Genomic DNA, 57,671 nt, shown 5'->3' with positions numbered 1-57,671 from the left:
GGACGTTAAATGGGTTCAATCAATACTACCGCACAGATACCCTTTTCTTATGGTGGATCGAATAATCAACGTATCCACCGAAGAGGTTGTGGGCATAAAAAACGTGACCATTAACGAACCATACTTTCAGGGACATTTTCCGGACGAACCCATCATGCCCGGAGTTCTTATACTAGAAGCTCTGGCTCAACTCGGAGGTGTTTTAATCAGCGCCATCAAAGGTGAAGAAAAGGAACAGAGAGGCTACTTTGCCGGTATTGATAACGCTAGGTTCAGAAAACCCGTAAGACCGGGTGATCAAATCATACTTAGAGTGTCTCTGTTAAAGCACCGAGGTGATCTCTTCAAATTAAAAGGCGTAGCAACGGTTGATGATGAAATAGCTGCAGAGGGAGAGTTTTTAATCGCACTGAAAAAACCTTTTGAAGCCCAGTTTTAGTTTTTAACAGACAATAAAGGAGCAAATCCAAAGGTGATTCAAATTCATCCAACTGCAATAATCCACGACGGTGCAGAAATAGGTGAAGGAACTGTTGTTGAACCTTATGCCATAATAGGACCTAAGGTTATCCTAGGAAGAAGAAACCGAGTGGGGGCTCATGCGGTTATCGATGGCAATACAAAGATTGGGGACAACAACGTTATATTCCCGTTCGTTTCTATAGGGCTACCTCCTCAGGATTTAACTTACAAAGGCGAACCTACGGAAGTTATTATCGGCGACAGAAATGTCATTAGAGAAGGCGTGACCATCCACAGAGGTACAGCCCGAGGAACTGGTGTTACTCGAATCGGCAATGACAACTACTTGATGGCTTACTCCCACGTAGCTCACGACTGTTCCATAGGAAACCATGTTATTATGGCAAATTGTGCATCCCTTGCAGGGCACGTGGTAATTGACGATTATGCTGTTCTTGGAGGACTTACCGGCGCGCATCAGTTTGTGCGAATAGGAAAATATGCTTTCATTGGGGGATTAAGTGGAATTTTCATGGACATTCCTCCATTCATGATAGCTGCTGGCAACCGTGCAAAGCTCTACGGCCCAAATATTGTGGGGCTAAAGCGGGCAGGTTTTCCTCAAGAGACTACTCTAGCTATCAAACGCGCTTACAAAATTTTGTTTCGTTCGGGTCTTACTTTAAAAGCTGCTATTCAGAGAATACGCAGCGAAGTAATTCTTTGTAAAGAGATTGAGGAGCTAATAGCCTTTGTGGAAGCACCATCTAAAAGAGGCATTACACGATAACACGATGGGAAAAGAACCGTTTGCTGACACATTTATGAAACAAAATTGTGAATCCCTGAATTATTATGTTGGACTGATTGCAGGGGGAGGACAATTCCCTATTCTTTTTTCTAAAGCCGCCAGAGAAAAAGGCTTCTCTGTAGTTGCAATTGGCATCGAAGGTGAAACCAGCGAAGAACTATCTCGGTATGTGGATCAATTCCACTGGGTGAAGCTTGGAGAGGTAGGAAAGATCATAAGCATATTGAAAGAATCAGGAGTTCACCGACTGGCACTTGCCGGTCACATTGATAAAAGGCGAATATATTCTCGCATCAAACTTGATTGGCGTGGCGCTCGTCTTGCCATGAAACTCCTCACCAAGCACGATGATGAGGTCTTAAGAGCTTTCGCAGAAGAGCTAGAAAAAGAAGGAATTACTGTTGAACCATCAACTATCTTCCTCAATCATTTACTGGCTCCAGAAGGAGTTCTTTCCCATAGAACACCTGGACATCGCGAGTGCAAGGACATCGCCTTTGGATGGAAAATGGCGAAAACCATAGGTTCGCTGGATATCGGACAATGCGTTGTTGTAAAACATCAAACCGTGTTAGCTGTAGAAGCAATAGATGGCACGGATGCCACTATAATAAGAGGTGGAGAGCTGTGTGACAAAGGAGCGGTTGTGGTCAAGACGAGTAAGCCAGGTCAAGATTTGCGTTTTGATGTGCCAGCTACAGGCTTAAGCACTATTGAAGCCATGAAAAAAGTTGGAGCATCCGTGCTAGCCGTGGAAGCTGGTAAAACTCTTATGTTTGACCTTGACGCTATGATTGAAGAAGCTGATCGAGCAGGTATTGCAATAGTGGGAATAAAAGGACCCGAGACTTTGGAAAACCTTAGAGCGGCAAGAAAAACCACAATTAAAAACCTTATCGCAAAAGTTACCACCTTAGGCACCAAGAGCGAAAAAACAAATTCAGAAGCATCAATGAAAAACATCAGAATAGCTGTGGTGGGAACGGGATACCTTGGACAGTTTCATGTGGAAAAGCTACTTAAGTTACCTCACGTAGATTTCAAAGGCGTGGTAGATACTAATGAAAACAGAGCAAAGTTCATAGCCGAGCGGTTTAAAGTTCCTTATTTTTCATCTCATAGAGAAATTCTTAATCAGGTTGAAGCAGTCATTGTAGCTACGCCCACTGTAAGTCATTTTGATATAGGAAGAGATTTCATTGAAGCTGGAGTTCACGTGTTTATAGAAAAACCGATGACCCTTAACCTGGACGAAGCCGACCAACTCATTGAACTAGCCGAAAAAAGGGGCTGTATTATTCAGGTTGGGCATATCGAGCGATTTAATCCGGCATTTCGTACTCTAAAAGCACAGATTGAATCTCCATCGTTCATACATGCCAGGCGCTTAAGCCAATTTAAGGAACGAGGGACAGACGTTGATGTTGTAATGGATCTTATGATCCACGATCTCGATCTTCTATTTGCCCTTGTGCCTCACCAAATTTCAGAATTGTGGGCGGTTGGAAAATCCATCGTGACAAACTTTTCAGATACCGCCTTTGCTCGTATAGTCTTTTCCAATGGCGTTGTAGCTTACCTGGAAGCTAGTCGAGTCTTCAGCCAGGACATTCGTAGAATGGATATTGTAGATAATGGTCGATGCCTGGTGGCAGATTACAAAAACCGTGAAGTTTACGAAGTGCCATTAAAACCTTATGAAAACCAGGGGAATTCTAATATTCTCAGGTTCTTGGACGTTGAGCCTGGTGATGCCCTCTTGGAAGAACTCCAAAGCTTTGTAGAATCAATCAGGTCTGGATCTAAACCCCTAGTAGATGGTCAGACGGCAAGGAAAGCCCTGGCTGTAGCCATGGAAATTTCCAAATTTATTGCCAAGTCTAGTGCGGATTATAAGCAGTGAAGATATTTATCTCTGCTGGTGACCTTTCTGGAGAACTCTATGGAGTTGAGATTCTAAAAGGGCTTAAAAGCCTGTTTCCAAAATCGGATTTCTTTTCTCTAACAAAGGGTCTCATATCAGAAGCCGGGGCTATTCCCATTAGCTCGGTATCAAACATAGGGGTGGTAGGAGCTACAGAAGTCTTCAGTGAATCTAGAAAACTATACAAGCTTATAGCAGCTATTTTTAAGTTTTTTAATAGCACCCCTCCTCATGCCGTGATTTTAATAGATTTTCCAGACGTAAATCTCCACATTGTAGCTCGACTTGCAAAAATAAAAGGAGCTCGAATTCTGTATTTTATACCCCCACAGATTTGGGCATGGAGATTTTCTAGAATAAAGCTTTTGAAACGGTTAATTGACGACATGGTGGTTATACTACCCTTTGAGGAGACCTTATATAAATCCATGGGGATCAATAAGGTATCTTATTTTGGACATCCCTTGTTGGATAAGATTCAGGAAAAGCCTGTTTCACCAAAAATTGAACAAACAATAACTATAGGAATACTCCCAGGAAGCAGACTTTCTGAACTGCGACATCATATACCGATCGTAAATGAAGTTGCAAAAAGACTTAAGTTGATATATCCTAGGATTCGCTTTCTTCTGCCTGTGGCTCCTGGAATGGAAAAGATGATTTCCGATTTTGACATCTTTCCATCAATACAACCTATTAGTGGCTCAAAATTTCAGAGCGTTACACAGGAAGTGCTAAGCCAATGTCACTGCACTTTGGTAGCTTCAGGCACGGCAACTCTCGAGGCAGCTCTCTTAGAAGTGCCGATGATCGTTTTTTACAGGGTTTCTTCAGTAAGCGCTTGGATTGGTAAAAGGCTTATTAAAGTACCTTTTGTTTCTCTGCCTAATTTAATAGCAGGAAAGAGTATAATTCCGGAATTCATTCAACACTTTGACATAGAAGATCTTGTCGGTGCTATGAAGTCTCTCATTGAAGACTCATATAAGGTTCATAACCTGAGCCCGACTTCACCCTGGAACTGTCAAAAGCAAGCTTTAAGGGGAATCAGAAGCAAGCTTGGAAATCCGCCAATCATGCCTCGGATTGTTAATCATATCGGTGCTTTTCTTGAAGGAAACTAAGATAAGATCAAGAGGTTATTATTATGAAATCTATACCACCAGAAGAAAGATTGATTCTGGCTTTAGATGTGCCTACAAAGGAAGACGCTTTAAACATTGTGGCTCGGCTCGGTGGATATGTTCGATTTTTCAAAATCGGACTTCAACTCTTCATGGCAAGTCATTTTTATATGGTTGATTGGTTGGGCGATAAAGGATTCAATGTTTTTCTAGATTTGAAGCTTTATGATATTCCTAACACGGTGATACAGGCTTTATCAATTATTTCCCAGCATCCTGTAAGTTTAACAACACTTCATGCTGAGCGTTCAATCCTAAAGGCTGGAGTTGAAGCCACTCAAGGCAAACCAGGCATATTAGCTGTTACTGTTCTTACCAGCATGGATCCGGGGGATTTTGAAGCCGAGCATGGAAAAAGCGTTGAAAAAGCGGTGATAGATAGAACAAAGATAGCAATAGAAACCGGATGCGCTGGCGTAATAGCTTCTGGCAAGGAAGCTCCGATTATACGTCGAAACTGTGGGAAAGATTTTTTAATTGTGACTCCTGGTATCAGACCTAAATTTTCAGAAGAAAAAGATGATCAGAAAAGAACCGTTACAGCTTTTGATGCAATTCAAAATGGAGCCGATTATATTGTTGTAGGAAGACCAATACTTAAAGCGCCCGATCCTAAAAAAGTGGTTAAAGAACTTGTGCAAGAAATAGAGGACGCTATGAAGGAATGATATTTAGACGTGATAAAAAATTAGTACGTCGTCGAGTAAATCCCGGTCAGCTTAAAAAAGGGATGTTGGTAGAAATTCCTTTGCCTTGGTTTCGACATCCTTTCTGGCGTTCCAGGTTTGTAATCAAGGAAGACTCTCAGATAGAAAAAATCAAAGCTCTCGATATTCCATTTGTTTTCGTGTTAAGCTCAGAGGCTCATAAAAAAAACGATCTAAAAGTGTTCAATGAAAAAGACATGCACACTAAGGAGGTTCATCTACCAGAGATACCATCACCATCGTCGCCATCTCATTCGCATCACTTTGTAGAAGATCAAGATCAGGAAAAGATTTCCTCTGCTAAACTTTATCTCATAAAATACCAAAAATGCGAAAAAGCCTATGAGCAGACTATTAGCCAAGTTAAGACCCTTCTTAACGGTTTGCTTTTCTTTTCTGAAGAATCCCTTAAAGACGCTCAAAACATGATGAGAAAAATGGTGGATACACTGATTAATGACCCTAGCACAATGCTTTTCCTTATAAATGCGAAGAAAAAACAAGAAGAAGTATTCCATCATGCTTTGAACACTTGTATTTTAAGTCTTCTTCTTGCTCGAGCTGAGAATTTACCACCGGAGGATATTTTTACCATAGGGCTGGGTGCCCTGTTTCATGACATAGGAAAACTAAAAATTCCCAAAACTCTCATTCTAAAAACTCAGCCACTCACAAAATCAGAGAAGTCCTTTTTACAGCTACATCCTCAATTCGGACTAGAAATTGTTTCCAAGATTTCATCCTTTCCAGAAGAACCAAAGCAAATAATAGGAGAACATCACGAAACTCTGGATGGCAAAGGCTATCCAAAGGGACTAAGAGGCGATAAAATCGGAATTGCAACCAGGATAGTAAGCATAGTTAATATTTACGATAACCTCTGCAATCCGCCGGTCTTAGAAAAAGCCATGACCCCATATCACGCTCTGGCATTTATGTATAAAAAGCTTAATGAAAAACTTGATAAAAGACTAATGGAACTTTTTATAAGAATACTTGGTGTATATCCTCCTGGAACCATTGTAAAGCTATCCAGCGGTTCCGTAGGTATTGTAGTTTCCAAGTCGCCAAATCAACCCCACAAACCACTCGTAATGTTATATAATCCGGACGTCCCCCCATCTAAAGCCCCGGTAATCTCTCTGGAAGAGGAACCATCTTTAGACATTGAACAAACTATCCATCCGTCATCTCTACCTCAGGAAGTCTTCGTCTATCTTAATCCTCCGTTAAGAATCGCTTACATGGCAGATTCCTTTGCGAAAGACTGATGCTGCTGGCTTAAAAAATTCAAATCTAAGTTGTTGATTTTGGTCACCCTAGTGGTATAAGAGCACTTGACGGCGAGGAGTAGAAGGGGCGGGGCATTGGGATATCTGCAAGCAATTTTTCAAGGTTGTCTGTCTTTTTAATCGGGATTCTTAGCTCCCGTGTCCTGCTAAAATCCGCTATCAACAGGCTACCAGGTTAATAAAAAAGAGTATTATAATTTAGAGAAAAAGTCTCCGTTCAGGAGATAAAGTCACAGGCCGTCGGAGGATGGTTAAGGATGAAAAAACCTTTTATTGCAGTCTTTCTTTGTTTGTTATTTCTATGGTCCTGCTCCACTTTACAAACATCTTCCAGAGAAACCAACACCAAACAGCCACCAACTTTTACCTCAGCTCCTTTCTACTACGCTTACTTGAAAGCTCAAAAGCTTCTTGGTGAAGACAAGATAGCCGAAGCTATTGCGGCCTACGAAGAAGCTCTCAAAGGGGATCCCCAATCGGTGACCATTTTGAGCGAACTCGCTTTTCTCTACGTCCGTCAAGGTCAATATGATAAAGCTCTAACCTACATGGAAAAAGCCTACAAAATCGATCCAGCCAATCAAGAAATCCTGGTTCTTCTTGGTAGGCTATATGCCAGCACGAACCAAAAAAGCCAGGCAATCGATGTATTCGAGAAAGCTCTCACCTATTACCCCGATGCCCCGGAAATTTACCTCCTTTTGGGAACTCTTTATGCTCAAGTGGGAGATTTCGGCAAAGCCGTCACAACTCTTGATAGACTAACAGAACTTCTTCCTGACAATCCCTTGGCCTATTACTATAAAGCCAGAATATTCCTTGAAATGAAATATTACGACTACGCCGAGCTTACCTACAAAAAAGCTCTCGATATAGACCCATTCTTTCTGGAAGCCATGAGTGATTTGGCTTACCTTTACGAACTTCGAAATTCCTATAAAAAAGCTGATGATATGTATAAGAAGATGATTCTTATCGATCCTGAAAACCCGGAAGTAATTGAGCGTGCCGGTAACTTTTACATGAGACAGGGCAAACTCAATGAAGCTTTGAAACTCTTTGAAAAGCTTTCTTCTCTCAACAAAAAAGATCTTCAAAATAGGCTCAAAATAGGAATAATCCACCTAAAGCAAAAAAGTTATCAAAAAGCTATAGAAGATTTTTCTCAACTTCTTAAAGAAGAGCCCAAATACGACCAAGCATTATTTTACCTGGCCACTACATACGAAGAGGAAGGAAACATTGACCAGGCTATTGTTAATTATCGTCTAATTTCTCGGGAAAGTTCGCTCTGGAAGCTTTCTCAAGTCAGGCTCGCTTTGCTCTTTGTGAAAAAGAAAGACTACACTTCAGCTGTAAATATTCTCAAAGAAGCCATAGCAACATACCCTGATATTCCTGAATTTCACCTGTATCTTGGAATGGTTTATGAGGACAACGGGCAGTTAGATGAAGCCTTACGGGTGTTCAAAGAAGGGGTGGCCAGGTTTCCAAAAGACACGGACTTCATGTATCGAAAAGGGGTAGTGCTAGACAAAATGGGTAAAAAAGACGAAGCCCTGCAGGTTATGAAAAACATTTTAATTATTGATCCGGAAAGCCCTGAAGCACTAAACTATGTAGGCTATACCTATGCTGAACAGGGTATAATGCTTGATGAAGCGGAACGATATATAAAGAAGGCTTTGGAGAAATCGCCCCAGGATGGATACATTCTAGATAGTATGGCGTGGGTTTATTACAAAATGGGAAAATATCGAAAAGCTCTGGAATATATGGAAAAAGCTCTTAAATTCGCTCCAGATGATCCAATTATCGCCGATCACGCTGGCGATATATACAGGGCTTTAGGAATGAGGAAAAAGGCGCTTGAATTATACCAACGTGCTATTGATTTAGGTCATGACAAGGCTGCGGAAGTTGAAAAAAAGATACGAGAGCTTATAGGCAATGTTGAAACAAATTAAAATTCGAAATGCAATTATATTGATTTTGTGCATAATTCTGGAAGTAGGATGCGCAACATTTCGCTCGAAAGAAAAGACTGATGATTTTTTCTACAGAGCCAGCGATGTTATAGAAAAGAGGTGTGCTTACTGGCAAAGCTTTGAAGCTCAATTCTCTCTTAAGGTTAATGCTCCCCGTGACCCTAACCGTTATATATTATTATATTATCAAAATCATGAGTTCCTAAGACTTGATCTCATATCACTTTGGGGAAATACTATAGCCGTCATTGTTGTAAAACCAAAAGAAGCAACTATATGGATTCCCGCTAAAAAAACATTATACAAAGCATCTAATGTCGGCAACTTGCTTGAAAAACTTGCTGGTATTGAGGGTCGAATTATAGATGTTTTGCCTGTGGTAACAGGTTGTATATCAAATCAACCTGGACGATCTTTTAGAGTTTTATCTACAAAAAGCCAGGGATTGGACCTTGAGGGTCTTAAAATTAAACAAATCGATCGAATCTGGCAAATTGACTATTCTCCACCCTTTTCTTTATCTCCCGCCGAAAATTTACCAAAAACGATCCATATTCACACGTCAGATCTTGATATTAATCTTGAATTGCAAAAGATTAACAAGCGAGATTTAATTCCTAACAGCAGGTTTGAAGTTTCATATCCCCAGGAAACATCAATTATTGAATTATAAAGATGGAAACAAGACAGGACGAGAGCAAATATCGTTTTGTTGTGGACACCATGCTGGGCAAGATGGCAAAGTGGTTAAGAATAATGGGATGGGATACTATTGTGGCACCACTTAAGACCCCGGATCAAATAAAAAGTCATGTCAGGGATGGGCGCACAGTGATAACTCGAGCGCGAAAGTGGCATAAAATAAAAGGAGTAGTATGCCTTACAGCAAATAATACGGACGAGCAGTTAAGAGAACTCTTTTCCATACTCAACCTTGGATACGATCCCGATCTTTTTCTGGCAAGATGTGTCTATTGCAACCAGGAACTCAGTGAATGCTCGAGAGAGTATGCTCATGGAAAGGTGCCGGAGTATGTCTGGAATACGGTCCGAGAATTCTTCACTTGCCCGTCCTGTGGAAAGATTTACTGGCAGGGAACTCATGTATCTCGTATGTATGATCATATCAAAAATTGGCTGAATATAGAAATAACCAAAAAAGGAGGAATTGATCATGATGGATAACTTGCCCAACACTCTTCAGAGATTTGCAAAAAAGCTCATCATTTACGCTAGAGAATATGGTCAGATATTCTTGAAATGGACATGGAAAGTTATAAAAAGCCGTCGCTATGCCCTTCACAAGAGCCTTGCTAAAAGAAAGCTAGATAGGATGTTAAAGGAATTCGGAAATGAAGTTTACACCATTTCTATAAAAGAAGGGAAAACCGATTGGATGGAAACCCCATCAATTAAAGAGAAGATAGAGATGCTTCGTCTTACTGAAGCCAATGTGCAACATTTCGATCGACTTAGAGAAGACCTGGAAAGACACTTTGAGCTTCAGAAGTTACAAATCAAAAAGCAAACCGACGCTCTCATAAAAGCTTTGCCGGATTTAAAATCCGAGGAGGAAACATCCCAACAAAGCTAAGAACTTATGATCCCAGTGATGGTTTATACAAGGGGGCTATTGCCCCTATTTATTTTTTAAAGAAGCGCATTCTGATGGATCGCCGTGGATTTTTTCAAGAGCGTGAGGAATAGCGGCTTTGATGGCCGTAAAATTTTCCAAAGCTCCCCCTGGACTTCCCGGAAGATTAATGATGAGGCTTTGTCCCCTTATCCCCACCACTGCGCGAGAAAGCATAGCATTGGGGGTTTTCTTAAGGCTTTCGTATCTCATAGCCTCTGCCATTCCCGGAACTTCACGGTCAATCACCTTTTTTGTAGCCTCAGGAGTTACATCCCTTGGGCTTACACCGGTCCCACCATTTGTTACCACAAGATCACAATGCACAACATCGCACAAAAACTGCAGGATTTCAGCAATCTTATCGATCTCATCAGGAACAATTTTTACATCAACAACATCATACCCTTCCTGCGCAAGCACTTCACGGAGTCTATATCCTGTAAGATCATCCCTGAATCCGGCAAAACATCGATCACTAACGGTTACAACGGCTGCTTTCCACATTTTCTTTCCTCTCTTGAATGCTAATATCCTATAAGCCGTTAAGACTAACAGGTTCTGTAGAAGCAAAAATATTCCTTTTTTGCAGTTTTTTATTTAATAAAAGCCTGCAGGCTTTTCAACCTTTTAAGAAAAAGGCAGGCTTATTGATTTATGAAAAGGGAATTTATATCCACTTCCTGGTGAATTTTTGAGAATACACAAGGCTCCCTAAGTCTGTATGCTACTTATGGGAAAAGGAATAACCAAAATCAACAAGCAATTAATTGTTGTTGGCGGTGGAATTGGGGGTATTTTCGGCGCTATTTTGTTTAAAAGCTTGGGTTACGATATAACCATACTTGAGGCAGGAGAAAAGCTCGGCGGATGCGCATCTACTTTCGAACACAGAGGACTTTTGTATAACGCCGGTGCTACCACATTGCCGGGCTTTTCGTCAGAATACCCCATGGAAAGGCTATTCAGAATTATAAACAGTGATGGAAAATTCAAAACCAGGTTTTCCTATTTAGATCCTGTCTGCGAAGTTCATTTGTTAAACGGCAAGAAAATAGCAATTCATTCTAATCCTGGTATCACCCTGGAAGAGATTAATAAGGCCGTCCCCAGTAAAGAAAACGAAAAATTTTTCAATTTCGTATACAGAACAACTCGGGACGTCTTAACTACCCCGTTTTATTTTCCCCTTAATGGTGGTTTTCTTAGCACAATTAAATCAGTCCTTAACTCTTATAATTCACGATTGTTAAAATACCTTCCTCTTGCAAAAAAACCGGCTCTATCATTAATTCGAAGCTTTTACACTAAACTGCCAGAGGAGTTTTTAGAATTTTTCAGGGCGCAGAACTTCATAGTTGCTCAAACGCCACTTGAAAAAGCTTCAAGTTTGGCCTTCATACTAGCCCTGGGATATAACTTTACCGGTATAGTTGAAACCGAAAATGGAATTGGAGGCTTCTTAAACTATCTAGCAAAAGGACTTGAAGTTAGGCTAAAGTGTCCAGTAGAAAGTATAAGGAAAATCAGCGGGGGCTACTTACTTCAAACTTCCGAAGGAAAAATCTTTTCCGAAGAGGTGCTTCTTGCCATTCCGTTCTTGGAGGAGCTCAATTTATTTCGCAACAATTCAGATTTATTAAAATATTTCAGCAGGTTTTCCCAGATATTAAGTCCTTTTTCAGCCTTAGTGGTTTATGGCAAGGCAAAGAAAAAAATTATCGATAATCTTAAAGCAAGACATCATCTATTTGTCATTAAAAAAGATATTCTTCCTGGCACTTCCGGTTATGTTCATCTTTCCTTCTTGGATCAGCCCGGCGATTACGTAACCTTCACTGCTTCGACCCACACCCCACTAAAACTATGGTTAAACTTGAGTCAATCTGGATTGAAAATCGCCAAAAAGAAGCTTGAAAAAGCGTTAGTAAACATCATACAAAGTCGCCTGGATTTGAAAGAGGGGGATATCTACTATCATTTCTCAGCAACCCCTCTTACTTTCAAAAAATTTACAAGAAGATTTTCGCTTGGTGGCTTCTCCTTAACCATAGATACTCCCTTCTGGAAGATTCCAAACAACTTTACGCCGTTTCCGGGGCTTTATCTTCTCGGTGATAATGCTTTTGCGGGACAGGGTTTTATGGGTATTTCGCTAGGATGTCTAAATCTGTACCGGAAGTTTTGCTAACATGATAAAAAAGATTAAAATTTTGACTTTGGATGCATAAGGGGATCATAGTAAAAAGGGGGCAAGCCTGAATGCGAAAAAATCAGAAAAAAACCCCAACATGGGAGGTAATCATGGAGAACAGGAATTGTCCAAAGTGTGGGATGTTACCCGAGCTTCCAGAAATGCCCGTCACTATATATCTCTTCACAGAAATCGACTTTCTAGCTCAAAAGTTATTAGACAAACTAAGAAAAGCCAAAATAAACCTTCAGGTGGAAGAAACCCTTTTTACCGTTCCAAACCGGAACTTTACTGAATTAGTCAACCTACTAACAGATTTGTCAGAGGTTGAACAGGAAGGAATAAAAGTTTGTTATTCGAGCGGTGAACTATCTATTAGCTCCTTAATATCTTGTCTTAAGCCTTTGAAATACTTCGTTTCTACGCTTACCCATTCCGAATATTTATCCATGCTAAAAGACAACCGGTTTAAGGTTTACTTTCATCCTATTGTTAACTTCAAAGAAAGAGAAGTGTTCGGCTTTGAGTGCTTGATCAGAGGTGTTAATGAAAACGGTGAAATTGTAAGTCCTGCTTTTTTATTTGAGGCCGCCCGCCAAACAGACACTTTATTTTACCTGGATAGAACTTGCAGAGAAAACGCTATTAAAGCTGCCAGAACCAAAATAACGAAGGGATTCAATATCTTTGTAAATTTCCTACCTACAGTAATTTATGATCCTGTGTTTTGCCTACAAACTACAGTTAAATTGGCTAATCAGCTAAATATGGATCCTCAGAACCTAATCTTTGAGATAGTTGAAACGGAGAAGGTTAAAGACATAAAGCACTTAAAACGAATTTTAGACTTTTATATGCAACACGGCTTCAGAGTGGCTTTAGACGACATCGGGACAGGGTATAGTTCTCTTGATGTTTTCATAAAACTTTATCCTAATTTCATAAAAATAGGTAGAGATCTCATTGAGGACCTTGACAGGAAATCTCTCAAAAGAGATGTCGTCAGAGCTATGGTCGATGTGGCAGAGAAAAACGGAATCGAAGTAATAGCTGAAGGAGTGGAAAGAAAGGAAGAAGCGGAAACTCTAAGCGAGATCGGGGTCAACATCATGCAGGGGTTTCTATTTGCTAAGCCAGGACCTGAGCCTATTTACGAAATAAACTTTTAGGTAGATTCAATTCTAAACAAGTTTCTCAAAGATCATAAGTTAACTGTATTATGGCCATTTTAACCAATATGAGGGCGTTCAAAAATTTTTTCCCTGCAGGGTTGTTTTGGCAATAGGGTCACGGAGGGTGTTCGAAAACCATCCCTTATTTGGAATCCTCTTAATCTCCCCATATTTTGAGGACGTCGTAACAAAGTCGCGTTGTAGGAATTATTGTAGGGGCACGGCATGCCGTGTCCCTACATTTATCTGGTAAACCCAATATTGAGCTGTTTCCTGGCTACCTACGTCCGGAAAGGTCTTCCGAGTTGAGTTCCATCCCTGGGTTTTCCGTTTCTTTTACCACCCCATAAAAGAGGAAGTTTTACAACCCCATCAAGAGGTCTTGACTCTTGTTACAATATATTTTGCTTCTTTTTATTTATTTACTCTCCTTTTCTTTCTCCACCCTGGCCTGCTCTATAATCTTGTCTTGAAGTTGAGCAGGTACTTCCTCGTAGTGGTCGAATCTCATGATAAAAACGCCCCGCCCGGCGGTCATAGAGCGAAGGTCTGGCGCATATCTTAGCACTTCAACCATGGGCACAAGCGCCTTAATGATCTGCTTCTTACCCTTGGACTCCATGCCCAATACTTTTCCTCTTCGCCCGTTCAGATCGCCAATAACGTCGCCCATACAATCGTCCGGCACAGTAATTTCCATATACATGATCGGCTCTAGAAGCACAGGCTTGGCATCCATTGCAGCCTTTTTGAAAGCCATTGAGCCGGCTATCTTAAAGGCAAGTTCCGACGAATCCACAGGATGGAATGATCCATCAACAAGATCCACTTTGAAATCGATAGTTGGATAACCGGCAAGCACACCCTCCTGAGCAGCCTCAACAATACCCTTTTCCACAGCTGGAATAAACTGTTTGGGAATTACGCCTCCAACGATCTTATCTACAAACTTGAATCCCTCACCTCTTGGAAGAGGTTCAATCTCAATCCAGCAATCGCCGTATTGACCTCGACCTCCCGTCTGCTTTTTATACTTCCCCTGCACTCTAGCCTTACCCCTTATTGTCTCTTTGTAAGGCACTCTGGGAAGCCGCAGGTTAACTTCGACGCCATATTTGCGTTGGAGCTTGTCAACGGTGGCCTCGATATGGATTTCCCCCATGCCGGAAAGGATCATCTCCTTTGTTTCATCATTACGTTCAAGTTTAAGTCTCACATCTTCTTCCATAAGGCGAGCAAGAGACGAGAATATTTTTTCTTCATCACCACGGCTCTTTGGTTCAACGGCAAGCGAGTAAACCACAGGGGGAAGTGGAAGCAGACCATACAGAATGGGTTGTTTTTCATCACAAAGTGTATCACCTGTCATGGTATCCTTAAGCTTTGCCACAGCAACAATTGAACCGGGGCCGGCTTCGGAAATCTGTTTTTGAGACTTCCCCTGAAGGAGCAAAAGACTTCCAAAACGTTCTTTTGATTTCTTGGTGGCGTTGTAAACTGTGGAATCGGAACTTACCGTCCCTGAAAAGACTCTCATTATGGTAAGACGTCCCGCATAAGGATCGTTTAAGGTTTTAATAACAAGAGCACTGAAAGGTTCTTCTGGTAAAGGTTTTCTCGAAATCGGCTGTCCGTCAGATGTTTCCCCTGCCCTTTCACCTCTATCCATCGGGCTTGGGAAGTATCGAGCCATAAAATCCATGAACTGAACGACACCTATACCGGTTACCCCAGATCCGCAAAGTATGGGGACAAGTTTACGATGTGTAATAGCTGCTATAAGCCCTTTTTCAATCTCTTCTGGATCAAGCGCGCCCTGTTCCAGATATTTTTCCAGTAGTGTATCATCAGCTTCGGCTACTCGTTCTATAACTTGATCTCTGTAAGCTTCCACATCTCCGGCGAGGTCACCGGGGACATCTTGAATATTAAACTGTTTTGATTCAGGTCCAGGATAAACAAAGGCCTTTCCGTGCAAAACATCCACTACACCTTTGAACTGCTCCCCTAATCCAATAGGAACGGTAACCGGAACGCATATATCACCGAAGTTGCTACGAATATCTTCCACTACACGCTTGAAATCCGCTCGATCTTTGTCCACCTTGCTTACAAAAATTACTCTTGGATGTCCCAAAGTATCTGCAATTTCCCAGACTCGCTCAGTTTGGACCTTAACACCATCGACGGCGTCCACAACGACCACAACTCCATCGGCTCCTTGAAGAGCCGTCTGAGTCTCAGCGATAAAGTTAAAATCGCCTGGTGTATCTATAAGGTGGAAAGTGTATTTATTCCATTCAAAGGTGTAAAAAGCAGAACTGATGGTAATTTTTCGTTTTACTTCTTCGGGCTCAAAATCCAAAACGGAATTACCTTGATCGACCTTGTTCAGTCTTGTAGTTGCTCCGGACATGAATAGCATAGCTTCGCCGAGCGATGTCTTTCCTGCTCCTGTATGAGCTCCAAGTGCAAAGTTTCTCACTTTTGTCAGATCTTCCTTCATTGCACTCCCCGCTTTATTTCACAGTTCGATGATCTTCAACACCCCTTACCTTACTTATTCTTGCGCATTCCTGCTTAACAAAATCCACAAAAGCAACTCATCACCGATCTACTTTTTGTCTTTTTCTCCGCTGGTTACAAAAACCTGAGGATTTATGTTACCGGAGTCAGGTCCTCCGCATTCTGGTATGTAGCAAGTAACATCGATAAATTCACACTTCTCATTACAGGAAGGGCATACATCAGGCGGTGTAGCCGCCTGAAGAACATGTCCACACTTGTTGCATTTCCAGTTAGTCATTTTGCCATCCTCCCGAAATTTTTAATTTACAAAACTACTCAATGACATCTGTTCTTCTAAGGTACCCTCGCAATTGATCATGAAATCCCTTAGGTGCTACAAGCAAGAAATCCCGCACGCGTCGCCCATCTGAATATTCGTTTATGTAGAATTTTCCACCTTCGAAAAATTCCACAGACCCGCCCGCTGATTCGAGGATAAGCAATGGAGCCACCATATCTCTGAAAGCCACATTATGGATTACAGCTCCATCGGCTCTCCCCTGAGCCACATAACAAATATGAGCCCCAGTGCAACCAAGATTTCGGATTTTTCCAGGAAATGTGGTCTTGAAATGGTCATGAAAACGCGAGTAAGTAAAAAGAAGACTTTCATTATTGGTAGGTTCTGTGTCCACAATCTTTTTTTCTTTGCCATTAAAATACATAGCACCGCCACCAACAGCAAGCCACATATCACCGGTAGATGGCATAAAATAGGCACCCACAATGGGCCAGAAATTTTCCAATAGAGCAAAGGACATACCCCACATAGGGATACCCGCCTGATAGTTCGCTACTCCATCCAGTGCGTCGAAAACCCACAGATATTTTCCTGTATCATGACGATAACCACTGCTAGTTACACCATCACCAAAAAGGAAATGTCCAGGAAAAGCCTTTTCTATCTTGGCACGGACGAAGTTTTCGAGTTTCATTTCAAAGAAAGTCACCATTTCTTCATCGAACTTTTTTTCTATTCGTCCTTTGCCGTAACCTTCAAGAGCGATATTTCCAGCTTCATGGAGCAGCTCAACAACGAATTCTTTTGCTTTCTCAACGCTAAGATCTCCTATCACTCTCTATCCCCCTCTACCACTAAATCTCGGCTCGCCTAAGGTATTGTTCCCATCTTTCATCTACATCCTTCTGGAAGGATGCGATTTGTTCCGGGGTCATTTTTTTGAATCGTCCCTGAAGTTTCAGGTATTCATCCACTGGCCTCTTGCGTCCAGAACGAGCCATTGTAAGACTTCGTCCCGTAAGACGTAATTTGCCGTCTTCTATTTCAAACAAAACGACCACACCAGTTTCCACTGCAATACGGCCTATTTCTACGGTTTTATTAGTCGGAAATCCCCAACCAGGTGGACAAGGAACATAGAGATGTATAAACCGTGTGCCTCGAATATTTTTTGCTTTGGAAAGCTTCTCATAAATGTCCCGAGGATAAGCGGAGCAACAGGTAGCCATATAGGGCAGCTTGTGAGCTTCCATAATAGCGAGAAAATCTTTTTTAGGTTGTTGCTTAGGTTCTACAGGGGTTGTCGTGGTGATGGCTCCCTCAGGTGTTGCGCTAGATCTCTGAACACCAGTATTCATGTAAGCTTCATTGTCATAGCAAATGTAAATAAAATCGGTCTGGCGTTCCGCAGCTCCACTCAAAGCTTGAATTCCCATATCGAAGGTGCCACCGTCGCCAGCCATACCAACAACAACATAATCATTTTGCCCTGTTGCTTTAAGTCCCGCAACAAGTCCCGATGCCGAAGCTGCTGTGCTTGCAAAGGTTGTATTTAAAGCATTAACTGCCACAGGAGTTTTGGGATAGATACCGTGAAGTATTGTAAGACAGCAGGCCGGAAGAGTTATTATAACTTTAGGACCAAGGGCTTTTAATATATAACGGTAAGCTAGAGTAAGCCCACATCCTGCACAGGTTCTTGTGCCAGGAAGGACATATTCTCGATCGGGAATCTCAACAAACGGCACGCTCATAGGTATACTCCTCTTCATGCCACCACAGAGGACGTTCTCGAGGGGCATTATGGAATACGGCATTACAAATGCCAACAAGATCTCTGGGTTTTACATCCTTTCCTCCAAGTCCAACAACCCAAGACCATATTAGTGAATAAGGCGAAGTTCCAAAACTGTAGATAGCCGCTTTGGTTTCGGTAGCGAGTGGAGTCTCATAACCGTAACTTATGGCCTTCTCCACAACAATCACCTTTTCTAAGCCCGAAAGCACTTCTGCAAGTTCTTTAGCCGGAAAAGGTCTAAAAACTCTAAGTCCAATAACTCCAATCCTAATACCTTCCTTACGTAATGCATCTACAGCTTCCATTGCTTCACTGGTAAGTGAACCCATGGTAAGAAAAACTGCTGAAGCATCTTCGGTTTTATATTTTGTAAAAGGAGTATCATAGGTTCTGCCAAAAAGTTCTCCAAAATATTTTCCAGCCTGAAGGATAATCTCAAGGGCGCCCTCATGAGCCTTCTGCATTCTACGACGGATGCTCATGTAGTCAGGCCAAAGTTTACCATCAACACCAGGTATTAACTCACCCATAACGACTGGGTTAATGTTTATAGGGTTTTCCGGATCGAGTGAATAAGGGGGTTTTTTGGGTGGTAAATACTGATCTACGAGTTCTTGGGACGGAACATTTACAGGCATTACTGTATGAGAAAGCCTAAATCCATCGTAACATACCATAACAGGAAGATGCACTGTTTCGGCGACTCGGTAGCCCATAATTACATGATCCAGAACTTCCTGATTGTTTATGCAATAAAACTGGATCCAGCCCGTATCTCGCTGGCTCAAAGAATCTTGCATGTCGTTAAGGATTGTCCAGGGAGCGCCAAGCCCTCGATTGGTAACCGGCATCACAATGGGAACCCTGGCGCCGGCTGCCCAGTGAAGTTGTTCATGCATGTAAGCAAGTCCATTAGCTGCCGTGGCCGTGAAAGCCCTCGCTCCTACAATGGAAGCCGAAATACAAACCGTCAAAGCTGAGTGTTCGCTTTCAACTCTTACAAACTCTGCTTTAAGCTCCCCCCGCTCAACATATTCTGCCAGTACCTCCGGTATCTTTGACTGTGGGGTAATAGGATAAGCAGCCACCACCTGGACTCGGCAAAGCTTTGCTCCAAGGGCTGCAGCTTGGTTGCCCGTAATAATCTGATATTGTTCCACTTTCTCCCCTCTCGCTCTTAAAAAATAACCTTTCATCGCCAGGGTTTATCCTTATAACTCAAGACAAAATTCTTTACAATCTTTTTGGAAAGGCTGTTAGAAAAAGATTGTGGTGATAAGCATCGCAATTACTATATCGCAGGAGCATAGAATGCCGCGCCCCACCTGTTTAAATAGACAAGATTTTCGAACACTCTGAGCACTTGCGGAGCTTGTAAATTCCCGGTATATATTAGGGACCCTCTGGGACATCCCTTAGGCAACCACATAAGAGTTACTCCCCACAGTCCTTTTCAAACAACATTATCTTTTTGAAGCTTTAATAAGAAAAAATCGGAACCGTTTTTATCGTCCGCTCTAACACGTGGAAAACGAGATCAAAGGAAATGTAAGTCACTAAAGAAGTTCAAAAAGAGCGTTCGAGATAAAAAAGGCACCCTTAAAATCTCTTTCCGGGTGCCCTGTCTGAACTAATTTAAGTTACGAAAGAAACTTACTTCTTACCTTTTGCTGCGCGCTTGGATGCCTTAAGAGGATTGATTTTTTCTTGCTGTTGCTTGGAAGTTTCAATCTTTACATGAGTAGCCATGTTGCAGGGACCAGTTTTCCACTTAATCGATGGATTGGGATAAATAGTGCAAAACTTTCCTCCTTCCACCTCGGTAATTCTCTGGCATCCTTCACATTGCTCTACAATAGGATAACAGGTTCCGCCGTTGTATCCACATCCAGTCGGAGTCATAAAAGCGCATTCTGAACCGGCTCTAACTGTCTGGCAAATCATTTTGATAACACCTCCTAATTTTCACTTTTCTTCTTACCGAAGTCAGCCGAATAATAAGAATGGTAAAAGAGATGTCAAGTTTTTTCTATTGAATGATAATTTAAAATAGGGTAATCAGTCAAATAATGATTCTCGATCAAAACGAAATTGTATTGATGAGGAATAAGATATGAGCCAAGTAGGCGCATCGAAAAGGCTGGGCCAGCTTTTGATTGAAGAAAGCCTGATATCAAAAGAGCAACTCCAGGAAGCTCTTAACGAGCAGATGCGATCTCGTGAACGCCTAGGAGCAATTCTTATAAAAAAAGGTTTTATAAACGCGACAGATCTTGCTGTAGCTCTGGCAAAACAGCTTAAACTTCCCCTTGTAAACCCTCTTAAAATCAACATTCCCGATGAAATCCAAAATTTGATTTTGCAAGAAACGGCTGAAAAATATCAGGCTGTTCCTTTCGGACTGACTGGGAATGTGCTTCATGTGGCAACATCAGATCCTACAAATCGTCTTATGGCTGATGACCTGCGTTTTCTTACTCAAAAAGCCATTAAAATTCACGTAGCCCCGGAAAATGCCATAAAACAAATTCTAGAACACAGAAAGGCTTCGTCGAACGATTCGCTGGATGAAGCGCTAAGACTACTTAGTGATGACATTGAACTAACAACGGAAGGACCAGAAGATTTAGATCTAGCGGAAATCCAAGGAGAAGCCGGCGATGCTCCTGTTGTTAAGCTGGTTAACTCCCTACTCACAGATGCCATTCGTAAAAAAGCCAGTGATATTCATATTGAGCCTTACGAAAAGACACTGCGCATTAGATACCGTATTGATGGTATTCTTTATGAAATCATGCGTCCTCCTGTGAAATATAAAAATGCCATTTCGTCTCGTATAAAGATCATGAGCAATCTAGACATAGCAGAACGCAGGCTTCCGCAGGATGGAAGAATTAAAGCTAAAATTCTGGGTAAAGAAATAGATTTTCGAGTTTCCTGCCTTCCCACTATATTTGGTGAAAAAGTAGTGCTTCGAATTCTTGATAAATCGAGCCTTCAACTTGACATGACTGAACTGGGATTTGAACCTGATCAACTCGATGCCTTTAAGAGAGCAATCTATCAGCCTTACGGCATGGTGTTAGTCACCGGTCCTACAGGAAGTGGAAAAACTACTACACTTTACAGCGCTTTAATGGAATTAAACAAAACGGAAAGAAATATTTCCACAGTGGAAGATCCTGTGGAATACAATCTTCCAGGTATAAACCAGGTTCAGGTCCACGAAGCTATAGGACTAACCTTTGCTGCAGCTTTAAGAGCCTTCTTACGACAGGATCCTGATATTATCATGGTGGGCGAGATTCGAGACTACGAAACAGCAGAAATTGCAGTCAAGGCAGCTCTTACGGGACATCTTGTATTGAGCACATTACACACAAACGATGCTCCCAGCACAATAACTCGACTCATAAACATGGGAGTAGAACCCTTTCTGGTTGCTTCGGCCCTAAATCTAGCTTTAGCTCAAAGGCTCGTAAGGAAACTCTGCAACCAGTGCAAAGTAGTGAATGATGCGATTACACCAGATATACTACTTGACATAGGTGTGCCAGAACACTGGATAGAATCTGGGTTTACATGTTTTAGCGCTAGAGGCTGTGTTGCCTGCAACAACACTGGTTACAGAGGAAGAGTTGCTCTTTATGAAGTAATGCCTATCCACGATGAATTGCAGGAACTAATACTGGCAAACGCTCCAGCCGCAGAAATAAAAAAAGAAGCCATAAGGCTTGGAATGAAGACTCTAAGGATGAGCGGGCTTAATAAGGTTAGAGAAGGTATTACGTCTATCGATGAGGTTATGCGGGCAACGGCTAAAGATTGATAAAAGACATCTAAGGAGGGGATCTTGCCTGAATACGTATGGGTTGGTATTAATCGAAGAGGTGATAAGGTAAGTGGGCTTCTTGAAGGCGTTAGTGAAGCAGCAATAGAGCAGATTCTAACCCGTCAGGGAATAAAAATATTAAAGGTTAGACCTCGCCCCAAACATATTTCAGAATATCTTCCCTTTCTTAGCCCAAGAGTAAAACTGCCCGAAATCGTAATATTTACTCGACAGCTTGCAACAATGATAAACGCTGGTGTTCCCATAGTTCAATGTTTGGACATATTGAGAGATCAGACAGGCAATATAACATTCAAAAAGACGCTAAGAGATATAAGGGAAAACGTAAAAGGTGGACAGACATTATCAGAATCTCTATCAAAACATCCTAAAATCTTCGACGAACTCATGGTGCACCTTACTCGTGCCGGAGAAACAAGTGGTGCTCTGGACATCATAATGAATCGACTAGCCGACTATTTAGAAAAAGTAATGGCTCTTAAGCGTAAAATCAAAGGAGCAATGGTATATCCCATCGCCGTGATCTCTTTCGCAATTATCGTGCTGATGGTCATGCTTGTGTATGTTATACCGATATTTGCTAATATGTTCAAAGATGCTGGCCTTGCGCTACCTGTTCCTACTCTCGTGGTTATTAATATCAGCACAGCGTTAAGGAGTTATATCCACTGGATCATTATAGGAATTGTGCTTTTAATCTTTATTATCGTTAGAATAAGGAAAACAGAGCGAGGACGGCTTTTAACGGATAGATTAATTCTAAGGATTCCCGTTATAGGAGAGTTAATAAGAAAAGCATCTATTGCCCGCATGTGTAGAACTTTGGCAACACTTGTAGGTAACGGCGTTCCTATATTAGATAGCCTCCAAATTGTTGCAAGAGTTTCAGGAAATAGAGTTATAGAACGAGCTATTCTTTACGCTCGAGAAGAAGTAGCAAGAGGGCGTGGACTGGCAGATCCCGTTGAAGAAACTCGGGTATTTCCCCTTATAGTTCCAAGAATGATAGCTGTGGGCGAGACAACAGGGGCTCTTGACAGCATGCTCGGGAAAATAGCGGACTTTTTTGAAGATGAGGTTGATAGAGCTGTGGAAGCTCTCACATCTCTTCTTGAGCCATTGTTTATCATAGTGCTTGGTGTTATCATAGGCGGTCTCCTAGTGGCCATGTATCTTCCAATATTCCAGATCGGACAGGTTATTGGAGCACAGGGGGGTTAATAAACACAAAAAACCGTTCATCTTATGAATATCACCTATGGCGATTTTATACGCCGGTTAGCTATTCTTATTACCATCCGGTTTCTCCTTGGCATTGTTTTTCTTATTGTCGTGTTCATATTCATAACCCGGGGGAAATACGATTTTTCTTCTACGATATTATTACCATTCTACGCCTATGCTATTGCTCTCCTATCTTTTACCATCATTGGAGGGATTCTATTTCTATATTTCAAGAAACAACCAGAAACTACCAAAAAACCTAAGCCATATGGTTACATACAACTTGCCTTCGATATATTTTCGGTATCCCTTTTTGTTTATCTTTCAGGAGGCGTAATTAGTCCTTTCGCAGCTTTTTACATTCCCCTCATTATCATGGGAGCTATGTTATTTGGACTAAGAGGAGGAATATTAACAGGGGCAATATGCTTTATATCATATGGTTCTATTCTTTTATGCCAGTTTTACGGAATTTTCGAAGTTTATCATTATCACCTGAGCATCGTTGAAAGATCGTTGATAACAAACCTTTTTCTTCCCAATCTCATGGTTAATATTGTAAGTTTTGCTATAATTGCCATTCTATCCGGCATTTTTGTAGAAAAATGGCACATTGCCGAAGAACGTTTCAAATCGAGTTTTGCTCAACTCAAATTTCTTAGATCTTTACATGAAAACATACTGGAAAATATCCCTTCAGGAGTAATAGTTATAGATCTAAATAAAAATATTATTTACGCCAACCGAATGGCTGAACTCATCCTAGGTTTACCTGGTAATAAATTGCTAAAAAGCTCCATAAACAACATCATTGCCTTCCCTTTCAGATTAGAAGAAGTAACATTCCTTGCCAGAAGAGAATTAAACTATAACGATCCATCAACGGGAGAATTAAAAATTATTGGCTATACTATTCATGCACTTAACCTGACGGAAAAGGCACGAATATGGATTCTTCTATTTCAGGATCTGACTGAAGTAAAACGTCTTCAAAAGGACATGGAAGAAGCCGAAAGAATGAGTTTCGTTGGAAGAATCGCGGCTAACATAGCTCATAATATAAAAAATCCACTTGGCGCCATTCATGGTGCTGCTCAGCTTATAAAAGAAGAACAAAACCTTCTACCACCTGTGCTGGTTAAGGCTGGAGATATTATAATCCGAGAAGCTCGCAAGATAGACACCATTATGCAAGACTTCCTGAGACTTAGCCTTGCAAGCTTTCCAAGGTCATCTAAAGAGCCTATCAATGTGTCTTATGAGATTGAAAAGTTAAGACAAAAATTCTACGAATATTTTAATCAATCAGATCATTATCACATAAGTATCAAAACGGAACTACCAGATGATGCTCTAATTGCCGTTAATTCATCAGATTTTGAAGTTGTGATATGGAATCTCTTACTGAACGCAGCGGATGCCATGCCAAACGGGGGAGATATAGAAATAAATATTTCTCTGTCAAGTCAATCACCTACTGGGTATGTAGAAATTTCCATTAAAGATCACGGAACCGGGATACCACCCGAAATCGAAGAAAAAATCTTCCAGCCATTTTTCACCACAAAAGCGAAAGGAACCGGATTAGGTCTTAGTATTGTGAACCAAATTGTGAAAAAGTATAGAGGATTTATACAGTGGACATCTAAACAAGGCGAAGGATCAATATTTTCTGTCAGTTTTCCTCTAGAAAAAGGGGAGAACTGAGAAATATGCGAAGTCACCGCTTTACAGGATTATCAATAAGATTATTCTCAAAACGCTCAGTGGTTAACTCACAGGGAGAATTTTAGAAGCTTTATTAGTCCTTTGATGGTGGTGGAAAACTCTCCTTTACTACTTGGATAGATAGGGGCATAGCACACGGGAGAATTTCCGAACAACCTCTCTTATCCTCTTGCACACCAGGGGTGCAGTGATTATATTAGCACTCGGTTAAATCGAGTGCTAATCAAGACCAAAATTATACTGCCAAAAGGAGGGAGAGGAGAGTATGAAGCTGAGACCGCTCAACGATCGAATTGTGGTTAAGCGGATTGAAGAAGAACAGAAAACTGCTGGTGGAATCATAATCCCAGACACCGCTAAAGAAAAACCCATACGGGGAGAAGTTATAGCGGTCGGCGGCGGGAAATTGCTGGAAGACGGATCAAGAAAACCTCTTGATGTTAAGGTTGGTGACCGAGTCCTTTTCAGCAAATACGCTGGAACAGAGGTTAAAGTTGGAACAGAGGAATTGCTCATCATGCGCGAAGATGACGTCCTCGCTATCATCGAACAATAAACATCTCATCTGGAAAGGAGGACAATTTAAATGCCGGCAAAACAAATTATCTACGATGTTAAGGCTCGAGATGCCCTGCTTCGAGGAGTTAACGCTCTTGCTGAAGCCGTCAAAGTGACCCTGGGTCCCAAGGGACGTAACGTAATTATCGAAAAAACTTTCGGAAGCCCGCTTGTCACCAAAGACGGCGTAACCGTTGCTAAAGAAATAGAGCTAGAAAATAAGTTCGAAAACATGGGCGCCCAGATGGTGCGTGAAGTGGCAAGCAAAACAAGCGATGTCGCTGGAGACGGCACTACCACGGCTACCATATTGGCTCAATGTATCTACTACGAAGGATCCAAGCTCGTAGCAGCCGGTGCTAACCCCATGTCCCTCAAAAGAGGAATAGATAAAGCTGTAAAAATCGTCGTTGATGAACTCAAAAAACTAAGTAGCCCCGTCAAAGACGAAAAAGAAATAGCCCAGGTTGGCACCATATCCGCCAATAACGACCCCACCATTGGCAACATCATAGCCGAGGCTATGAGCAAGGTTGGTAAAGAGGGGGTTATCACCGTCGAAGAAGCCAAGGGAATGGAAACAACTCTTGATATAGTCGAAGGAATGCAGTTCGATAGAGGCTATATCTCGCCCTATTTCATTACCGATCCGGAAAAAATGGAGGTCGTCCTGAACGATCCTCTCATCCTTATTCATGACAAAAAGATCAGTAGCATGAAAGATCTTTTGCCTATTTTGGAACAGGTTGCCAAAATGGGGCGCGCTCTTCTCATTATAGCCGAGGATGTGGAAGGCGAAGCGCTCGCAACTCTCGTCGTTAATAAACTTCGAGGCACCTTACAGGTTTGTGCCGTTAAAGCTCCGGGCTTTGGCGATCGTCGCAAAGCCATGTTGGAAGATATTGCAATACTTACGGGTGGACAGGTTATCAGTGAAGAAAAGGGCATCAAGCTCGAAGGTGCCAAGTTGACCGACCTCGGGCGAGCCAAAACCGTTAGAATTGATAAGGACAACACCACTATAATAGATGGAGCAGGTGACCGTAAGTCTATAGAAGGTCGAGTGAAACAGATTCGAGCGCAAATTGAAGAAACCACGAGTGATTACGACCGCGAAAAACTTCAAGAACGCCTTGCTAAGCTTGTCGGCGGCGTGGCGGTTATCAGTGTTGGAGCCGCAACAGAAACCGAAATGAAGGAAAAGAAAGCCCGAGTTGAAGATGCGTTGAATGCTACTCGAGCTGCCGTCGAAGAAGGTATTGTCCCAGGCGGTGGAGTTGCATACATCCGCTGCATACCGGCTCTTGAAAAAGTCACCTTTGAAGGTGACGAACAGATGGGTCTTAACATTATCAAACGCGCCTTGGAAGAGCCAGCTCGCCAGATTGCTAACAACGCTGGCGAAGAAGGATCGGTAATCGTTCAAAAGATCAAAGCCGGCAATGGAGCTTTCGGATATAATGCCGAAACAGGCGAATTCTGCGATATGATCCAGGCTGGGATTATCGATCCCACTAAGGTAACTCGCTCAGCTCTCCAGAATGCCGCGAGTGTCGCTGGCCTGATGCTTACAACCGAATGTATGGTAGCGGAAATCCCAAAGAAAGAAGAAAAACAGCCCGGTATGGGCGGCATGCCTGAAATGTATTAATCAATAAGAAGAGGGCACGTTGCAATGTGCCCTCTGTCCCTTCCTACCAAAGCTTCCAACACCCAGACCAACCAAAAATTTTCCTTAATAAGATCTGTTTTTTATGAGGCTGTTCGAAAAAGATTTCGGCGATAAACTGCGGTTGCCCTATCGTAGGGGCACGGCATGCCGTGCCCCTACACATGATGCTATTTCAACCAACGATCTTGTTCCAGCGTCATCAAGACGTAAGAGTTTAAAAAGATTACAGATAAAGGATAATTTCTGAACACTCTCTTGTTTTTTATTGACCAATTCCCCATTAATGGTTCAAAAATTCTTTCTCTCTAAAACTCGTTACGGAGGTGCAATCAAAAAAATGGAAAAGGAACTCTATTTTTACGAACCCCTTACCCTGACAATGCGCCGTGGAGTAAAAGTCAACGCTATTCTTCATGCCCGACAATCGCCATATCAACTCATAGAAGTCGTAGAAACCGATGATTACGGCAGAGTTTTATTTCTGGACAGGCGTTTTCAAACTTCAGAAAGAGAGGAGTTTTTCTACCACGAAAGTCTTGTCCATCCCGCTATGATGTCTCACCAACAGCCCCAGTCCGTTCTAATAATAGGTGGAGGAGACGGTGGTGCCCTGGAAGAAGTGCTAAAATACCCAAGTCTAACTAAAGCAACGATGGTGGAACTAGATGGCGAAGTGGTGGACGTATCCCGCCGTTATCTTACATCGGTATGCGGTAAGGCTTTTAGCGATCATCGAGTAAATCTTGTTATAGGCGATGGGCGAGCTTTCCTCGAAGGCACAAATGAACGATATGATGTAATCATACTGGATCTTACCGACCCTATGGAACCATCCAAATACGTTTACACCAAAGAATTTTACGAACTATGCCGGGATCGATTAAACCCAGGAGGCATACTTTCATTACATAACGATTCGCCTTTCTTTTATCCTGAGGCCTTTAACGTCATAACCAAAACTGTAAACTCCGTGTTTCCCCATCAACTCCAGTTCATTACGTTCATTCCCGGTTATCTTCTCGATTTCGCATTCTCCATTTGTTCACCAACTCCCTTTCCAAATTTGACTCTTAAAGACCTGAGTAACCGGTTTGAAGAACGAGGGATTGGAGAACTTCTCTGGTATTCTCCTGAGCGTCATCTAGCACTTTTCCAGCTTCCGGGCTATGCAAAAAAAATACTCCAAACTCCCTGCTCTATATCTACAGACTCTAATCCTTACACAATAAAAACCCCAGAACTTGACACTTACGTGAAATGAATCCCTCAAGAATTGAAGACCTAATCGAGCAGGCTCGGGAGGCTTACATAGCCTACGAGCCCCTGTTAAAACACGCAGTTAAAGAATTCATGGAAGAAACTCTCAAGGCTGTAGAAAAGTCCCGGGTCGTTTTCCAGCGTTTGGGTGTAAGCGAAATATGCCGCCAATGTGATAAAGAAGAAGGAGGAAGCTGTTGTGGTGCCGGAATAGAATATAACTACACAGTTCCTCTATTGATCGCAAACATGCTCGCCGGTGTCAATTTGCCTATTTCCCGTTTCGATGAAAAAAGCTGCTATTTTCTCGGTCCTAAAGGATGTATGCTTCTTTTTAGACACACTCTTTGTGTAAATTTCTTTTGTAAAAAACTTTATGATTTGCTGGGAGCAGAGCAAATAGTCCTGCTCCAGATGACCATAGGTGACGAAATAGATCTTACCTTTAAGCTTTGCGAAGCTATATACAAAATTATGCAGACCAGTAAAAAGCCATGATTAACCAGAACACAGAAAGAACTCTTCGAGCCGTTGCCGAATTCTTCAACAACATCAAGATTGGCTATACAGGACACAGCGGCTACAGGAAAACTACTGATCTCTACGTCCTTCTTAATGCCTGTCAAGATCTAATAAAACAAGGCATCCTTACTCCACAGAAAACCGTGTTTCTTGACCTTGGATGTGGTGACGGGCGAGTAAATCTCTTTATGAGCTATTTAACCAGATGGTCCATCGGAATTGAACTTGAAGATTTCATTTACGATGAATACCCACTAAGGAAAAAAGAGCTCGAACATTACCTAAAGGATCGCAACTGCCTGCCTCTTCCGCCAAACATTTTCATCCTAAACGGCGATTCTCTAAACCGTGAAACCTATGATAGATTATTTAAATATACATCAACTAGCCTGAAAGACATCGATATCTTTTACACTTACATTACTCTTCATGACGTTTTTGCCGAATTTATTGCTAAGGAAGCCAAGCCGACAGCATTTTACATGGTGTATGGCTTCAATGCCATTCTACCAAGATATGAAGGCTTAACACTTGTAAGCCCTAATGTCGGAGGTCAGGGCTTGATAGCTCTTTATAGAAAGGAATAACGTTGAAAATATTATTCTACTGCCAGCACGTTCTGGGCATTGGGCATTTTTTCAGAAGCTTTGAAATTGCCAAGGCTCTTGCTCCACACAATGTACTCTTTGTAGAGGGAGGACACCCCTTTCGGGACATCACTTCACCGCCTCATATTAAAAGAATTTTCCTTCCACCACTTATGATGGACGAAGAATTTGAAAAATTTAATCTGGAAGGAGAAGAACTAGCGAGAGTTCAAAATGAACGTAAGGAAAAGCTACTTAGAGCCTACATCGAATTTTCTCCAGATGCCGTAATCATAGAACTTTTTCCTTTCGGGCGGAAAAAGTTTTCCTTCGAACTTATACCGTTTCTTCAGCAAACAAAGCTAAACTCCAAAAAACCGCTTGTTGCATGCAGTCTGAGAGATATTCTTGTTGAAAAGAAAAATCGCGACAGCTATGAGAGCTGGGTTCTCAGATACATCAATGATTTCTTTGACCTGCTTCTAATCCACGCTGATGAACGAATTATGAGGCTTGATGAGAGCTTCTCAAGAATAGACAAAATTTCTGTCCCCATTTTTTATACAGGCTTTGTAGCTAGACAGCCGACAAGACCAATAACCGTAAATAACCATAAAAAAGCCAGAAAAATTGTTGTCAGCACGGGTGGAGGCAAGGTAGGTAGCGAACTTATAGAAGCGGCAATTATAGCCCTGGGAGAGATTAAAGACTCTTCTATCACAATGGATGTTTATTTAGGTCCTTTTCTGGATACACAGAAAAAGCAAAAGTTGGAAGCAATGGCTGGTCATGACAGCCGCATTCAACTTAAACCTTTTGCCGTCGATTTCCTGGAAGTATTGCTTCAAGCTGATGTTTCTATCAGCATGGCTGGATACAATACGGTAATGGATCTTTTGAACACAGGCATCTATGGGATTCTTTATCCTTTTAGACAAAATCGTGAGCAGAGGCTTAGAGCCGAACGGCTTTCTCAATTCGGAAACTTTGCCATTATTGAAGAACCGGATCCAAAACTATTGCGGCAAGAGATAGAAAAAGCCCTGTCGCAGGAGCAATCCGAAAAAGTTAAACAGGAAAGTCAACCCATAAATTTAAGAGGTGCGGAAAGAACCAGAGAAATCATCGAGGCAGAATTAAACCGCAGGAATACTTCTATCAATTGATCGATACTGAATAGCCTCGAAGAGATGATAATCATGAATTTCGTTCTTTCCTTCCAAATCAGCAATTGTTCTGGCAACTTTTAGAATACGATGATAAGCTCGAGCACTGAGTTTAAGCTGCTTCAATGCTTCTTTTATAAGCTTTTTTGAAGACGGCGTGAGACTGCAAAAGGTGTCAATATGGGAAGCGGTTAGAGCCGCATTGCAGAAGATTCCTACGTCTTTTAGCCGCCTAAGCTGAACTTCTCTTGCTCGAATCACTCTCTCCCTTATGAATTCTGAAGATTCTTCACTCCCCTTTCCTTCCACAAGATCGTCATACTCCACAGCGGGCACATCTATGTGAATGTCGATTCTATCTATGATGGGACCAGAAATGCGACTTCTATATTTTGCAACCTGAGTAGCAGAACAGGTGCAGGTTTTCTGGGAATAACCAAAATAGCCGCAGGGACAAGGATTCATGGCAGCAACCAGCATAAACCGAGCAGGATAAGTGATCGTGGTTGTGGCTCTAGCAATGGTAACCTTTCCATCTTCCATGGGCTGGCGAAGCAATTCCAGAACATTACGACTAAATTCGGGAAACTCATCCAGAAACAGAACTCCATTATGGGCCAGGCTTACTTCGCCAGGTTTCGGCACAGAACCGCCACCAATGAGTCCCGCATAGGAAATGCTGTGGTGAGGCGACCGAAAGGGTCTGGTGGTTATCATAGGAGCATCGCTCAAGAGTCCTGCAACACTGTAAATACGAGTCGTTTCAAGAGATTCTTCAAAAGTTAACGGTGGAAGGATGCCTGGAAGTCGTTGAGCGAGCATAGTTTTTCCTGCCCCGGGTGGTCCAATAAGAAGAACATTGTGTCCTCCTGCTGCCGCCACCTCAAGCCCACGCTTAGCATGGTGTTGCCCTCTTACATCAGAAAAGTCGAGATATGCATTAAAGGTTTGTTCAAAAATCCTAGCTCTATCTACTCTATGAGGACCTATCGCCTTCTTGCCACTAAGAAACATCACAGCTTCTCTAAGATGCTTTACAGGATAGACTGTTAGATGATCGCCCACAAGAGCCGATTCTGATGCGTTTCCTTCTGGAACCATCAAGGCTTTAATCCTATCCTGACCAGCTCTAACCGCCATAGAAAGAGCCCCATGTATGGGCTTTACATATCCATCCAGAGAGAGTTCTCCAGCCATAGTGATAGAATTTATTGAAGACGGTGGTATGCATCCGGCTGCTGTTAGAATCCCTACAGCAATGGGAAGATCAAAGCTAGCGCCTTCTTTTTTAAGTTGAGCAGGGGCAAGGTTTACAGTGATACGCTCTACGGGAAAATCGTAACCGCTATTCTTTATGGCTGATCGAATCCGTTCTTTGCTTTCCTTAACCACATTATCGGGAAGTCCTACAATATTAAACTGTGGCATTCCAGGCGAAAGATCTACTTCTACTTCAACAGGATAGGCGTCAATGCCTACAATGGTAAATGTAAAAACTTTTGAAAGCATAACATCTTCTCTCTATGTTAGTGTCTTAAGAAATCGTTGTCAGGTCGCCACGGAATAGTTGAAAAACTGTTTTTCCTTCTGATAAACTTCTATTGTCAAATACTACATTTCATCCTCTTGAAAAAGAGGAAAACCACCCATAGGCAGAAGCACCTGAAGCAATTACATGGGAGAATTTAAGCCATGGAATGCTATTACAAATTGCTTGGATTATCTTTTGACGCATCAGAAGAAGACATTCGGCGATCTTTTCGCCGTCTGGCTCTCAAATGGCATCCAGATCATTGTAATGATCCGCAAGCTAATGAACGCTTTCAGAAGTTAAGAAAGGCTTACGAGACTCTCATCAGACCATCAACAAGAGAGAGCTACAACCGTTCCATGGGCTATCCCCCTCCGGGAAAAAACTCAAACGGCAATGGAACATCGCAAAAACGGACAATTCGTAGCGCATCATCTGACATAGCAAAACAATACGAGCAATCCATTCAAGAGAGAATGAAGGAATACTTTGGCATATCATGGGAGAAATCGAAAAGGTGCTGGTGGCGAGATCTTCGCTTTGATATTTACTTAACACCGGAACAGACTAAGGAATCGAGACTTGAGTCGATATCTTACGTAAGACTTGTTTACTGTCAAACCTGTATGGCTAAGCCGGGAGTATTCAGAGACTGCACAGCCTGTGTAGGTCGAGGCTTTGTTGAGGAACCCTTCACTTTGGAAGTGTCTATCCCGGCGGAATGTCCTGCCGAATACAGCATCTACTATCCAGAATTAGGTGATCATCCATCACCAGATATGCCTCCCGGGGGATTGATAGTAAAAATTCATGTAGTGTCATAAAGCCTACCCATCCCGCACTGAAACTATTCTAAAACTATCCCCTATTTGGGATTTTTTAGTCCCCTACGTTTTGAGGACGTTGGAACAAGATCGTTGGAGTAACGGATCATTGGGATGGGCACGGTCAGTTTGACCAATCCCCTCCCACACCACCCGGCATGCGGGTCCGCACCGGACGGTTCGAGAAGTTGAATCGGCCCTTCGCCACCATAGGGCAGCTACTACGGCATCTGCTCACTTCTCGCTCCGGCTCACCACCATCACCCTTTCAGGCGCATGTAGGGGCGACATATGCGTGGCCCATTTAATAATTTGGTGCGCCCGTGCTGGGCGCAGAGAACGGACGGCGGGGACGCCGTCCCTCCTAAAACGGCGGTAAAATATTGGGATGGTCGCCCCCCTCGGCGACCGATGCAACTGGAGGACTCTCACCTCCAGGAGCACGTCCATGCCAGGCGCACCGCATGTAGGGGCGACGCATGTGTCGCCTCTACAATAGGGCAACCGCAAGAGTTATCAACGCGATCTTTTCCGAACATCCTTAACCCGCACTTGCACATTTCATCAAAGTTTGCTAATCTCAAAAAACCTTTGGGTAAAACATTTATAAAACAAGGGGAGGATCTATGGGCGCAGATAATGATTTGACTATGGCAGTTAAGGCGCTAAAACTTGGAGCCAAGGTAAGGGAACTAAGAACTAAAAATCGCTATACTCTTCAAGACCTAGCTAACAAGACAGGACTGTCTAAGCCTTTTCTCTCTCAAATAGAAAATGACCATGTTGTGCCCCCTATTGCAACTCTTCTAAAGCTGGCAAGAGCCTTTAACGTAAGTCTTAGCTATTTTTTTCAGGACGAAACAACAACTCAAAAAGTGTCCATAACCAGGCAGAGTGAACGCATAAGAGTTGAAAGACGTCCTCATCACGAACGCGAAGGAACCGTTTCCTACATTTACGAATCTCTAGAGACCAAGAAAAGAGATAAACACATGGAGCCCTTCTACGTTGAGTTTCCCCCTATTAGTGTGGAAGAAATGAATTTTACCTCTCACGAGGGCGAGGAGTTTCTATACATCCTGGAAGGGAGAGTCGAATTCAGAAGCATTGATATGGTTGAAATACTTGAGGCAGGCGACAGCATCTATCTTGATTCCTCAATAAGCCACGCCTTTCGGTGCATTGGTGACAAACCAGCCAAGGCTGTAGCAGTAATATGGAGCAAGCCCTGAATAAAGCTCTGAGCAGCAGTTCTCCAGCTCGTTTAGGAAACGTTAGGGACGAAAAACACAAAAATAAACGTCTCGTGGTTAACGCTAACTATAAAATTCCCTCCACGGGATTTTGCATATACAAGCCATCCCGGCATTTCTTCGCTACAACATTCAACAGCCGGGGAAAAAGCGTTTTTTAGGCTGTCATACCAGGCTATCATTATTGCTTCTTCGTGTTTGCTTTTTGCGGCTTCATCTGCCGCTTTGAATGCTGTAGCAAAATCAGCATTTTCTAACTGAATTTCTACAACTGGAACCCAAAACATCGATCGATCAGGCTTGAATGAACATTTCATAACTTCATCTCCTTCATTTAGAATGCTGTTCAGTTTCTTCTATCCATTTATTCACGCGTTCCTTGCCGTAAGCTTTTTCCCAGGCTGAAAGAATCTCATCTATTGGCACATCGGCTCTCGTGCCATGAAAAGCCACATATTCCATGAACCGGCGAGGCTCCCGATTTGTTCTGGTGGTTATCTCGCTTTCACCAGCCAACAATCCACCCTTAGATGCCATTTCCACTTCGTCAAGCGGTGGTGCATAAGCCTGAAAGACCGCATCATGGACTCCGTCGAATTCTAGAGGAGGAACACCGAATTTGACGCAGAGTTCTCTGTGAAAGGTGGGAGAAGCTTTAATCCACCGCCCATTAAGGAAAAACTCCACATAACCGTGATACACGAAAAGATCCGAACCCAATCTCTCCAGAAAACGCTTCGTTGCAAGATGATTTCTCACATCGGCGAAACCAAGCCGGCAGGGAATAGATTGAGCGCGAGCGAGAGCACAAAGAAGAGACGCTTTAGGAACACAAAAGCCCCTTCTTCGTTTCAATACTTCGCTTGCTCGGTAATGTTCCGTCTTATGAAACGGGCTATAAGGATCATAGATGATTTCGTCCCTTACCCAATTGTAAAGCCCTATAGCCTTTTCAGCAGTAGATTCAATGTTCCCAGCAATTTGCTTAGCAAGATCTCTAATGGAAGGATGATCACTGTCAATAATGGATGTAGGTTGTAGATATTGAACCAGGTCTTCTTGAGTCATTCTCGGTTCCTCCATCGCCATCAATCCTCTACTATTAAATTAAGCTAACCACCCTGTTCAACAAAGCAATAGCCCATCAAATTACTTCTTGCAACAACCACTGAATTAAGCAAAAGTTTCTAAATCAAAAGCAAGCAATTACAATGGATAAGGCGGGGAATTGGGTATGGTTTGGATGAGCAAGCGTATTGGTCGTATTCTGGAATTTGCCAAAGATTTCCTGGCTCCTCGGCGGTGTCCCTTATGTGGAGAGATCATCTGGTCTAAAAAGCCTTGTTTCTGGTGTTCCTCATGCTGGGAAAATCTGCCCTGGCTTAAACCGCCTTTTTGTTCAAAGTGTGGAGATCCTTTTTACATTTTCCCCGTAGAAAATCGTTCAGAAGAACTGTCTCTATGCGGTGAGTGTCTTACGACATCGCCACCATACGACATGATACGCTCCGCCTGTGTTTACGATGGAATCGTAGCAAAGCTCATAACGGGGCTTAAATACGGAAAGCGGCTTTACGATGTCCCAAGCCTAGGAGAACTCTTAGGGGAAGCAATCTTTAGATGGCTTAGAGAAGAAACAATAGATCTTATCGTCCCGATTCCCATGCATATAGACAAATTAAAAGAGCGAGGATTTAATCAATCGGTTTTGCTAGCAAAAGATCTTGCAAAGCGAGTTGGAATTCCATGGAATCGCTCGGTGCTTGTAAAAATAAGGAATACGCCGCCCCAGGTTAGACTCCATAAAACGGCAAGAAAGAAGAACCTGAAGGGAGCCTTTGCTGTTCACGAATTATGGTCATCGCGATTAAGCGGGACCACCGTGCTTCTTGTTGACGATGTTATTACAACTGGCTCAACAATATTAGAATGTGCTAAGATTTTGAAAAAAGCCGGCGCATCAAAAGTTATTGGACTATCTGTGGCAAGAACTCGAACATAAAAACGAGGTTTTAGGCGATGGAAATCTTTAAAGCCGTGGCATTGCAGTTCTCGGTAGAAGAAGGCAACCTGGAAGCAAATATTCAGAAAGTGGACCTTTTAGGGGCACATCTGGAGTCTATTGAACCCAAGATTGTTGTTCTTCCGGAAATGTGGGCATCTGGCTTCGATTACAAAAGGCTTCCTGAAATAGCTTCTAGAGCATCTTATGTTCTGGAGTGGATGTTTAGATGGTCCATCAAATGGAATGCAGTTCTAGTGGGATCAACAGCGGAAAAATCAAAAAACGGTATAGTCAACAGAGCTTATATAATTGATCCTCAATCGGGCATAGTCGGAACCTACGATAAAGTTCACCTTTTCTCGCCTCATGGAGAACATCTTCATTTTACTCGTGGATCTCTTCTGCCGGTTGTTCAAACATCTATATGCCGAATTGGGGTAGTAATTTGCTACGACATCAGGTTCCCGGAAATATGCCGCCTGGTAGCCTTGAAAGGTGCAGAATTCCTTTGCGTCCCGGCTCTATGGCCTCAGGCAAGAGTTTCCCATTGGCGAATTCTACTTCGCGCCAGAGCTATCGAAAACCAGCTATTTGTTGTGGGATGTAACGGTTGCGGGAAAATTGGCAACATGGTTTATCCTGGAGCATCGGCCATCATTGATCCCTGGGGTGAAGTGCTCGCCGAAGGGGGAAGTGATGAGGAAATCCTGATCACCACTATTAACCTGCCAACAATCGAAGATGTCCGGTCTAGAATTCCATGTTTTCAAGACCGAATAGATCCGGCAAAATTAGGTTAAGCGGAGATGATTTGTTCTGAGAGTGTTCTAAAAAAATTCGTAGTAAATTGTAGGGGGGCGATGCATGCGTCGCCCCTACAGTTATGTGGTGAATCATATATTAAAGAAACATAAAACATAAAACTAATTTAAGGGCGACGCATTCGTCGCTCCTACAAATCTATACCTATGCAAAGGCAACTCTGTATGGAAAAAATTTTTCGAACACTCTTCATCAATCTACAAAAAATCTCTCACGGGAGATAATTATCCTTCTAACGTTTCTTTGTGCTTGCAATCTCAAGCCGTGCATGATAAAGGAAGGTGGGACAGGGACTTAGTCATGATGACTTTCGTTATCGAATGACACAAACATAGAGGAGGAAAAACGATGAAAGTATTTGTTGGAGGATTGGCTTCGGCGTTTTTAGGCATAATCGGCATCCTGATGTTCTTTAAGGAATTCCTTCACATTCTTGCTGGTGCCTTGCCGTTAGTATTGCTCCTTGGTGGTATAATGGCTGCTTACCTTGGATATGACGAAGTAAAAGATCAAATTAATATACCATTTTTAAAGAAAAAAAGCGGTGACGCCCCTGAAGCAACTTCATCCGCAGGAAGCGAAGATATAAGCAAATACAAAGAAGAACTTCAAAAATACAAAGAAGAAGTAGAGAAGCTCAAAGCTGAGCTTCAGAGCAAATAAAAATCGAAGATTTTCAAAAAATTCGAGAGCCTTATAAAAACAATTTCAAATCCCATCGTAAACCGCCCTAAATATCAAGGGCGGTTTTGATTTTTTAAGAATGTGCTTCTGCCCAGTTTAATCCATTCCCAACATCCACTTGAAGAGGCACTCGCAGGGAACAAACCCCTTCCATCAGATTTTTAACTATCTCACCTACATCCTTACAGATTTCTTCTGGAACTTCAAAAACCAGCTCATCATGAACCTGAAGAATAAGCATTGCTGCTGGATAGTTTTTCTTAAGCTCCCGATGAATATTAACCATTGCTTTCTTAATGATATCAGCCGCCGTGCCCTGAATAACGGTATTAAACGCAAGTCTTTCGCCTTGCTGACGAACCGTCTTGTTTTGACTCTTTATCTCTGGAATCCACCGCTTCCTGCCAAAAAGAGTCTGAACAAAGCCCTTTTCACGAGCCAACTCTATTGTTTCTTCAAAAAACTGTTTAACCCCTTTATATCTTTCAAAATATCTATCGATGATCTGTTTGGCTTCAGACTGGCTAATACCAAGTGATTTTGAAAGCTTATAGGGTCCCATCCCATAGATAATCCCAAAATTAATCGTCTTAGCCTGGCGTCTCATCTCCGAAGTGACATCTTCGATCGGCACATGAAAGATCTCCGAAGCTGTTCTATTGTGGATGTCTTCTCCAAATTTGAAAGCTTCCACAAGTCCATCATCGCCACTATAGTGAGCCAGAATACGAAGTTCTATTTGGGAATAATCTGCAGCGATCAACCTATAACCCTTCTGGGGTATGAAGGCTTCTCGAATCCGACGCCCCTCCTCTGTTCTTATAGGAATGTTCTGAAGGTTTGGGTTGGAGCTGCTGAGCCGCCCCGTAGCGGTTACAGTCTGGTTGTAAGAAGTGTGTATCCTTCCTGTAAAAGGATTAACAAGCTCAGGAAGTTTATCCACATAAGTGTTTTTAAGCTTTGCAAGCGTGCGATAGGCAAGAATCTCCTGAGCTATGGGGTGATGAAGAGCTAATTCCTCCAAGACCCTCATATCGGTAGATGATCCTGTCTTGGTTTTTTTAACGATCGGAAGCTTGAGCTTGTCAAAAAGCACGACGGCTAACTGCTTTGGAGACTGAATGTTAAAGCGCTCTCCCACCATACCATAGATGCGTTCTTCCTGCTCCTGGAGCCTTACTTCAAACTCTTTGGCTAGATCCCGGAGTTTTTCTGCATCTACCAGCACACCGTTAAGTTCCATCCGAGCAAGAACTTCGATAAGAGGAAGTTCAAGATCGGTGTAAAGCTCCCACAGAGATTCTTCATCAAGACGTTTTTTAAGAACAGGTATCAGCCGCTGCACAACCTCGGCATCCGCTCCGGCATATTCCGCTGCCAATTCTAAGGGCACATCCTCAAAGGAAATTTGTTGCTGTTTTCTTCTCCTGGACTCTGCAGGAGTTTCATCTTCGTCATTGCCTTCATCATCATAAACCGGGGTGGTAACTTCACGGTAGGTTTTCATTATTTCCCCGAGATAACGTTCAGCCATCCACTTGAGTCCATGAGTTCGCTGACCGGGGTCGAGAAGGTAGCTCGCTACAATAGTGTCAAATCTTATTCCCCGCAATTCAATGCCATACCTTTTCAAAACCATCAGTTCATACTTGAGATTCTGCCCATACTTGGAAATTTTATCATCTTCAAGAACTGGCTTAACGGTGTCTATGAACTCCCCTACCCTCAACCCCTCTTTATTTTTTCCTTCTTTGACAACAGACACATAAAAGGCTTCCTGCGGCTTAACCGAAAAGGCACAACCAACAATCTCCGCCAGCATAGGGTCTTCCGAGGATGTTTCCAGATCGATAGAAACAGCTCGATATTTCCTGATTTCCGCTACGACCTGCTCAAGTTCTTCCATGGATCTGACAATTGTAACCTGTCTTGCAGGTTGAGAATCAGCCATTTGAGGAACAACAGCTTCGCTTTCACGGGGGGAGGAATCTGACATAAAAGCAGAAAGTTCTCTTAGAAAACTCCTAAAACCGAGTTCTTCATAAAATTCCTTCAAAGCCTCTATCTCAGGTTCTCGCTTCGTAAACCTTTCCAGATCTATAGATTCGGCAAAGTCTTCCTTAAGAAGAACAAGGCTTTTTGAAAGAAGTGCTTCTTGCTCATGTTCCAGGAGACGTTTCTGAAGTTGAGCATCCTCCGAGAGTTCTCCTCGATGTGCCGCTTCGAGCAATTCTTCAAGGCTTGGATACCGTTTTAGAAGTTTCACAGCCCCCTTTTCTCCTATGCCCGCAACTCCCGGCACATCATCGCTTTTGTCGCCAACAATAGCAAGGAAGTCTGTAACCCTGGAAGGCGGAACCCCTATCTTCTCTTCCACAGCTTTTTCGTCATACCATTGATCTCGCTGTGGATCCCACTGAATCACCCGGGGGGATTCGATCAACTGGTGCAAATCCTTATCTCCGGAAACTATCACTACATTATAACCTCCTTCTTTTGCCCACCTGACTGCCGAAGCAATAAGGTCATCGGCTTCATACTGAGGCTCTTCCCACCGGGGAATACCCATAAGATCTATAAGCTTTTTTATATAGCCAACCTGAACGATGAGATCTTCTGGCATTACTTCTCGTCGTTTCTTGTAATCAGCATAAAGATCATGACGCAATTTTTTCCCCGGAGCATCAAAAACCACGCAGATGTATGAAGGATTCTTTTCCTTGAGAACCTTGTGTAGCATTTGAGCAAAGCCGTAGATGGCTCTGGTAGGAACTCCTTTTGGGCTCGTTAAAGCCGCCTTAACACCGTAGTAAGCTCGATAAAGATAAGAACTCCCATCAATCAGATAAATCGTCTTGTTCTGGTTTGCCGTCATTCATTCTTCCTCCATTAAGGGGTGGGGGAAGATATTCTAAGTTTACATTACTCATTGCGCGAAAAATATTTCCCCTGATTTTACTATTGGTTCTGTAAAGATTCCCGAGAAGTTCCTTGATCAAGGCTCGCCTGCCCTTAGATGCTGAGGGACAAGGATTTGCCACGCTAGGAAGTCCCTTTTCTTTTACAAATCTTTCAATTTTTTGCGCCGGCATGAGCACAAGAGGGCGAATGACCACCAGTTCGCCGCCAAAAAATTCCTGCCGTGGTAGCATTGTGGAAATCTGTCCTGAATAACAAACATTCAGGAAAAAGGTTTCTATGATGTCGTCCTGATTATGTCCAAAGGCTATCTTGTTACATCCGCGATTCCATGCCGCTCTAAAAAGCATCATTCGCCTGAGTCTTGAACAGAGAAAACACGGATTTTCTCGATTTTCTTTGCTGTGAGCCTTCGTCCCAAAATCTGTTCTTATAATCTCGTAAGGTATAGAACTGTCTTTTAACATAGTTTCTACGATATTCGGCATTTCGGGATCAAACCCCAAATCCACATACACAGCAAAGAGTTCATAACGGATGGGAATATAGCTTAATCGCTCTTTCAGCATGTAAAGAAGCAGCATACTGTCTTTTCCGCCAGAAAAGGCAACAGCGATTCTATCTCCATCATCTATAAGCCCATAACCGTGAACAGCTTTACCAAAAAGATGTTTAATTTCTCCTTCCAAATAAGCGCCCATTTGATATTTACAACCCTTTATCTGTTTACTAAAGCACATCAACTGTTGATCCCTGAACATTAAGATATTCCACTGCCCTTTTAAGCCCACCGAGAGTTAAATCCTCCATGTGGAATATGGAAGCGATGCGGCGTATCGTTAAGCTTTCATACCTCCAGAGATCCTTTTTTATCGGGTTGAGCCATACGCTTGCCGGAAAAGCTTTCCTTAGCTCCTGAAGCCATTGATAACCCGGTTTTCTCACTGCGCTGAACATATCTATGGATCCAAAGGATGCCATCAGTTCCGATGGCGCCATATTTGCGTCGCCGATGATAATAAGCCTTGCTTTGGGACCAAGCTGGAGGAGGTCATCCCACTTCAAAGGTTTCGTGCGTTGAGGATCCTTATAAACAACGCCGTAGATACAGTTATGAAAGTAATAATAGCGAACATGTTCAAAGGTATCTCGAATCCTGCGAAATATTGTCTTCACCAGAGGAATGTAAGGGGTCATGGAATATCCACCGTTATCAAGCAAAACCACTATTTCAACTTTATTACGGAGTTCTCGCCTGAATATAAGCTCGATTTCACCACCATTTTTCGCCGTGCGATAGATTGTTTCATCCACATCCAGTTCAGCGAGAGGACCTACAGGACGAAGACTTTTCATACTTGAAAGCACCTGACGGAGGTTTTCCTTTGTGAGAGGAGCATCGTCGGCGTAGTTTATGTATCTTCGCTCCCCTATGACTTTTCTGGCTGTGCCATGAACGCTCGATCCATAAACTCGAATACCTCCATCCTGGGGCGAAGAAGCACTGTGCCCAAAAGGCGATCCACCTCTGGTGCCAACCCAGCGGGATCCCCCTGAGTGGGCTTCCCGCTGAGCCATAACAGTTTCCCAGAAACGGCGTATAAGTTCTTCCATGGGTAGCGACTCAGTTTCCTGAAGGCTTAATCGTCCCGCTCTAATTTCCTCATCAAGCCATCGCTTAAAAGGCTTTGAATTAAAGAGATCCTCCCATTCCTGAAGAATCTTTGCCCCATCTCGACCGTAAAAATATGCCGCAAAGGTTTGTTCAAACAGATCGTAGTGTTCAACTCGTTTTACAAATATGAGCCTGGTCACAAGGAAAAGCGAATCTATGTCCCGCACAAGACCTTTTTTAACAGCTTTATAAAAATCCATGATGCCGTGAAGAGTTACCGGAATGCCGGCGTCACGGAGCTTGTAAAAAAACTCTATCATGGTCAAAACCTTTCCTTCCGCCCAATTCCTTTGAACTTCAGAATATCTTCTGTTCGCTTAAGTAAAGTCCCAATAAAAGGTATATCTCTACCGGCCCCGGGACCACCCAAACCAGCAGATCTCATGGCGCCGATCCAATCTAAGAGTTCAGCCGTTGCAGGAGGTTTTTCAAATTCCTGCTCTCTCAAACGATAAAAAACCGTAAGGCAGGCATCCAAAAAGGCATCGGAAATGTCGGGGTAATGAAGCTTAACAATTATTGCCATTTCTTCCGGCGACGGAAAAGGAATGTAATGGCAGAAGCATCGACGCAAAAAAGGATCCGAAAGTTCGCGCTTGGCATTGCTCGTAATGATTATAATGGGCTTTACCTTAGCCTGAATCTTATGGTTGATTTCTCGAATGATAAAAGAACCTTCTTCCAGCACATCAAGAAGGTTATCCTGAGTGTCGGAATCGGTTTTATCTATTTCATCAAGGAGAAGAACTCGGCGATCTTCTGCAATGAAAGCTCTACCTATAGGACCAAAACGTATGTAATCCCAGATATTGTCCACGTTTCTGCCCGAATTTCCCGCGCCAAAGCGGGAGTCGTTCAGACGCAAGACCGTATCGTAAACGTAACAGAGTTCTTCTCCTTTGAAAGTTGATTTACACCGTGCTTCCTCCATTTTAAGGTTCAAAGCTCTAGCGATTTCGTAAGCAAGTCTTGTTTTGCCGGTTCCAGCTTCTCCGGTTAGAAGAAGCGGCTTTTCCATTGAGATGGCGATGTTTACAATCTCCCGAAGTTCCGGGTTAAGATAATACCGATCAGTGCCTTCAAAACGAAGAGTTGTCGATGCTGTTCCCATGTTTCCCCCTCTCTTACGTGACATTGCCTTTAGAGCATCCTCGTAAGATAGCTTCTCAATTTTTGCCATTTTTGGCAATAGCAAGTAAGACTACAAACATGCTTTCACAATTTTAAGGAAATTTTACTAAAAATACTTGACTTGGTATTTCAATTCATAGTAGAAGCTTTTCGCCTTTAAGGTAAGCGTCCCCATCGTCTAGCCAGGTCCAGGACACCGGCCTTTCACGCCGGCAACAGGGGTTCAAATCCCCTTGGGGACGCCATAAAAATTCTTCCATTAAATCTCCACTTATGCTACATGTCCCATGATCCTCCAAAAAAACAGCGTCTTAACCCAAATCTCAGGGATGTTCTATGATCCAGCTAAGGAAGTTTTCTTTATTCGTTCTATTTCTCGTTCTAGGGTTGAGCCCACCTACTTACGCTACAACTCCCTACATTGTTGGAATCTACGAAAATCCACCTCTAGCTTTCACCGAAAACAACGAACCGAAGGGGTTCCTAGTTGAACTTCTAGAGTACGTCGCTCGAGAAGAAGGTTGGGAATTAACTTTTATTAAATGTGATTGGTCAGAATGTCTGGATAATCTTGAAAAAGGTTTTATTGATTTCCTTCTTCCCTTAGCCTTTTCGCCCCAAAGAGCAGAACGTTTTGACTTTGGTAAAACCAATCTTCTCATAAACTGGGGAGAACTTTATTGCAGGAAAAATGTTACATTGAATTCCATAACCGACCTTGAAGGAAAAACCATCGCAATAGTTCCAAAGGGCATATACGCTGAGGCATTCCAAAATATGATCAGTAATCTTGGCATAAGTAACGTAAATTATGTCATGGCAAATGATCACGAAGAAGTTTTTCGCCTTATTTCAGATCACCGGGTCGAGGCCGGTGTTGCAAGTCGTTTTGCAGGATTTGCTTTCCTAGATCGTTACCCAGAGGTAGGAAGAACTATTATAACATTTAGTCCTACAGGGCTTAGAATAGCCGCAACTAAAGGAAAACACATCTATTTTCTTAATCGGTTGGACGAAAAAATAGAAACTCTCAAAAAAGATTCAAATTCTATTTATTATAGACTTGCTGAGATCTGGATTTTCAAATCGCCTTCGAGAATCAAAAAATGGATTTACTGGCTGGTGATAGGATCCCTGCTTATATCAGCCGTAATGCTTGTCATTATTGTTGCCCTTAGATCAATAATCGCTCAAAAAACAAAAACTTTATATAAGACAATTGAAAATCTTAACAACGAACTCAGGAAAAATGAACATCTTCGTCAAACTATTTTTGAACAAAACCAGTTCAGTCAGTCTCTAATTGAAAACATTCAAACAGGAATTGTAGTTTGTGACGGAGATGGCAAAATTTTAAATTGGAATACTAAAGCAATAAAATGGCTGAAAGATATTAAAGAAGCGGAATCCAACGGCTCACCTGTCTGGCAAATTTTTCCTGAAGCGTCATCCGAAAAACTTGAACAAGCTTTTGAGTGTGTTCTTCAGGGCTACGATCAACAGATAGAAATCGAATTTACACAAGATTCTCCTGCGATAGCCCAGGTTTCTCTACGCCGCATTGTATCTCAAAATGTTTATGTGCTTATCCTTATTCAAGACATAACAAAGCTTAAGGAAGCTATTAGGTATCATGAAGGAAGATGGTCTTTCCTTCAGCAAATTGTCGATAAGATGCCCCTGCCTTTATTTATCATTGATTCAGAAGGAAAGGTTACTGTTTGGAATGATGCATCTGAACGCTTAACAGGTATGTCCAGAAAAGATGTACTCCATCGTTCCCTTGATCTTTCTCCACTTTTTTTGGGGGGTAAGAAACCAGTCATACCAGCTTCGCTTCTTATAAATCTTGAACCTGCCGAGATTGAAGAGCTTTCTAACGGTATAATCAAAATGTCCACTGAATTTCCAGAAGCTGTTGAAACAACAGGCTGGATCTGGGCAAAGGAAGAGAAGCGATACGTTAAAATCCTGGCAAGTCGTTTGAGAGACGACAAAGGAAACATTATAGGTTACTTTCAGTGCGCAAGAGACATCACGGGCGAAATACACCTTCAAAAGTCTCTTGCAGAAGCTCAAAAAGCCGAAACTATATCACACCTTACATCAGTCTTTACCCACGAGTTAAACAACATTCTCACAATAATTCTTGGCTTATGTGATATGATTTCTATCAATATCGGTCAGTCTCACCAGATAGAATCATACCTTAATCTTATAAAGGACACTGTAAATAGAGGCGCCACCATATCGAATTATTTTCAGAAAATGGGACAAAAAGACGAATCTTTCGTTGAAAAAAGATCCTTTAATGAACTTGTTCAGGAAGTTCTCAGCCCCCTTATCCAATTGCTTAGTGACAACGCTACAATTGAATGTTCCTTTGATCCTCAGGTAGGCTCTGTTCGTGTAAGACGCACAGAGTTCGAAGCTGTGGTGTTTCGCCTGCTTGTCGGGGATCGACAGGAACTAATGTTGCCTAATAAAATATCACTTAAAACCAAACGTAAAAGGCTCCGCTCTGCTTTCACTACTCCAGAAGTCCGCATTCCACCAGGCACATATTCCGTGCTATCAATAACCTATGAAGCTGATGAAGCATTAAGCTTTTCCAATGAAGAGCCTATGGATTTAAACGACTTGCAGTCCTATACCCATTCACCCGCTAAATCTTTAGGGATCGCCTTTAGCAAATTCAAAAAGATCTTGTTCTCTTTCATATCTCAAATGGTGGGACAAGCAGGGGGATACGTAAACCTCGAAAAATTAGAAAACAAAATAGAAGTTGAACTTTACTTTCCCGTGGAAAGTGAAGGTATAGAAAGTGAACTCAAACCGGAAATTAAGGTTCTTCAAGGAAAAACGGTTTTTATAGTAGAAGACGACCAGGCTTTGAGAAATATGATCAAGGCGTCCCTCAAGTTTTATGGCGCTTTGGTTCTAGAAGCTTCAAGTGAAAGCGAAGCCAGGTCTCTATGGCAAGAACTCAAGAACCACGTGGATATTGTGATCCTAGATGTGGTTTTTCCAGAAGGGGATGGAATAAGCTTATTCCAGTCTATGAAAGCCGACCGACCATCTCTTCCGGCATTATTTATCTCGGGTTATGGGGAATCGAGGCTAAACCAGGTGCTGGAATATGAAAAAACACGATTTCTCCCCAAACCCTTTACTGTTTCAAAGCTTATCAAGACCATTGTAGAATTTTTATCAGAAACTGACACAAATCACGAAGAAACTTCTTAGGTTATTATAAAGGTTGTTAAGTTTATTAAAAGCCAGATTTTTGCCTAATTATAAAGGATGATGGCACCTTTAATTGAACCAATAATACTTCCCATGAAGGGAGGAGGAGGAGGAGGAGGAGGAAATTATGACGATAGGCAAGAAAGTCGCAGGTGGTTTTCTAGCAGTTATCGCATGCCTTATTGTGCTTTCTGTGGGAGTGTATCTAAGCATTGGTAGCATTCTTACAAAGGCGCAGAACATCATAGCCCTTAAGAAATGGCCCCAATACATCACAGAAATTAAGCTTTCAGAATCGCAGTGGCTCAGCGCCCTTTCGGAATACGTTGGCAGCACGAAAGGAAAACTCTCTGCAAACACCGACCCGGCTAAATCCGCTGTGGGAAAATTCCTTGCAGGATCTGAACGTGCCGAATTCGAAAAAACCTTCCCTGACTCAAAAGAAGCTCTGAGAAAACTTGAAGAATCCCACAAAAAACTCTACGAAGCCGTCCAGAAGATAGCCTCCATTCAAAGAGTAGAACATACCGGTGTGAGAACTTATCTTCTGCAAACTGTGCTCAAAGACCATCAGAATTTCCTCGCAGAAGTTAATCTTCAAACAGAACGAGAAATAGCCGGTCTTTTAACATACCAGATGCTTACAAGAAACGTGGTCCAGTCTGCTATTACCATGATCAAAGGCGTTGCCGAAGACAGTTCCCTTGGAACAATCGCTCAGCGGCAGGAAATTGCCAAAAAACTCATAAAAAGTCTCCGATATGGTCCTGAAGGAAAAGATTATATCTGGATAAATGATCTTCATCCCACAATGGTCATGCATCCATACAAGCCTGAACTCGATGGAAAAGATCTTACAAACTTTGCAGACAAAAAAGGGAAAAAACTCTTTGTGGAATTTGCAAACGTTTGCAAGAAAAAAGGTTCTGGCTTCGTCATGTATTACTGGCCCAAGTATTCCGAACAGGACGCGGTGCCTAAAATCTCCTACGTGCAGCTTTTCGAACCCTGGGGATGGGTTTTGGGAACGGGAGTTTACCTGGATGAAAGAAACGAAGCCCTCATGAAAAGAGCGGAAGCCTTCGAAAAGGGCGAACCCTTTACGATCACAGCACAGCTCAAAGAGTGGAAAGCCTATATGACACCTGAAATGAACGCCTGGGCACAGGATATACCTGCTCTGGCTAAAGCCATCCCAGAGATGGAAAAAATCAACCTCACCATGCGGGAAGCAAAGAAGAAAATAGAAGACGCCATAAACAGGCTTTCCACAGACGATGCTCTTCATGAGATTGAAAACACTCTCCGCCCCAATCTCGCAAAGATGGAAGAACTCGTTGGTGAAGTGGTTAGAATAGAAACAGAAATTAGAGAAGCAAATGCGGCTATAAGCAAGATCTTCAACGAAGAACTCCTTCCCGCTTACAAAAACTGCTGGAATGCTCTGGAAGAGATTGAAAAGGTAATAAGTAAGACTGTGGTATCAGAAACGGTCCTCGCTGACATGGTTGCAAAAACCAGAGGTTTCATCGCCATAGTGTCTGTGGTCATACTTGCCGTTGCGGTCATTATGGCACTTCTTCTGGTAAGACACATTACCAGGTCACTTACCGACATAGCAAAAAGCATGGGCGAAGCGGTGGATCAGGTAGCTACTGCGGCCGTTGAAGTTTCATCCACAAGCCAGAGTCTTGCAGAAGGTGCATCCCAACAGGCGGCATCACTTGAGGAAACAGCGTCGGCTCTTGAAGAAATGTCTTCTATGTCAACTCAAAATTCCCATAACGCATCACAAGCAAACAGCATGGTTCAGGAGACGGCAAAAGCGGTAAAAGATGCCATCGAAGCAATGAGCAAACTGGTAAATTCCATAAGAGACATCGATAAAGCCAGCGAAGAAACAGAAAAAATCATAAAGACAATTGATGAGATTGCCTTCCAGACGAATTTACTTGCTCTCAATGCGGCGGTGGAGGCTGCTCGAGCAGGAGAAGCTGGCGCAGGATTTGCCGTTGTGGCTGATGAGGTGCGAGCCCTTGCTATGAGAGCCGCCGAAGCGGCAAAAAACACAGCAGGACTTATAGAAAACACAAGAAAGCGAGTTCAGGAAGGAGTCAGTTACGTAAGTCTAACCGATGAAGCTCTAAGAAGTGTTGAAACCAGATCAACCAAGATTACGGAACTCATCGGAGAAATTGCTGCTGCATCAAACGAACAGGCTGAGGGAGTTTCTCAGATCAACAAAGCAGTTTCTGACATGGATAAAGTGGTTCAAAGCACGGCGGCAAGTGCAGAAGAAGCAGCGGCGGCGGCTGAAGAATTGAATGCTCAGGCTCAACAACTTCGAGCAAATGTTCAAGAACTAATGCGTTTCGTAACAGGACAGGACATTGTGAGAGTTGAACGAGTAGCTAAACCAGTTCGAACACTCAAAAGACCTGAAGTTCCAACCGCTTCTAAAGCTTTGAAGACTGGGGGAACAGCCACTAAAACTCCGGCAAAGCCGGTTCAGCCCAAAGAAGGTGCACCCAAACCAAAACGAGAAGTTTCCCCGGAGGAAGTAATACCTCTGGACGATGATTTCAAAGACTTCTAGAAAAGAATGAGGGGACAAAAAGAATTTCTCTGTCCCCTCATAACTGTAACCATATTGGGATAGGGGAGGTCAATTTGACCGATCCCCTCCCACACCACCCGGCATGCGGGTCCGCACCGGGCGGTTCGAGAAGTTGAGTCGAATTTACGCCACTTCGCCTTGATCACGAGAGCTTCGCAAACAATTGCCCGTTCGCCCTGCTCCACACTCCCTCCCCGTTGACGGGGAGGGTCAGGGAGGGGTCCAGTTCTTATCCATCGGTTCGCAGTTTCGTTCCGCGTTTCCTCCCCACTCTCGGTCACCCTCGTGCAGCTGCGCTTCCTTTTGCTCGCTGTGATCAACTCACGGGAGGACTTTCACCTCCAGGAGCATGCCCATGCCGGGCGCACTGATTGTAGGGGCACGGCATGCCGTGCCCCTACATTTATCTGCTGAACCATACGTTGGGTCGTTTTTAGCTACCTGAGTCTGGGAAGGTCTTCCAGGCTGGGTTTCGTCCCTGCCTTTTCTATGTTTCGCCACCACATAAGGGAAATTTTAGAACACCCTCACAACAACATTGCTCTCTTTGTTGTTTCTCCTTTATGAGTAGAAAAACTTTAAAGGATCTCCCTGAGGATGGTATCTAAAAGCCATGGTTGAAAATAGAGACTGCAAATCATGAGAAAGCTTATCGAACTTAATGCCACAACCTTTGGGAACAGCGGGATCGGTCCCACCGAAGGGATTCGTCCATACGACTTCACCTTCTACTTCTACCGCATTTTGAGTCTCGGGAAAACGTATCTTTAGCTTTACCTTTTCCCCAAGCATGGGGGGTTGATCCATTAGCACCAGCATACCCGAAGGACCAAAATTGGTCGACGTTCCCGGAAAAATCTCATCTCCAAGATACACTATCACCTGAACCGGCTTTGGTTGAGACATGGTTCTACCTCAGTTCAACCTTAAAGCGTTCCACCACTCTTTTCACGATTTTTTCGTGAAGGTGGTTAACCTCTTCATCCGTAAGGCTTTTCTCTGACGATCTATAGACCAGCCGGTATCCAACACTCTTTTTGCCCTCACCAATTTGCGGGCTCTTGAAAATATCGAATACTTCGACACTTTCCAGAAGTGGTTCTTTAAGGGATTTGATAAAGTCGATCCCTCTCTGAACAGGGAAGTTTTCATCAGCCACGATAGCGATGTCTCTAATCACAGACGGATATTTTGGCAAAGGACGAAATCTAGGCAAGGCGCCTCGAAGGGCAAAAAGTTTTTCGTAGTTCATTTCAAGAAGCCACACGGGTTGCTTTATATCAAACCGCTCAGCCACTCGAAGATCTAACAAACCAACTTTTCCAACCAGCTCGCCATTAACAATAATGTCGGCAGATGAAGCCGCATCCAGGTATGGTGTTCGAGCGCGATCTATAAGCTCGAAAGTAGCATTGTCTATTCGGAAAAAGCTCAGCACCGCATCAGCAATACCTTTAATGTCCGCATATTCAACTTCATCATCACCACTGTAGAGATAGCTCGGATGGCGTCTTCCAACAAGAGCCACCACCAGATGGAAGTCTTCATGTGGAAGCAAAGCATTCTGACGTCGTATGAAAACCTTGCTCAGTTCAAAAAGTCTCAGATGATCGTTCTGGCGATTCAAGTTAAAGGCAACAGTTTTAAGCATTGATGGGACTAAAGAAGTTCTCATAACGGATTGTTCTTCACTGAGCGGATTAAGAATTTTCACCGGATCGAGACGTTCGTCATTTTCCGGAAGCCCAAGCCTTGTCAGATCGGCAGCAGAGATGAAGGAGTAAGTTACTATTTCCGTCAAGCCAAGCCCTCTGAGGAATTCCTTGAGGTCTTCTCTAACCTGCAAATGCTCGTTTGGTTCAATATCCACCATAAGGACGGGAGGCCTTTCCACGGGAATATTCTGGTAGCCGTAGATTCGAGCAATTTCTTCAGCAAGATCGGCTTCCCTGGTTACATCCTGTCGGAAAGAGGGAGGAGTTACATCAAGATCGCCGTCTTCTCGTTCCCGGACGTCCATCTCAAGGCGCCTTAGAATTGAAGCCATTTCAGTAGCAGAAATATTTGTGCCGAGGTATGAATTTGCTCGAGCCACTCTAAAGTGTATAGTTTTCTTCTGATATGGCCTGGGATAAACATCAATTCTTCCTCTGGCGATTTTACCGCCTGCAAGTTCTTGCATTAACTGAGCGGCTCTATCCAGGGCTCTTATTACTCCTTCCGGATCCACACCTCGCTCAAAGCGATAGCTCGATTCTGTGGCAAGCTTGAGTTTTTTACTCGTCCGGCGCGTTGAAATTGGATCGAACCACGCACTCTCAATGAGAACTCTCGTTGTGCTGGAGTCTATACCTGAAAGTTCCCCACCCATGATACCAGCAACGGCCACAGGTTCTTTTCCATCGCAAATCATGAGAGAATCGTCAGAAAGCACTCGCTCTTGCCCATCAAGAGTAAGGAAGCGATCACCGGCTTTTGCGCATTTCACAACAATACGATGTTCTGCAAGTCGGTCATAATCAAAGGCGTGAAGGGGCTGTCCCAATTCGAGCATCACGTAGTTAGTCACATCAACTATATTGTTTATGGCGCGGACTCCTGCAGATTCCAGCCTATCTTTCATCCATTCAGGGGATTCTTTTATTTCGACGTCGAAAATGACTCTTGCGGCGTAACGGGGACATTTTTCAGGATCTTCAATATCAACTCGTGCAATCGAATCTACCGGCGGACCTTCTTCGGAAAACCTGATCTCTGGATATTTAACCGATGTGCCATAGATAGCCGCCACTTCACGGGCGATTCCAACAACCGAGAGGCAGTCTCCACGGTTAGGGGTAATGGATACATCGAGTATAAAATCATCAATACTGAGCGCTTCATCTAGCGGCAATCCAAGGGGTGTAGAGTCAGGAAGAACCCAGAGACCGGATGCATCATCGGTAAGAGCCAGTTCTTTACCTGAGCAAAGCATTCCCTGTGAGCGTTCACCTCGAATAACTGCTTCTTCAACCTTCATCCCGCTGGGAAGTTCAGCACCGGGTAGAGCTAGAGGCACCACGATACCTTCCCGCACGTTAGGCGCACCGCAAACAACTCTAAATACCGTATTTCCATCAGTCACATCGCAAAGTAACAGCCGATCTGCCTTGGGATGCTTATGGACACCGGTAATTCTTACGGGCACAACTTTCTTAAGATGAGGATATCGAGGCTCAACGCTTTCTACTTCAAGCCCCGCCATTGTAAGCCGTTCGGCAACTTCGCGGGCATCGGCTTCAATATCCACGTAAGACTTAAGCCATCTAAAACTGAATCGCATCCCCTGATCTCTCCGTTTTCTACTCAGTAAAGGCGCCTAGTCATACGCCTTTATAAAATCAAGGATTTATCAGATAGGTTTGTTAACAGGTAAATCGCCTAATAGAGGTATCCACGGGCAGACTAAGCAAACTGCCTGAGAAACCTCACATCGTTTTCAAAAAACAGCCTCAAATCATCGATAGACCATTTAAGCATCGCGATACGTTCTATGCCCATACCAAAGGCAAACCCTGTGACTTCTTCAGGATCGTAACCCACCTTTTCAAAGACGGCTGGATCGACCATGCCGGAACCCAGGATTTCAAGCCAGCCAGTGTAAGAACATACTCGACAACCGCTTCCACCACAAATAACACACTGAATATCCACTTCGGCGCTGGGCTCGGTAAATGGAAAAAAGCTTGGTCTAAAGCGGAGTCCAACGTGAGGACCAAACATACGGTGCACAAAAAGCGTAAGCACTGCCTTCAGGTGGGCAAAGGAAATGTCTTTTCCTACCATCAAGCCTTCTACCTGGTGAAACATAGGGGTGTGAGTCATATCGGAGTCGCAACGGTAGGTTTTGCCAGGAGCAATAATTTGAATCGGTGGACGGCGCTTTTCCATTACTCTAGCCTGGATGGGAGATGTGTGAGTTCGAAGCACTACATCTTCAGAAATATAGAAGGTATCCTGCATGTCTCGAGCCGGATGATCCTTTGGAATATTGAGAGCCTCAAAGTTGTAGTAATCAAGCTCTACTTCTGGTCCTTCAACTACTTCAAACCCCATCTGAGTAAAAATCTGGACGATTTCGTTCGTTACCTGGGTTACCGGGTGGAGTCCACCGATAATCGGGATCCTTCCCGGAATGGTCACATCTATTGTTTCGCGCCGAGCAAGAAGTGCTTCTTTTGCTTGCTCAAGGGCAAGGGTAATAGCTTGTTCCAGCTTATCGCGAGCATCGTTAAGAATACGCCCAACTTCCGGTCTCTTCTCAGGGCTTACCTGACCCAGTCGCTTGAAGAAGCCGGTAATAAACCCTTTACGCCCCAGATATTTTACTCTTAAAGCATCAATAGCCCTGAGATCATTTTTACTTTTTTCAAGCTCATCCAAAGCCTCATTAAGGACTCGCTTTATTTCTTCCTCTTCCGGTATGAGCCTTTCTGCCCCTTCCTGATCCATTTTCCTTCTCCGACCTACCAGGTGTATTCGCCTATCATCTTGTAGGGGCAAACAAGATTAAGAATGCCCCTACCTTAAGGCAGAACGAACTTCACAGTCCTGTTAACCCTGTGCAAGAGCTTCCTTTGCCGTCTCAGCCAGGCGAGAAAAAGCCTCGGGATCGGTGTAGGCGAGTCCTGCAAGGACTTTTCTATCTACATCCACCTGAGCTTTTTTCAAGCCGTCAATAAGCCTGGAATAAGTCAAGCCATTCAATCTAGCAGCGGCGTTTATGCGCTGGATCCAGAGCTTGCGAAAATCACGCTTTTTCTGTTTCCTTCCTCTGTATGCATACTTAAGAGCTCGATCTACTGATTCCGAAGCCTGTCGCAAGAGCTTACCTCGAGCTCCCCGGTAGCCCTTCGCCATTTTAAGAATTTCTTTTCTTCGCCTTCTCGATTTTACAGCTTTTCTAACTCTAGTCATCGACTATACTCCCCTTTATAAGATACCTTTTAGATACTTTTAACTTCCGTATGGAAGAATTCTCTTGATAGCTTTCACGCTTACAGAATCCACCAAGGTCTTCTTTCTAAGATTTCTCTTCCGCTTCCGACTTTTTCCGGTCAAAAGGTGACTTTTATAACCCTTTGCTCTCTTAATTTTACCGGTTCCCGTAAACTTAAATCTTTTGGCAGCTCCCCGATGAGTTTTCATTTTCGGCATCAGAAATCTCCTTTCCTTCCCTATATAATCCCAGGGCATCCGTGGGAAACAAAATCTCTTTTTCTAAACAAGGGCACCTCATGTCGTGCTAGTTACCCCTATTCCCTCGGCCAGACCGTAACTCTTACATCTAACCGGGATGGGTAATTTATGAGCCTTAAGTTTTCATGTCAAGACAAAGCAAAAAAAAGCCCTTTTTTATTTCTCCCTGGGCTGAATAAACTAAAAAAACTTTTTCTAATCTAAAACTCTACAACGGGGCACACACGCAGGTGTGCCCATATAGCAGAAAGTTTTATTCTTTCTTGGGTGACAGAACCATCACCACATTCTTCCCTTCCTCTTTGGGAGAGCTTTCCACTACAGCTTCATCTTTAAGAGCTTCTTCGATTCTCTGAAGCATTTGATAAGCCTGATCTTTATACATCACTTCCCTACCTCGAAGAACAACCGTAACTTTGGCTCTATCCTTCTGGGCAAGGAAGCGTTTGATATGTCTAATTTTTGTCTGAAAATCGTGTTCATCAGTTTTGGGGCGTATTTTAATTTCTTTAACCTGTATAATTGTTTGTTTTTTCTTGGCTTCCTGGCTTTTTTTGCTGAGCTGGTATTTATACCGCCCATAATCCATGATCTTGCAAACAGGGGGATCTGCCTGAGGCGCTACTTCTACTAGATCAAGACCCTCTGCTGCCGCTAATTCCAGTGCTTTTTCTATAGGAACGATCCCTAGCTGGTTACCTTCCGTTCCTATAAGCCTAACCTCCTTTGCTTTGATTTGATTATTGACTCGAACTTCCTTTTCCAGAGCTCTACCCTCCTTTTTACTAAATTACCCTCATACCAAGCCGCCCCTTGGTAGCGGCAAGACACTCCTTATCCACAAGCTCACAAAAGGCTTCTATGCTCATGGGATCGAGCTGAACGCCGTCACGACGGCGAGGGGCAACAGTTCCCGCCTGCATTTCTCGATCTCCAATAACAAGCATGTAAGGAATTTTCTGAAGTTGAGCTTCTCTAATTTTGAAACCGAGCTTTTCATTTCGATCATCCAGCTCGACTCTCATACCCTTTTCTCTTAGAACATCAAACACCTGACGGGCATACTCCAAATGTCTATCTGTTACGGTCAAAATAATTGCCTGAACAGGAGCGATCCACACCGGAAAAGCACCGGCGTAGTGCTCTATCAAAATACCTATGAAACGCTCCATCGCTCCAAGGATTACTCTGTGAAGCATCACAGGACGATGTTTTGCCCCATCCGGTCCAATATACGTGAGATCAAATCGTTCGGGCAATGTAAAATCACACTGTATCGTGGCACATTGCCATTTTCTTTCAAGGGCATCTTTCAGTTTTACATCAATCTTTGGACCGTAAAAGGCTCCCTCCCCTTCGCATATAGCATAAGGGATACCCCTGGATTGAAGCACTTCCATCAATGCCGTAGTGGCTCGCTCCCAGTCTTCATCGGAACCGATGGATTTTTCAGGTCTGGTGCTGATCTCCATCTCGTAAGAAAATCCAAAAATGTCCATAACTTCAATAACAAAATCTATCACACCCTCAATTTCACTGTGAAGCTGTTCTGGGGTGCAAAGAATATGGGCATCATCTTGAGTAAATTGACGGACTCGCAACAGTCCGTGCAAAACTCCCGATTTTTCATGACGATGCACTGTGCCCAGTTCAAAATATCTTAGCGGAAGATCTCTGTAACTGCGAATCTTGGACTTGTAAATCAACATGTGAGCAAGGCAGTTCATGGGCTTTATGCCATATGACTGCCCTTCAATTTCCGTAAAATACATGTTTTCTCGATAATTATCAAAGTGTCCTGAGCGCTTCCAGAGTTCGGTCTTGAGAAGAGTAGGACCCATTACAAGTTGATAGCCTCTTCGAAGATGTTCCTTCTTTTCAAAAATCTCAAGAATGTGTCTAAGCATAGCCCCTTTAGGATGATAAATAACCATCCCGGCGCCAACTTCATCACTGAACTGAAAAAGATCCAGTTCCCGACCAAGGCGCCTATGATCACGTCTCCTGGCTTCTTCAAGAAAGGCAAGATACTTTTTCAGTCCTTCTTCGTCCGGAAAAGCTGTGCCGTATATTCTCTGAAGCATGGGATTTCTTTCATCACCACGCCAGTAAGCGCCAGCAACACTGGTAAGCTTGAAAGCTTTTATATAGCCGGTGTCAGGAACATGGGGACCTCGACACAGATCCACAAAACTACCCTGTTGATAAAGCGAAACAACAGGCTCATTCAATTCTTCGATAATCTCAACTTTATAAGTCTCTCCCGCCTGAGCAAAGAAAGAAATTGCCTCATCCTTAGAAATTTCACGACGCACAAAGGGCTGTCTGGAAGCCACTATTTCTCGCATCTTGGCTTCAATCTTTTCCAGATCATCGTCAGAAAAAGGCTCAGGCACATCAAAGTCGTAGTAAAAGCCATTTTCAATGGCCGGTCCAATAGTAACTCTGGCTTGCGGGAAAAGGGTCTTAACAGCTTCAGCCATCACGTGAGAAGCACTATGCCTTAAGATTTCCAACCCCTCTTCTGATCGCATAGATACAGGCTCTATTTTGCCTCCTTCCCTAAGAGGACGATTCAAATCCACGAGATACCCATTTAGTCTTGCAGCCACCCATTCGGGATCAATCTTTGAGTAAATAGATTTTAAAACTTCCTCTGCCGTTATGCCCGGAGCAAAACTCTTCCTTTGCTCTCCTGATTCAAATTCAATAAGTTCTTCACTCATATCGGTTACCACCCCAATGGTAAAATTATCGTAATTCTTGCCTAAAATTTCTTGCCTGCAAACTAAACCATTTCAGTATTTTTCTATGTCATGATTTTGCAAGATTCACAACAGGAAACAAACAATAAAAGCTATTCCGCTGTAATTTTACGATTCCAATAACTGAGGGTGTTCTAAAAGTTTTACCGACAAGGAGGAAACGCGGAACGAAACTGCGAGCTGATGGACAAGAACCGGACCCCTCCCCAACCCTCCCCGTCAACGGGGAGGGAGTTTGTAGCAGGGTGAGCGGGCAATTGTCTGCGAAGCTCTCGTGATCAAGGCAAAGTGGCGTAAATTCGGCGGTTATGCAGTAGGGGCGCACGGCCGTGCGCCCCTACATGCACCTGAAAGGGTGACGGTGGTGAACCGGAGATAACGATAACCGTCCCGTAGGGGCAGGCCTTGTGCCTGCCCAAT

50 protein-coding genes and 1 tRNA gene (2 of these 51 only partly in view) are annotated in these 57,671 nt (G+C 43.1%); 30 read left to right on the top strand and 21 right to left on the bottom strand.

Annotation, left to right across the window (positions count from 1 at the left end):
* Nucleotides 1-9 carry the 3' end of a UDP-3-O-(3-hydroxymyristoyl)glucosamine N-acyltransferase gene (gene lpxD / locus WHS38_02085; protein MEJ5299758.1) on the top strand. Its footprint begins 1,065 nt before the window's first position, so only the last 9 of its 1,074 coding nucleotides appear in the window; the start codon falls outside the window, past its left edge; its stop codon occupies nt 7-9.
* Nucleotides 1-439: the 3' portion of a 3-hydroxyacyl-ACP dehydratase FabZ gene (fabZ, locus tag WHS38_02080; GenBank protein ID MEJ5299757.1), read on the top strand. 8 nt of this gene lie to the left of the window's left edge; the window shows 439 of its 447 coding nt (coding positions 9-447); the start codon falls outside the window, past its left edge; its stop codon occupies nt 437-439. The genes lpxD and fabZ overlap by 17 nt, the downstream gene beginning before the upstream one ends.
* A 33-nt stretch (nt 440-472) precedes the next feature.
* On the top strand, nt 473-1,252 hold the full coding sequence (lpxA, locus tag WHS38_02075) for an acyl-ACP--UDP-N-acetylglucosamine O-acyltransferase (protein MEJ5299756.1): 780 nt from the start codon (nt 473-475) through the stop codon (nt 1,250-1,252).
* A 4-nt stretch (nt 1,253-1,256) separates the two neighbouring features.
* A complete protein-coding gene (lpxI, locus tag WHS38_02070; protein ID MEJ5299755.1) occupies nt 1,257-3,176 on the top strand; it encodes a UDP-2,3-diacylglucosamine diphosphatase LpxI in 1,920 nt (639 codons plus the stop codon).
* On the top strand, nt 3,173-4,321 hold the full coding sequence (gene lpxB / locus WHS38_02065) for a lipid-A-disaccharide synthase (GenBank protein ID MEJ5299754.1): 1,149 nt from the start codon (nt 3,173-3,175) through the stop codon (nt 4,319-4,321). The genes lpxI and lpxB overlap by 4 nt, the downstream gene beginning before the upstream one ends.
* Before the next feature lie 23 nt (nt 4,322-4,344).
* Nucleotides 4,345-5,049 carry an orotidine-5'-phosphate decarboxylase gene (gene pyrF / locus WHS38_02060; protein ID MEJ5299753.1) on the top strand — a complete coding sequence of 235 codons (705 nt, stop codon included), beginning with the start codon at nt 4,345-4,347 and terminating at the stop codon, nt 5,047-5,049.
* Nucleotides 5,046-6,359, top strand: a complete 1,314-nt coding sequence (locus WHS38_02055; protein ID MEJ5299752.1) for an HD-GYP domain-containing protein — start codon at nt 5,046-5,048, stop codon at nt 6,357-6,359. Before pyrF ends, WHS38_02055 begins: the two co-directional genes overlap by 4 nt.
* A gap of 278 nt (nt 6,360-6,637) precedes the next feature.
* Complete coding sequence (locus WHS38_02050; protein MEJ5299751.1) at nt 6,638-8,347, top strand: tetratricopeptide repeat protein; 1,710 nt, start codon at nt 6,638-6,640, stop codon at nt 8,345-8,347.
* On the top strand, nt 8,331-9,041 hold the full coding sequence (locus tag WHS38_02045) for a lipoprotein insertase outer membrane protein LolB (protein ID MEJ5299750.1): 711 nt from the start codon (nt 8,331-8,333) through the stop codon (nt 9,039-9,041). The genes WHS38_02050 and WHS38_02045 overlap by 17 nt, the downstream gene beginning before the upstream one ends.
* Nucleotides 9,042-9,043: 2 nt before the next feature.
* Entirely contained in the window at nt 9,044-9,553 is a 510-nt protein-coding gene (locus tag WHS38_02040) for a Mut7-C RNAse domain-containing protein (GenBank protein MEJ5299749.1), read from the top strand.
* Nucleotides 9,543-9,962: a hypothetical protein gene (locus WHS38_02035; protein MEJ5299748.1), complete on the top strand. Its 420-nt coding sequence runs from the start codon at nt 9,543-9,545 to the stop codon at nt 9,960-9,962. The genes WHS38_02040 and WHS38_02035 overlap by 11 nt, the downstream gene beginning before the upstream one ends.
* Before the next feature lie 45 nt (nt 9,963-10,007).
* Here WHS38_02035 and WHS38_02030 read toward each other — a convergent pair whose 3' ends face one another.
* A complete protein-coding gene (locus WHS38_02030) occupies nt 10,008-10,508 on the bottom strand; it encodes a MogA/MoaB family molybdenum cofactor biosynthesis protein (GenBank protein ID MEJ5299747.1) in 501 nt (166 codons plus the stop codon).
* A 226-nt stretch (nt 10,509-10,734) separates the two neighbouring features.
* On the opposite strand from WHS38_02030, the gene WHS38_02025 reads away from it, so the two are divergent.
* Nucleotides 10,735-12,192: an NAD(P)-binding protein gene (locus WHS38_02025; protein ID MEJ5299746.1), complete on the top strand. Its 1,458-nt coding sequence runs from the start codon at nt 10,735-10,737 to the stop codon at nt 12,190-12,192.
* Nucleotides 12,193-12,305: 113 nt separating this feature from the next.
* Nucleotides 12,306-13,364: an EAL domain-containing protein gene (locus tag WHS38_02020; protein ID MEJ5299745.1), complete on the top strand. Its 1,059-nt coding sequence runs from the start codon at nt 12,306-12,308 to the stop codon at nt 13,362-13,364.
* A 421-nt stretch (nt 13,365-13,785) separates the two neighbouring features.
* Here WHS38_02020 and fusA read toward each other — a convergent pair whose 3' ends face one another.
* From fusA to WHS38_01990, 6 genes are all read right to left on the bottom strand, one after another.
* Complete coding sequence (gene fusA, locus WHS38_02015; protein ID MEJ5299744.1) at nt 13,786-15,873, bottom strand: elongation factor G; 2,088 nt, start codon at nt 15,871-15,873, stop codon at nt 13,786-13,788.
* A 108-nt stretch (nt 15,874-15,981) separates the two neighbouring features.
* Complete coding sequence (locus WHS38_02010; protein ID MEJ5299743.1) at nt 15,982-16,173, bottom strand: hypothetical protein; 192 nt, start codon at nt 16,171-16,173, stop codon at nt 15,982-15,984.
* A 34-nt stretch (nt 16,174-16,207) separates the two neighbouring features.
* On the bottom strand, nt 16,208-17,011 hold the full coding sequence (locus WHS38_02005) for an inositol monophosphatase family protein (GenBank protein ID MEJ5299742.1): 804 nt from the start codon (nt 17,009-17,011) through the stop codon (nt 16,208-16,210).
* A gap of 19 nt (nt 17,012-17,030) precedes the next feature.
* Nucleotides 17,031-17,930 carry a thiamine pyrophosphate-dependent enzyme gene (locus tag WHS38_02000; GenBank protein MEJ5299741.1) on the bottom strand — a complete coding sequence of 300 codons (900 nt, stop codon included), beginning with the start codon at nt 17,928-17,930 and terminating at the stop codon, nt 17,031-17,033.
* Entirely contained in the window at nt 17,911-19,170 is a 1,260-nt protein-coding gene (locus tag WHS38_01995; GenBank protein MEJ5299740.1) for a transketolase C-terminal domain-containing protein, read from the bottom strand. The genes WHS38_02000 and WHS38_01995 overlap by 20 nt, the downstream gene beginning before the upstream one ends.
* Nucleotides 19,171-19,627: 457 nt before the next feature.
* Complete coding sequence (locus WHS38_01990) at nt 19,628-19,918, bottom strand: PxxKW family cysteine-rich protein (protein ID MEJ5299739.1); 291 nt, start codon at nt 19,916-19,918, stop codon at nt 19,628-19,630.
* Nucleotides 19,919-20,087: 169 nt separating this feature from the next.
* Between WHS38_01990 and pilB the strand changes: the two genes are divergently transcribed.
* The 9 genes from pilB to WHS38_01945 all read left to right on the top strand — a co-directional run bounded on the left by pilB (nt 20,088) and on the right by WHS38_01945 (nt 30,541).
* Nucleotides 20,088-21,803, top strand: a complete 1,716-nt coding sequence (gene pilB / locus WHS38_01985; GenBank protein MEJ5299738.1) for a type IV-A pilus assembly ATPase PilB — start codon at nt 20,088-20,090, stop codon at nt 21,801-21,803.
* Between the two features lie 24 nt (nt 21,804-21,827).
* Complete coding sequence (locus WHS38_01980; GenBank protein ID MEJ5299737.1) at nt 21,828-23,048, top strand: type II secretion system F family protein; 1,221 nt, start codon at nt 21,828-21,830, stop codon at nt 23,046-23,048.
* Nucleotides 23,049-23,072: 24 nt separating this feature from the next.
* On the top strand, nt 23,073-24,758 hold the full coding sequence (locus WHS38_01975; protein ID MEJ5299736.1) for an ATP-binding protein: 1,686 nt from the start codon (nt 23,073-23,075) through the stop codon (nt 24,756-24,758).
* 286 nt (nt 24,759-25,044) lie between these two features.
* Nucleotides 25,045-25,335 (top strand): co-chaperone GroES, encoded by a 291-nt coding sequence (groES, locus tag WHS38_01970; protein MEJ5299735.1) that lies wholly within the window; start codon nt 25,045-25,047, stop codon nt 25,333-25,335.
* Nucleotides 25,336-25,365: 30 nt separating this feature from the next.
* Entirely contained in the window at nt 25,366-26,988 is a 1,623-nt protein-coding gene (gene groL, locus WHS38_01965) for a chaperonin GroEL (GenBank protein ID MEJ5299734.1), read from the top strand.
* Between the two features lie 358 nt (nt 26,989-27,346).
* On the top strand, nt 27,347-28,270 hold the full coding sequence (speE, locus tag WHS38_01960; protein ID MEJ5299733.1) for a polyamine aminopropyltransferase: 924 nt from the start codon (nt 27,347-27,349) through the stop codon (nt 28,268-28,270).
* Entirely contained in the window at nt 28,267-28,764 is a 498-nt protein-coding gene (locus tag WHS38_01955) for a hypothetical protein (protein MEJ5299732.1), read from the top strand. Before speE ends, WHS38_01955 begins: the two co-directional genes overlap by 4 nt.
* Nucleotides 28,761-29,375: a hypothetical protein gene (locus tag WHS38_01950; protein ID MEJ5299731.1), complete on the top strand. Its 615-nt coding sequence runs from the start codon at nt 28,761-28,763 to the stop codon at nt 29,373-29,375. Before WHS38_01955 ends, WHS38_01950 begins: the two co-directional genes overlap by 4 nt.
* 2 nt (nt 29,376-29,377) lie before the next feature.
* Nucleotides 29,378-30,541 (top strand): glycosyltransferase, encoded by a 1,164-nt coding sequence (locus WHS38_01945; protein MEJ5299730.1) that lies wholly within the window; start codon nt 29,378-29,380, stop codon nt 30,539-30,541.
* Here the strand turns inward: WHS38_01945 and WHS38_01940 are convergent.
* Nucleotides 30,512-32,050: a YifB family Mg chelatase-like AAA ATPase gene (locus WHS38_01940; protein MEJ5299729.1), complete on the bottom strand. Its 1,539-nt coding sequence runs from the start codon at nt 32,048-32,050 to the stop codon at nt 30,512-30,514. The two genes, WHS38_01945 and WHS38_01940, sit on opposite strands and share 30 nt — an antisense overlap.
* A gap of 183 nt (nt 32,051-32,233) precedes the next feature.
* On the opposite strand from WHS38_01940, the gene WHS38_01935 reads away from it, so the two are divergent.
* Both WHS38_01935 and WHS38_01930 read left to right on the top strand, forming a co-directional pair.
* Nucleotides 32,234-32,896 carry a DnaJ domain-containing protein gene (locus WHS38_01935; GenBank protein ID MEJ5299728.1) on the top strand — a complete coding sequence of 221 codons (663 nt, stop codon included), beginning with the start codon at nt 32,234-32,236 and terminating at the stop codon, nt 32,894-32,896.
* 626 nt (nt 32,897-33,522) lie between these two features.
* On the top strand, nt 33,523-34,128 hold the full coding sequence (locus tag WHS38_01930) for an XRE family transcriptional regulator (protein ID MEJ5299727.1): 606 nt from the start codon (nt 33,523-33,525) through the stop codon (nt 34,126-34,128).
* 32 nt (nt 34,129-34,160) lie between these two features.
* Here WHS38_01930 and WHS38_01925 read toward each other — a convergent pair whose 3' ends face one another.
* Both WHS38_01925 and WHS38_01920 read right to left on the bottom strand, forming a co-directional pair.
* On the bottom strand, nt 34,161-34,466 hold the full coding sequence (locus tag WHS38_01925; GenBank protein ID MEJ5299726.1) for an AF1514 family protein: 306 nt from the start codon (nt 34,464-34,466) through the stop codon (nt 34,161-34,163).
* Between the two features lie 13 nt (nt 34,467-34,479).
* Nucleotides 34,480-35,217 (bottom strand): transglutaminase-like domain-containing protein, encoded by a 738-nt coding sequence (locus WHS38_01920; GenBank protein ID MEJ5299725.1) that lies wholly within the window; start codon nt 35,215-35,217, stop codon nt 34,480-34,482.
* 166 nt (nt 35,218-35,383) lie between these two features.
* Between WHS38_01920 and WHS38_01915 the strand changes: the two genes are divergently transcribed.
* The 3 genes from WHS38_01915 (at nt 35,384) to WHS38_01905 (ending at nt 37,639) form a co-directional block, all read left to right on the top strand.
* Nucleotides 35,384-36,151: a ComF family protein gene (locus WHS38_01915; GenBank protein MEJ5299724.1), complete on the top strand. Its 768-nt coding sequence runs from the start codon at nt 35,384-35,386 to the stop codon at nt 36,149-36,151.
* Nucleotides 36,152-36,168: 17 nt separating this feature from the next.
* Nucleotides 36,169-36,954 (top strand): carbon-nitrogen family hydrolase, encoded by a 786-nt coding sequence (locus WHS38_01910; protein ID MEJ5299723.1) that lies wholly within the window; start codon nt 36,169-36,171, stop codon nt 36,952-36,954.
* A gap of 370 nt (nt 36,955-37,324) precedes the next feature.
* The gene (locus WHS38_01905; protein ID MEJ5299722.1) at nt 37,325-37,639 is read left to right on the top strand and encodes a hypothetical protein; all 315 of its coding nucleotides are present in this window, start codon (nt 37,325-37,327) and stop codon (nt 37,637-37,639) included.
* 94 nt (nt 37,640-37,733) lie between these two features.
* On the opposite strand, the gene polA is transcribed toward WHS38_01905, so the two are convergent.
* Genes polA through WHS38_01885 form a run of 4 tightly spaced genes read right to left on the bottom strand, consistent with a single transcriptional unit; the run spans nt 37,734 to nt 43,365 of the window.
* Nucleotides 37,734-40,535: a DNA polymerase I gene (polA, locus tag WHS38_01900; GenBank protein MEJ5299721.1), complete on the bottom strand. Its 2,802-nt coding sequence runs from the start codon at nt 40,533-40,535 to the stop codon at nt 37,734-37,736.
* Nucleotides 40,498-41,280 (bottom strand): ATP-binding protein, encoded by a 783-nt coding sequence (locus WHS38_01895; protein ID MEJ5299720.1) that lies wholly within the window; start codon nt 41,278-41,280, stop codon nt 40,498-40,500. The genes polA and WHS38_01895 overlap by 38 nt, the downstream gene beginning before the upstream one ends.
* Nucleotides 41,281-41,308: 28 nt before the next feature.
* On the bottom strand, nt 41,309-42,514 hold the full coding sequence (locus WHS38_01890) for a hypothetical protein (GenBank protein ID MEJ5299719.1): 1,206 nt from the start codon (nt 42,512-42,514) through the stop codon (nt 41,309-41,311).
* Between the two features lie 2 nt (nt 42,515-42,516).
* Nucleotides 42,517-43,365, bottom strand: coding sequence for a MoxR family ATPase (locus WHS38_01885; protein ID MEJ5299718.1), 849 nt, complete (start codon nt 43,363-43,365; stop codon nt 42,517-42,519).
* A 187-nt stretch (nt 43,366-43,552) separates the two neighbouring features.
* Between WHS38_01885 and WHS38_01880 the strand changes: the two genes are divergently transcribed.
* The 3 genes from WHS38_01880 to WHS38_01870 all read left to right on the top strand — a co-directional run bounded on the left by WHS38_01880 (nt 43,553) and on the right by WHS38_01870 (nt 49,227).
* Nucleotides 43,553-43,630 (top strand) — tRNA-Glu (locus WHS38_01880).
* Between the two features lie 91 nt (nt 43,631-43,721).
* Nucleotides 43,722-46,631, top strand: coding sequence for a transporter substrate-binding domain-containing protein (locus tag WHS38_01875; protein ID MEJ5299717.1), 2,910 nt, complete (start codon nt 43,722-43,724; stop codon nt 46,629-46,631).
* Between the two features lie 127 nt (nt 46,632-46,758).
* Complete coding sequence (locus WHS38_01870; GenBank protein ID MEJ5299716.1) at nt 46,759-49,227, top strand: methyl-accepting chemotaxis protein; 2,469 nt, start codon at nt 46,759-46,761, stop codon at nt 49,225-49,227.
* A gap of 582 nt (nt 49,228-49,809) precedes the next feature.
* Here WHS38_01870 and WHS38_01865 read toward each other — a convergent pair.
* The 7 genes from WHS38_01865 to thrS form a co-directional block, all read right to left on the bottom strand.
* On the bottom strand, nt 49,810-50,154 hold the full coding sequence (locus tag WHS38_01865) for a PilZ domain-containing protein (GenBank protein ID MEJ5299715.1): 345 nt from the start codon (nt 50,152-50,154) through the stop codon (nt 49,810-49,812).
* A 4-nt stretch (nt 50,155-50,158) separates the two neighbouring features.
* A complete protein-coding gene (gene pheT / locus WHS38_01860) occupies nt 50,159-52,570 on the bottom strand; it encodes a phenylalanine--tRNA ligase subunit beta (protein MEJ5299714.1) in 2,412 nt (803 codons plus the stop codon).
* Nucleotides 52,571-52,692: 122 nt separating this feature from the next.
* The gene (gene pheS / locus WHS38_01855) at nt 52,693-53,739 is read right to left on the bottom strand and encodes a phenylalanine--tRNA ligase subunit alpha (GenBank protein ID MEJ5299713.1); all 1,047 of its coding nucleotides are present in this window, start codon (nt 53,737-53,739) and stop codon (nt 52,693-52,695) included.
* Between the two features lie 102 nt (nt 53,740-53,841).
* Nucleotides 53,842-54,204, bottom strand: a complete 363-nt coding sequence (rplT, locus tag WHS38_01850) for a 50S ribosomal protein L20 (protein MEJ5299712.1) — start codon at nt 54,202-54,204, stop codon at nt 53,842-53,844.
* Between the two features lie 39 nt (nt 54,205-54,243).
* Entirely contained in the window at nt 54,244-54,444 is a 201-nt protein-coding gene (gene rpmI / locus WHS38_01845; protein ID MEJ5299711.1) for a 50S ribosomal protein L35, read from the bottom strand.
* 295 nt (nt 54,445-54,739) lie between these two features.
* On the bottom strand, nt 54,740-55,252 hold the full coding sequence (infC, locus tag WHS38_01840) for a translation initiation factor IF-3 (GenBank protein MEJ5299710.1): 513 nt from the start codon (nt 55,250-55,252) through the stop codon (nt 54,740-54,742).
* 19 nt (nt 55,253-55,271) lie between these two features.
* The gene (gene thrS, locus WHS38_01835) at nt 55,272-57,212 is read right to left on the bottom strand and encodes a threonine--tRNA ligase (GenBank protein ID MEJ5299709.1); all 1,941 of its coding nucleotides are present in this window, start codon (nt 57,210-57,212) and stop codon (nt 55,272-55,274) included.
* Nucleotides 57,213-57,671: the final 459 nt, after the last annotated feature.

The sequence above is a fragment of the Thermodesulforhabdaceae bacterium genome (assembly GCA_037482015.1).
Lineage (GTDB): Bacteria > Desulfobacterota > Syntrophobacteria > Syntrophobacterales > Thermodesulforhabdaceae > JAOACS01.
The sequence above is the reverse complement of the archived record's forward strand: the minus strand, read 5'-3'. Positions and strand labels throughout refer to the sequence as shown.

What these genes read in the sequence shown, in the direction of transcription:
- WHS38_01950 (MEJ5299731.1), top strand. Translation starts at nt 28,761, where the DNA reads ATGATTAACCAGAACACAGAAAGAACTCTTCGAGCCGTTGCCGAATTC.
- WHS38_01975 (MEJ5299736.1), top strand. Translation starts at nt 23,073, where the DNA reads ATGAATATCACCTATGGCGATTTTATACGCCGGTTAGCTATTCTTATT.
- pilB (MEJ5299738.1), top strand. Translation starts at nt 20,088, where the DNA reads ATGAGCCAAGTAGGCGCATCGAAAAGGCTGGGCCAGCTTTTGATTGAA.
- WHS38_01990 (MEJ5299739.1), bottom strand. Translation starts at nt 19,918, where the DNA reads ATGATTTGCCAGACAGTTAGAGCCGGTTCAGAATGCGCTTTTATGACT.
- pheS (MEJ5299713.1), bottom strand. Translation starts at nt 53,739, where the DNA reads ATGGATCAGGAAGGGGCAGAAAGGCTCATACCGGAAGAGGAAGAAATA.
- WHS38_01865 (MEJ5299715.1), bottom strand. Translation starts at nt 50,154, where the DNA reads ATGTCTCAACCAAAGCCGGTTCAGGTGATAGTGTATCTTGGAGATGAG.
- lpxI (MEJ5299755.1), top strand. Translation starts at nt 1,257, where the DNA reads ATGGGAAAAGAACCGTTTGCTGACACATTTATGAAACAAAATTGTGAA.
- WHS38_01925 (MEJ5299726.1), bottom strand. Translation starts at nt 34,466, where the DNA reads ATGAAATGTTCATTCAAGCCTGATCGATCGATGTTTTGGGTTCCAGTT.
- WHS38_01890 (MEJ5299719.1), bottom strand. Translation starts at nt 42,514, where the DNA reads ATGATAGAGTTTTTTTACAAGCTCCGTGACGCCGGCATTCCGGTAACT.
- rpmI (MEJ5299711.1), bottom strand. Translation starts at nt 54,444, where the DNA reads ATGCCGAAAATGAAAACTCATCGGGGAGCTGCCAAAAGATTTAAGTTT.
- WHS38_01915 (MEJ5299724.1), top strand. Translation starts at nt 35,384, where the DNA reads ATGGTTTGGATGAGCAAGCGTATTGGTCGTATTCTGGAATTTGCCAAA.
- WHS38_02035 (MEJ5299748.1), top strand. Translation starts at nt 9,543, where the DNA reads ATGATGGATAACTTGCCCAACACTCTTCAGAGATTTGCAAAAAAGCTC.
- fusA (MEJ5299744.1), bottom strand. Translation starts at nt 15,873, where the DNA reads ATGAAGGAAGATCTGACAAAAGTGAGAAACTTTGCACTTGGAGCTCAT.
- groES (MEJ5299735.1), top strand. Translation starts at nt 25,045, where the DNA reads ATGAAGCTGAGACCGCTCAACGATCGAATTGTGGTTAAGCGGATTGAA.
- polA (MEJ5299721.1), bottom strand. Translation starts at nt 40,535, where the DNA reads ATGACGGCAAACCAGAACAAGACGATTTATCTGATTGATGGGAGTTCT.
- pyrF (MEJ5299753.1), top strand. Translation starts at nt 4,345, where the DNA reads ATGAAATCTATACCACCAGAAGAAAGATTGATTCTGGCTTTAGATGTG.
- WHS38_02030 (MEJ5299747.1), bottom strand. Translation starts at nt 10,508, where the DNA reads ATGTGGAAAGCAGCCGTTGTAACCGTTAGTGATCGATGTTTTGCCGGA.
- WHS38_02055 (MEJ5299752.1), top strand. Translation starts at nt 5,046, where the DNA reads ATGATATTTAGACGTGATAAAAAATTAGTACGTCGTCGAGTAAATCCC.
- WHS38_01940 (MEJ5299729.1), bottom strand. Translation starts at nt 32,050, where the DNA reads ATGCTTTCAAAAGTTTTTACATTTACCATTGTAGGCATTGACGCCTAT.
- speE (MEJ5299733.1), top strand. Translation starts at nt 27,347, where the DNA reads ATGGAAAAGGAACTCTATTTTTACGAACCCCTTACCCTGACAATGCGC.
- WHS38_01930 (MEJ5299727.1), top strand. Translation starts at nt 33,523, where the DNA reads ATGGGCGCAGATAATGATTTGACTATGGCAGTTAAGGCGCTAAAACTT.
- WHS38_01935 (MEJ5299728.1), top strand. Translation starts at nt 32,234, where the DNA reads ATGGAATGCTATTACAAATTGCTTGGATTATCTTTTGACGCATCAGAA.
- WHS38_02025 (MEJ5299746.1), top strand. Translation starts at nt 10,735, where the DNA reads ATGGGAAAAGGAATAACCAAAATCAACAAGCAATTAATTGTTGTTGGC.
- WHS38_01875 (MEJ5299717.1), top strand. Translation starts at nt 43,722, where the DNA reads ATGATCCAGCTAAGGAAGTTTTCTTTATTCGTTCTATTTCTCGTTCTA.
- thrS (MEJ5299709.1), bottom strand. Translation starts at nt 57,212, where the DNA reads ATGAGTGAAGAACTTATTGAATTTGAATCAGGAGAGCAAAGGAAGAGT.
- WHS38_02020 (MEJ5299745.1), top strand. Translation starts at nt 12,306, where the DNA reads ATGGAGAACAGGAATTGTCCAAAGTGTGGGATGTTACCCGAGCTTCCA.
- pheT (MEJ5299714.1), bottom strand. Translation starts at nt 52,570, where the DNA reads ATGCGATTCAGTTTTAGATGGCTTAAGTCTTACGTGGATATTGAAGCC.
- WHS38_01955 (MEJ5299732.1), top strand. Translation starts at nt 28,267, where the DNA reads ATGAATCCCTCAAGAATTGAAGACCTAATCGAGCAGGCTCGGGAGGCT.
- WHS38_01905 (MEJ5299722.1), top strand. Translation starts at nt 37,325, where the DNA reads ATGAAAGTATTTGTTGGAGGATTGGCTTCGGCGTTTTTAGGCATAATC.
- WHS38_02050 (MEJ5299751.1), top strand. Translation starts at nt 6,638, where the DNA reads ATGAAAAAACCTTTTATTGCAGTCTTTCTTTGTTTGTTATTTCTATGG.
- groL (MEJ5299734.1), top strand. Translation starts at nt 25,366, where the DNA reads ATGCCGGCAAAACAAATTATCTACGATGTTAAGGCTCGAGATGCCCTG.
- WHS38_02010 (MEJ5299743.1), bottom strand. Translation starts at nt 16,173, where the DNA reads ATGACTAACTGGAAATGCAACAAGTGTGGACATGTTCTTCAGGCGGCT.
- WHS38_01895 (MEJ5299720.1), bottom strand. Translation starts at nt 41,280, where the DNA reads ATGGGCGCTTATTTGGAAGGAGAAATTAAACATCTTTTTGGTAAAGCT.
- WHS38_02040 (MEJ5299749.1), top strand. Translation starts at nt 9,044, where the DNA reads ATGGAAACAAGACAGGACGAGAGCAAATATCGTTTTGTTGTGGACACC.
- WHS38_02000 (MEJ5299741.1), bottom strand. Translation starts at nt 17,930, where the DNA reads ATGAGCGTGCCGTTTGTTGAGATTCCCGATCGAGAATATGTCCTTCCT.
- WHS38_02045 (MEJ5299750.1), top strand. Translation starts at nt 8,331, where the DNA reads ATGTTGAAACAAATTAAAATTCGAAATGCAATTATATTGATTTTGTGC.
- WHS38_01995 (MEJ5299740.1), bottom strand. Translation starts at nt 19,170, where the DNA reads ATGAAAGGTTATTTTTTAAGAGCGAGAGGGGAGAAAGTGGAACAATAT.
- rplT (MEJ5299712.1), bottom strand. Translation starts at nt 54,204, where the DNA reads ATGACTAGAGTTAGAAAAGCTGTAAAATCGAGAAGGCGAAGAAAAGAA.
- WHS38_01870 (MEJ5299716.1), top strand. Translation starts at nt 46,759, where the DNA reads ATGACGATAGGCAAGAAAGTCGCAGGTGGTTTTCTAGCAGTTATCGCA.
- WHS38_01910 (MEJ5299723.1), top strand. Translation starts at nt 36,169, where the DNA reads ATGGAAATCTTTAAAGCCGTGGCATTGCAGTTCTCGGTAGAAGAAGGC.
- WHS38_01885 (MEJ5299718.1), bottom strand. Translation starts at nt 43,365, where the DNA reads ATGGGAACAGCATCGACAACTCTTCGTTTTGAAGGCACTGATCGGTAT.
- WHS38_01920 (MEJ5299725.1), bottom strand. Translation starts at nt 35,217, where the DNA reads ATGACTCAAGAAGACCTGGTTCAATATCTACAACCTACATCCATTATT.